General features: G+C 64.0%; 52 protein-coding genes, 2 tRNA genes and 12 pseudogenes (2 of these 66 cut by a window edge). 16 read left to right on the top strand and 50 right to left on the bottom strand.

The genetic code is table 11. The features are described 5' to 3' along the window. Window positions 1-660, top strand: partial view of an MFS transporter gene (locus H9L15_RS07485; protein ID WP_187715834.1) — the 3' portion only. 579 nt of this gene lie to the left of the window's left edge; only the last 660 of its 1239 coding nucleotides appear in the window; the start codon falls outside the window, past its left edge; its stop codon occupies window positions 658-660. On the opposite strand, the gene H9L15_RS17315 is transcribed toward H9L15_RS07485, so the two are convergent. The 13 genes and pseudogenes from H9L15_RS17315 to H9L15_RS07425 all read right to left on the bottom strand — a co-directional run bounded on the left by H9L15_RS17315 (window position 657) and on the right by H9L15_RS07425 (window position 13027). Next, on the bottom strand, window positions 657-1925 hold the full coding sequence (locus tag H9L15_RS17315) for a glycoside hydrolase family 3 C-terminal domain-containing protein (protein ID WP_223276596.1): 1269 nt from the start codon (window positions 1923-1925) through the stop codon (window positions 657-659). The genes H9L15_RS07485 and H9L15_RS17315 overlap by 4 nt on opposite strands. 98 nt (window positions 1926-2023) lie before the next feature. Then, the gene (locus H9L15_RS17310) at window positions 2024-3253 is read right to left on the bottom strand and encodes a glycoside hydrolase family 3 protein (RefSeq protein ID WP_223276595.1); all 1230 of its coding nucleotides are present in this window, start codon (window positions 3251-3253) and stop codon (window positions 2024-2026) included. A gap of 18 nt (window positions 3254-3271) precedes the next feature. After that, window positions 3272-4438, bottom strand: a complete 1167-nt coding sequence (locus H9L15_RS07475) for a Gfo/Idh/MocA family protein (protein ID WP_223276594.1) — start codon at window positions 4436-4438, stop codon at window positions 3272-3274. Further along, window positions 4435-4899 (bottom strand): SMP-30/gluconolactonase/LRE family protein, encoded by a 465-nt coding sequence (locus H9L15_RS18740; protein WP_187715699.1) that lies wholly within the window; start codon window positions 4897-4899, stop codon window positions 4435-4437. The genes H9L15_RS07475 and H9L15_RS18740 overlap by 4 nt, the downstream gene beginning before the upstream one ends. Before the next feature lie 35 nt (window positions 4900-4934). Further along, entirely contained in the window at window positions 4935-5453 is a 519-nt protein-coding gene (locus H9L15_RS18735) for an SMP-30/gluconolactonase/LRE family protein (protein WP_187715698.1), read from the bottom strand. A 2-nt stretch (window positions 5454-5455) separates the two neighbouring features. Beyond that, window positions 5456-6150: pseudogene (gene eda, locus H9L15_RS07460) on the bottom strand (bifunctional 4-hydroxy-2-oxoglutarate aldolase/2-dehydro-3-deoxy-phosphogluconate aldolase). After that, on the bottom strand, window positions 6084-7058 hold the full coding sequence (locus tag H9L15_RS07455; RefSeq protein ID WP_187715697.1) for a sugar kinase: 975 nt from the start codon (window positions 7056-7058) through the stop codon (window positions 6084-6086). The pseudogene eda and the gene H9L15_RS07455 overlap by 67 nt, the downstream one beginning before the upstream one ends. Further along, window positions 7055-8488, bottom strand: coding sequence for a mannitol dehydrogenase family protein (locus H9L15_RS07450; protein WP_187715696.1), 1434 nt, complete (start codon window positions 8486-8488; stop codon window positions 7055-7057). Before H9L15_RS07450 ends, H9L15_RS07455 begins: the two co-directional genes overlap by 4 nt. Then, complete coding sequence (gene uxaC, locus H9L15_RS07445; protein WP_187715695.1) at window positions 8485-9897, bottom strand: glucuronate isomerase; 1413 nt, start codon at window positions 9895-9897, stop codon at window positions 8485-8487. The genes H9L15_RS07450 and uxaC overlap by 4 nt, the downstream gene beginning before the upstream one ends. Continuing rightward, window positions 9894-11104, bottom strand: a pseudogene (manD, locus tag H9L15_RS07440) (D-mannonate dehydratase ManD). The gene uxaC and the pseudogene manD overlap by 4 nt, the downstream one beginning before the upstream one ends. Window positions 11105-11221: 117 nt before the next feature. Next, window positions 11222-11298 (bottom strand) — tRNA-Pro (locus H9L15_RS07435). 91 nt (window positions 11299-11389) lie between these two features. Beyond that, window positions 11390-12698: pseudogene (locus H9L15_RS07430) on the bottom strand (FAD-dependent oxidoreductase). Then, window positions 12698-13027 carry a polyhydroxyalkanoic acid system family protein gene (locus tag H9L15_RS07425; protein WP_187715694.1) on the bottom strand — a complete coding sequence of 110 codons (330 nt, stop codon included), beginning with the start codon at window positions 13025-13027 and terminating at the stop codon, window positions 12698-12700. The pseudogene H9L15_RS07430 and the gene H9L15_RS07425 overlap by 1 nt, the downstream one beginning before the upstream one ends. 63 nt (window positions 13028-13090) lie before the next feature. Between H9L15_RS07425 and H9L15_RS07420 the strand changes: the two genes are divergently transcribed. Beyond that, window positions 13091-13942, top strand: coding sequence for a D-Ala-D-Ala carboxypeptidase family metallohydrolase (locus H9L15_RS07420; protein WP_187715693.1), 852 nt, complete (start codon window positions 13091-13093; stop codon window positions 13940-13942). Between the two features lie 60 nt (window positions 13943-14002). After that, window positions 14003-16607: pseudogene (gene clpB / locus H9L15_RS07415) on the top strand (ATP-dependent chaperone ClpB). A gap of 3 nt (window positions 16608-16610) precedes the next feature. Here the strand turns inward: clpB and H9L15_RS20290 are convergent. From H9L15_RS20290 to xseA, 6 genes and pseudogenes are all read right to left on the bottom strand, one after another. After that, window positions 16611-17833, bottom strand: a pseudogene (locus H9L15_RS20290) (aspartyl/asparaginyl beta-hydroxylase domain-containing protein). A gap of 78 nt (window positions 17834-17911) precedes the next feature. Then, on the bottom strand, window positions 17912-18181 hold the full coding sequence (locus H9L15_RS07405; RefSeq protein ID WP_187715692.1) for a hypothetical protein: 270 nt from the start codon (window positions 18179-18181) through the stop codon (window positions 17912-17914). Window positions 18182-18195: 14 nt separating this feature from the next. Then, window positions 18196-18492: a hypothetical protein gene (locus H9L15_RS07400; protein WP_187715691.1), complete on the bottom strand. Its 297-nt coding sequence runs from the start codon at window positions 18490-18492 to the stop codon at window positions 18196-18198. Beyond that, a complete protein-coding gene (locus H9L15_RS07395) occupies window positions 18486-18692 on the bottom strand; it encodes a hypothetical protein (RefSeq protein ID WP_187715690.1) in 207 nt (68 codons plus the stop codon). Before H9L15_RS07395 ends, H9L15_RS07400 begins: the two co-directional genes overlap by 7 nt. Window positions 18693-18884: 192 nt before the next feature. Continuing rightward, window positions 18885-19091: a DUF2093 domain-containing protein gene (locus tag H9L15_RS07390; protein WP_187715689.1), complete on the bottom strand. Its 207-nt coding sequence runs from the start codon at window positions 19089-19091 to the stop codon at window positions 18885-18887. A gap of 3 nt (window positions 19092-19094) precedes the next feature. Further along, window positions 19095-20500 (bottom strand): annotated as a pseudogene (gene xseA / locus H9L15_RS07385) (exodeoxyribonuclease VII large subunit). Here xseA and purD point away from each other — a divergent pair. The 3 genes and pseudogenes from purD to H9L15_RS07370 all read left to right on the top strand — a co-directional run bounded on the left by purD (window position 20499) and on the right by H9L15_RS07370 (window position 22787). Beyond that, a pseudogene (gene purD / locus H9L15_RS07380) lies at window positions 20499-21770 on the top strand (phosphoribosylamine--glycine ligase). The pseudogenes xseA and purD overlap by 2 nt on opposite strands. Further along, entirely contained in the window at window positions 21767-22222 is a 456-nt protein-coding gene (locus tag H9L15_RS07375) for a hypothetical protein (protein ID WP_187715688.1), read from the top strand. The pseudogene purD and the gene H9L15_RS07375 overlap by 4 nt, the downstream one beginning before the upstream one ends. 76 nt (window positions 22223-22298) lie before the next feature. Beyond that, a complete protein-coding gene (locus H9L15_RS07370) occupies window positions 22299-22787 on the top strand; it encodes a hypothetical protein (RefSeq protein ID WP_187715687.1) in 489 nt (162 codons plus the stop codon). Window positions 22788-22791: 4 nt separating this feature from the next. On the opposite strand, the gene H9L15_RS07365 is transcribed toward H9L15_RS07370, so the two are convergent. From H9L15_RS07365 to H9L15_RS07350, 4 genes are read right to left on the bottom strand one after another with little or no spacing between them, the layout of a single operon-like run. Beyond that, a complete protein-coding gene (locus H9L15_RS07365) occupies window positions 22792-23790 on the bottom strand; it encodes a glycoside hydrolase family 5 protein (RefSeq protein WP_187715686.1) in 999 nt (332 codons plus the stop codon). Window positions 23791-23806: 16 nt separating this feature from the next. Beyond that, window positions 23807-25153: a hemolysin family protein gene (locus H9L15_RS07360; protein ID WP_187715685.1), complete on the bottom strand. Its 1347-nt coding sequence runs from the start codon at window positions 25151-25153 to the stop codon at window positions 23807-23809. A 55-nt stretch (window positions 25154-25208) separates the two neighbouring features. Further along, window positions 25209-25661, bottom strand: coding sequence for a nucleoside deaminase (locus H9L15_RS07355; RefSeq protein WP_223276593.1), 453 nt, complete (start codon window positions 25659-25661; stop codon window positions 25209-25211). A gap of 35 nt (window positions 25662-25696) precedes the next feature. Beyond that, complete coding sequence (locus tag H9L15_RS07350; RefSeq protein ID WP_187715684.1) at window positions 25697-25984, bottom strand: hypothetical protein; 288 nt, start codon at window positions 25982-25984, stop codon at window positions 25697-25699. 157 nt (window positions 25985-26141) lie between these two features. On the opposite strand from H9L15_RS07350, the gene rpmB reads away from it, so the two are divergent. Beyond that, complete coding sequence (gene rpmB / locus H9L15_RS07345; RefSeq protein ID WP_187715683.1) at window positions 26142-26432, top strand: 50S ribosomal protein L28; 291 nt, start codon at window positions 26142-26144, stop codon at window positions 26430-26432. Between the two features lie 25 nt (window positions 26433-26457). On the opposite strand, the gene H9L15_RS18730 is transcribed toward rpmB, so the two are convergent. The 5 genes and pseudogenes from H9L15_RS18730 to H9L15_RS07325 all read right to left on the bottom strand — a co-directional run bounded on the left by H9L15_RS18730 (window position 26458) and on the right by H9L15_RS07325 (window position 31449). Beyond that, window positions 26458-27102, bottom strand: a complete 645-nt coding sequence (locus H9L15_RS18730) for a PepSY-associated TM helix domain-containing protein (protein ID WP_262984943.1) — start codon at window positions 27100-27102, stop codon at window positions 26458-26460. Window positions 27103-27148: 46 nt separating this feature from the next. Next, window positions 27149-27568, bottom strand: coding sequence for a PepSY domain-containing protein (locus tag H9L15_RS18725; protein WP_262984942.1), 420 nt, complete (start codon window positions 27566-27568; stop codon window positions 27149-27151). 214 nt (window positions 27569-27782) lie between these two features. Beyond that, window positions 27783-29593: pseudogene (cobT, locus tag H9L15_RS07335) on the bottom strand (cobaltochelatase subunit CobT). A 144-nt stretch (window positions 29594-29737) separates the two neighbouring features. Further along, on the bottom strand, window positions 29738-30745 hold the full coding sequence (cobS, locus tag H9L15_RS07330; RefSeq protein ID WP_187715682.1) for a cobaltochelatase subunit CobS: 1008 nt from the start codon (window positions 30743-30745) through the stop codon (window positions 29738-29740). A 32-nt stretch (window positions 30746-30777) separates the two neighbouring features. Further along, window positions 30778-31449, bottom strand: a complete 672-nt coding sequence (locus H9L15_RS07325) for a winged helix-turn-helix transcriptional regulator (protein WP_187715681.1) — start codon at window positions 31447-31449, stop codon at window positions 30778-30780. Window positions 31450-31535: 86 nt separating this feature from the next. On the opposite strand from H9L15_RS07325, the gene H9L15_RS07320 reads away from it, so the two are divergent. The 9 genes and pseudogenes from H9L15_RS07320 to msrA all read left to right on the top strand — a co-directional run bounded on the left by H9L15_RS07320 (window position 31536) and on the right by msrA (window position 36792). Beyond that, entirely contained in the window at window positions 31536-31985 is a 450-nt protein-coding gene (locus tag H9L15_RS07320) for a VOC family protein (RefSeq protein ID WP_187715680.1), read from the top strand. A 19-nt stretch (window positions 31986-32004) separates the two neighbouring features. After that, the gene (locus H9L15_RS07315) at window positions 32005-32679 is read left to right on the top strand and encodes a glutathione S-transferase family protein (protein ID WP_187715679.1); all 675 of its coding nucleotides are present in this window, start codon (window positions 32005-32007) and stop codon (window positions 32677-32679) included. Between the two features lie 40 nt (window positions 32680-32719). Then, on the top strand, window positions 32720-33505 hold the full coding sequence (locus tag H9L15_RS07310) for a DUF1428 domain-containing protein (protein ID WP_187715678.1): 786 nt from the start codon (window positions 32720-32722) through the stop codon (window positions 33503-33505). Then, window positions 33493-34317, top strand: coding sequence for a VOC family protein (locus tag H9L15_RS07305; protein WP_187715677.1), 825 nt, complete (start codon window positions 33493-33495; stop codon window positions 34315-34317). The genes H9L15_RS07310 and H9L15_RS07305 overlap by 13 nt, the downstream gene beginning before the upstream one ends. A 10-nt stretch (window positions 34318-34327) precedes the next feature. Further along, window positions 34328-34759, top strand: a complete 432-nt coding sequence (locus H9L15_RS07300) for a VOC family protein (RefSeq protein ID WP_317617619.1) — start codon at window positions 34328-34330, stop codon at window positions 34757-34759. A gap of 60 nt (window positions 34760-34819) precedes the next feature. Beyond that, on the top strand, window positions 34820-35482 hold the full coding sequence (locus H9L15_RS07295; protein ID WP_187715676.1) for a dihydrofolate reductase family protein: 663 nt from the start codon (window positions 34820-34822) through the stop codon (window positions 35480-35482). Next, window positions 35479-35646: pseudogene (locus H9L15_RS17295) on the top strand (glutathione S-transferase N-terminal domain-containing protein); the annotation flags it as partial. The gene H9L15_RS07295 and the pseudogene H9L15_RS17295, both read left to right, overlap by 4 nt. A gap of 89 nt (window positions 35647-35735) precedes the next feature. Further along, window positions 35736-36131, top strand: coding sequence for a glutathione S-transferase family protein (locus H9L15_RS17290; protein WP_223276592.1), 396 nt, complete (start codon window positions 35736-35738; stop codon window positions 36129-36131). A 181-nt stretch (window positions 36132-36312) separates the two neighbouring features. After that, window positions 36313-36792, top strand: coding sequence for a peptide-methionine (S)-S-oxide reductase MsrA (msrA, locus tag H9L15_RS07285; RefSeq protein WP_398286840.1), 480 nt, complete (start codon window positions 36313-36315; stop codon window positions 36790-36792). Window positions 36793-36814: 22 nt separating this feature from the next. Here the strand turns inward: msrA and H9L15_RS07280 are convergent, their stop codons facing one another. The 22 genes and pseudogenes from H9L15_RS07280 to nusB all read right to left on the bottom strand — a co-directional run. After that, window positions 36815-37087: a hypothetical protein gene (locus H9L15_RS07280; protein WP_187715675.1), complete on the bottom strand. Its 273-nt coding sequence runs from the start codon at window positions 37085-37087 to the stop codon at window positions 36815-36817. Between the two features lie 74 nt (window positions 37088-37161). Beyond that, window positions 37162-37506, bottom strand: a complete 345-nt coding sequence (locus tag H9L15_RS07275; RefSeq protein ID WP_223276591.1) for a putative 2OG-Fe(II) oxygenase — start codon at window positions 37504-37506, stop codon at window positions 37162-37164. Continuing rightward, entirely contained in the window at window positions 37407-38672 is a 1266-nt protein-coding gene (locus tag H9L15_RS07270) for a tetratricopeptide repeat protein (protein ID WP_187715673.1), read from the bottom strand. The genes H9L15_RS07275 and H9L15_RS07270 overlap by 100 nt, the downstream gene beginning before the upstream one ends. Continuing rightward, window positions 38669-39055: an aspartyl/asparaginyl beta-hydroxylase domain-containing protein gene (locus tag H9L15_RS17285; RefSeq protein ID WP_223276590.1), complete on the bottom strand. Its 387-nt coding sequence runs from the start codon at window positions 39053-39055 to the stop codon at window positions 38669-38671. The genes H9L15_RS07270 and H9L15_RS17285 overlap by 4 nt, the downstream gene beginning before the upstream one ends. Further along, a complete protein-coding gene (locus H9L15_RS07265; protein WP_223276589.1) occupies window positions 39021-39815 on the bottom strand; it encodes a PgaA family protein in 795 nt (264 codons plus the stop codon). The genes H9L15_RS17285 and H9L15_RS07265 overlap by 35 nt, the downstream gene beginning before the upstream one ends. 4 nt (window positions 39816-39819) lie before the next feature. Next, window positions 39820-41829 (bottom strand): tetratricopeptide repeat-containing sulfotransferase family protein, encoded by a 2010-nt coding sequence (locus H9L15_RS07260; protein WP_187715672.1) that lies wholly within the window; start codon window positions 41827-41829, stop codon window positions 39820-39822. Window positions 41830-42021: 192 nt separating this feature from the next. Then, a complete protein-coding gene (locus H9L15_RS07255) occupies window positions 42022-45351 on the bottom strand; it encodes a TonB-dependent receptor domain-containing protein (RefSeq protein WP_223276588.1) in 3330 nt (1109 codons plus the stop codon). 373 nt (window positions 45352-45724) lie between these two features. Continuing rightward, a tRNA-Phe gene (locus H9L15_RS07250) sits at window positions 45725-45799 on the bottom strand. Window positions 45800-45877: 78 nt separating this feature from the next. After that, window positions 45878-46033: a DNA gyrase inhibitor YacG gene (locus tag H9L15_RS07245; protein ID WP_187715830.1), complete on the bottom strand. Its 156-nt coding sequence runs from the start codon at window positions 46031-46033 to the stop codon at window positions 45878-45880. 9 nt (window positions 46034-46042) lie between these two features. After that, a complete protein-coding gene (locus tag H9L15_RS07240) occupies window positions 46043-46522 on the bottom strand; it encodes a hypothetical protein (protein WP_187715671.1) in 480 nt (159 codons plus the stop codon). 2 nt (window positions 46523-46524) lie between these two features. After that, complete coding sequence (locus H9L15_RS07235) at window positions 46525-46986, bottom strand: hypothetical protein (RefSeq protein WP_187715670.1); 462 nt, start codon at window positions 46984-46986, stop codon at window positions 46525-46527. Then, window positions 46979-47550, bottom strand: a pseudogene (locus tag H9L15_RS07230) (Maf family protein). Before H9L15_RS07230 ends, H9L15_RS07235 begins: the two are co-directional and overlap by 8 nt. 6 nt (window positions 47551-47556) lie before the next feature. Further along, window positions 47557-47805, bottom strand: coding sequence for a translation initiation factor IF-1 (infA, locus tag H9L15_RS07225; RefSeq protein ID WP_187715669.1), 249 nt, complete (start codon window positions 47803-47805; stop codon window positions 47557-47559). A 179-nt stretch (window positions 47806-47984) separates the two neighbouring features. Continuing rightward, window positions 47985-48457 (bottom strand): annotated as a pseudogene (locus tag H9L15_RS07220) (alpha/beta hydrolase family protein). Next, window positions 48454-49551, bottom strand: a complete 1098-nt coding sequence (locus H9L15_RS17280; protein WP_223276587.1) for an alpha/beta hydrolase family protein — start codon at window positions 49549-49551, stop codon at window positions 48454-48456. The pseudogene H9L15_RS07220 and the gene H9L15_RS17280 overlap by 4 nt, the downstream one beginning before the upstream one ends. A gap of 292 nt (window positions 49552-49843) precedes the next feature. Continuing rightward, a complete protein-coding gene (locus H9L15_RS19505; protein WP_317617618.1) occupies window positions 49844-50320 on the bottom strand; it encodes a zinc-binding dehydrogenase in 477 nt (158 codons plus the stop codon). Next, complete coding sequence (locus H9L15_RS19500) at window positions 50317-50688, bottom strand: alcohol dehydrogenase catalytic domain-containing protein (RefSeq protein ID WP_398286909.1); 372 nt, start codon at window positions 50686-50688, stop codon at window positions 50317-50319. Before H9L15_RS19500 ends, H9L15_RS19505 begins: the two co-directional genes overlap by 4 nt. Window positions 50689-50852: 164 nt before the next feature. Next, complete coding sequence (locus H9L15_RS07205) at window positions 50853-51851, bottom strand: alpha/beta hydrolase family protein (protein WP_187715667.1); 999 nt, start codon at window positions 51849-51851, stop codon at window positions 50853-50855. Beyond that, a complete protein-coding gene (locus H9L15_RS07200) occupies window positions 51848-52759 on the bottom strand; it encodes a hypothetical protein (RefSeq protein ID WP_187715666.1) in 912 nt (303 codons plus the stop codon). Before H9L15_RS07200 ends, H9L15_RS07205 begins: the two co-directional genes overlap by 4 nt. Before the next feature lie 102 nt (window positions 52760-52861). After that, window positions 52862-55029: pseudogene (locus H9L15_RS07195) on the bottom strand (sodium-translocating pyrophosphatase). Window positions 55030-55188: 159 nt separating this feature from the next. Beyond that, window positions 55189-56151: a thiamine-phosphate kinase gene (gene thiL, locus H9L15_RS07190; protein ID WP_187715665.1), complete on the bottom strand. Its 963-nt coding sequence runs from the start codon at window positions 56149-56151 to the stop codon at window positions 55189-55191. A gap of 6 nt (window positions 56152-56157) precedes the next feature. Next, window positions 56158-56525: the 3' portion of a transcription antitermination factor NusB gene (gene nusB, locus H9L15_RS07185; protein ID WP_187715664.1), read on the bottom strand. The gene runs 97 nt beyond the window's last position; only the last 368 of its 465 coding nucleotides appear in the window; its start codon lies off the right edge, out of view — the gene reads right to left on this strand; it ends in the stop codon at window positions 56158-56160.

The raw sequence follows: 56525 nt of genomic DNA, 5'->3' as shown, positions 1-56525 counted from the left end.
TCCGACAAGGTGGAGCCGCAGAAGCCGGTCGCGTGGAGGCGGTTGCTCACCACGCGCCAAGCGTGGGCTTACATGAGCGGACGCTTTCTGATCGACCCGATTTGGTGGACGTTCCTGTTCTGGCTGCCGGACTTCTTCCACAAGAGGTACGACCTCGACCTCAAGTCCTTCGGCCCTCCTCTGGTCGCGGTCTACATATTGGCGGACGTCGGGTCGGTCCTTGGCGGCTGGTACAGCTCGAAGCTGTTGGGACGCGGAATCGACGTCGGTCGCGCGCGCAAGCGGGCGATGCTTTTCTGCGCCTTGATCGTCGTCCCGGTAACCTTCGCCGTATCGGCACCAAGCGTGTGGATCGCAGTTCTTCTGATCGGTCTCGCCTGCGCCGGCCACCAGGGTTTCTCCGCCAACCTCTTCTCCATGCCCGCCGACCTCTTCCCGCGCTGGGCCGTCGGATCGGTGGTCGGCCTCGGAGGCTTCGCGGGCGCGCTCGGCGGGATGCTGATGGCGAAATATGCGGGCTGGGTGCTGGAGAAATTCGGCAGCTACACGCCGATCTTCGTCATCGCAGGCTCAGCCTATCTGATCGCCCTCCTCGTCGTGCACCTGATCAATCCGCGCTATCAGCCGGTCACCAAGTTCGCGCCACCCGCAGAAGCCTAGGGATCCAGCGTGAGTTCGCCGGTCACCTGGAAGGCCGTCGCCTGGCCGGGCGCCACAGTTCCTGGCTGACCTCCACCGACCCACACCTTGTAGGTCCCCGGCACGATCCGCATCACGCCGTTTGCATCGGCGAAGGCGAGGTCTCGCGGGACGAGATCGAACGCCACCGTGCGCTCTTCGCCCGGAGCGAGGTGGATTCGCTCGAAACCCTTGAGCGAGCGCAAAGGTGCATCCCGCCGCTCCGGCGAGATGTAGAGCTGGACGACCTCGTCGCCCGCAGCCTTGCCGTCGTTGCGGACCTTGATGGTTACCCGCTGCTTCGCACCTGCGGCGACTGCGGGAGCCTCGACCTTGGCGTCGGAATAACCGAACCTGGTGAAACTTAGCCCGTAACCGAACGGATACTCGGGGGTGCCGGAGAAATACCGGTAGGTGCGCCCGCGCATCGAATAATCGGCGAAGTCAGGCAGCTTTTCACCGGCGGTGTAGAAGGTCACCGGAAGCCGCCCGGCCGGGTTGTATTTGCCCGAGATCACATCCGCGATGGCCTTTCCGCCCTGCTCCCCGCCGTACCAGGCGTTGAGGATCGCGCGGGTCTTTTGGCCGTCGTCGCCCAGTGACACCGCGGAGCCCGTCTGAAGCACGACCACAACCGGCTTGCCGGTCGCCTGAAGAGCCTGAAGCATTCTTCGCTGCGTGGTAGGCAGGCCGATGTCCGTGCGGTCGCCTCCCGAGAAGCCCGGCACCGCGACCGGCATTTCCTCGCCCTCGAGCCAGGCATTCAGCCCCACGAAAGCGAGGATGACGTCGGCTGGCTTTGCAACCGCCAATGCCTGGTCCAGCAGGGCCTGCGACGGAGCCTGCCAGGCGAGCGTCACGACCGGCGCGTAATCCTTCGACCGATGAGCATATTCGACCACAAGCTTTCTCGGCTTGGTGTCGGCGGCATGGATGACGACCGCCGGGGATTCACCAGCGTCGCGGGCCGAACATGGCGTTTCCACCTTGAGCGGCTCGGCGCCTTCGATCGTGATGACGTAGCGCTCGACATCCGAGGTGGCGTCGCAACGGCGGCGCTGAAGCTCGAAGCGGTAATCGCCCGCCGCCGGAAGCTTGAGTGACGCCGTCCATCGCACGGAGAAATCACGCGGGTTCACGCCTTCGGCCGGTGCGATCCAGTTCCAATTGTGGTCGAGCTCGTCGTAGCGCCGGGTCGCGACCACTGGCCCTTCGAACGTAGTGTTGTTGAAGAACTGGGCGGTCACCCCGTCGGTGAACGCCGTGCGGGGGACATGGACGGAGGCCCCTTCGACGAATGCGGATCCTTGCGCATAGCTAATATTCGAACTGGGATAGGCCTGCTTCAGGCCATCCAGGGAAGAACGGCCGCCGTCGGCGTTCCGTTGTAATTGCCCTCCAGCGAAATAAGCGACGTTGCACCCGGTCCTACGACAGCAATGCGCGCCGGAGCAGCCTTCAGCGGCAGGATCCCGTCGTTCTTGAGCAAGACGATCGATTCTCGGGCGGCGCGCAATGCCACATCGATATGCGCCGCCGAGTGGTTCGCCGAATAAGGCGTGTCCGACCACGGAGTGATGGTTCCCGCCGGAAGGATGCCGAGCTTGGCGCGGGTGCCGAGCACGCGCTTCAACGCTACGTCGATCTCGCTCTCCGTGATCAACCCGGCAGCGACGGCTTTTGGCAGGTCAAGATATTCGTTCTTGAAGCCGCAGTTCATCTCGGTGCCGGCCTTCACGGCAACCGCGACCGCCTCGACGTTCGTCTTGGTGAACTTGTGGCCGGTGGTGACGTCGTCGATCGCCCCGCAATCGGATGTCACGTGGCCCGCGAATTTCCAGTCCTTGCGAAGGGTCTGGTTGACCAGCTCCTCGCTCCCGCACGCCGGCTTTCCGTCGACCGCATTGTAGGCGCACATCACGATCTCGACCTTGCCGTCGATGATCGTGCGCCGGAACGCCGGAAGATAGGTTTCAGTCAGGTCCTGGCGTGACGGATTGACGTTGAAATGGTGGCGGTCCTGTTCGGGGCCGCTGTGCACCGCCAGGTGCTTGGCTGTCGCCGCCGCAGTCAGATATTTCGGATCGTTTCCCTGCACGCCGCGAATGAATTCGGTGGCGAGCACGCCGGTAAGGAATGGATCCTCCCCCAACGTTTCCTGACCCCGGCCCCAGCGCGGGTCGCGGAAGATGTTGATGTTCGGAGACCAGAAGTTGAGGCCGAAATAGCGGCCGGTGCGCCCTTCCTTCTGCGCCTGATTGTATTTCGCCCGGCCTTCGATGCCGATGGTTTGGCCCTCGGCTCGAAGGAGTGACTTGTCCCAGGTCGCCGCCATCCCGATCGCCTGCGGAAAGACGGTCGCTTCGCCTGCGCGAGCGACGCCGTGGAGCGCTTCGTTCCAATAGGTGTAAGCGGGCAGGCCGAGCCGCGGGATCGCAGGCGCGCTATCCTGCAGCTGCGCCGCTTTCTCCTCCAGCGTCATCTTGGCGATGAGCGCATCGACTTCGTCCGCCGAGGCCGGAACAGCAGCAAGCGCCGTCATGGCGCCAAACATCAAAGCACTTACAACACGCATCTTAGCCCCCTATCGAATTCAGGCTGCTGGCACGTCCACGACCGCCGCCGGATCGACCGGCCTGCGGAACCCGAAATTGGTTGCAACGGTCGCGCCGCCCTTCGCGGCAGACTCCATGATCGCTTCCATCAGGCGCATGTCCTGAACGCCCTCTTCAGCGGTCGAGACCATCGGCGCCCGGCCGCGCACGACGTCGGCCATCCAGTCCATCTCCCGCGCGAACTGGTCGATCTCCGTGATTTGCGGAGTCTCGACGCCATTGCCGGTCACCGTCAGCCGGTTGCCTCCGTAGAAGCAGCCCGGATCGGCCGTCATCTTCCCGTTCTCGCACATGACGTGCCACGACATCGTCCCGGCGTAGCTGAACGACGTCGAGCCGTTGGCGATCGCGCCGGACGGGAAACGGAATTGCCAGGCGTAGAGGTCTTCAACTTCCTTGAAGCGAGGATCGTTGCGGTCGGTACGCGACCAGGCCTGGACCTCGGTCGGTTCCTCGTTGAGCAGATAGCGTGCGCCATTGACGCCATACACGCCCATGTCCGTGAGAGCCCCGCCGCCCGACTTCTTCATGTCCAGGCGCCAGGCATCTGAGGGATCCGACAGATCCGACTGACGCCCCATGTCGGTCACGACGATGCGCGGCTTGCCGAGCTTGCCCGAACGCAGCAGCCGCATACCCACCAGGTTCATCGGCTCATAATGACAGCGATAGGCGATCATCAGGTGCCGGTTGGCCGCTTTGGCGGCTGCAATCATCCGCTGGCCGTCTTCGATGGTCGTCGCCATCGGCTTCTCGCACAGCACATGCTTTCCAGCCTTCAGCGCGCGGATCGTATATTCCGCGTGCATGAAGTTCGGCAGCACGATGTAGACAACCTCGATGCCGGGATCGGCGACGATGCGGTCAAAATCGGCGTAATTGTAGATCGCGCGCGACGGCAGCTTCTGTTCGGCGGCGACACGGTTCGCTTTCTCCTCGCTTCCGCTGACGAGAGCCGCGAGATACGCCTTCTTGCAGTTCCGAAAACCGGGCACGAGCTGGCCCAGCGAAAGCTTCCCGAGGCCAACGATGGCGAAGCCGACGCTACCTTTGGCGGGCGGGGTCTGCCCCCTTGCGATCGATGGGAGCAGTGCGGCACCGACGCCCGCGCCAATCAGGTCGCGCCTGGAAAACTCGATCGTCATGGCTTGTTGCTCCCACTTGGCAGGACCGGCATTCGAGCCGGCGCTCCGCGAACGTTGGTCTTCAATGCAAGGATCTGGTCAGACGCGGTCATGAATAGAGTGCGTCCGTCTGGTCCTCCGAATGCGGCATTGGAGATTGGCTTGTCGTGGTCGATCCGGCCGATCGCCTTTCCGTCCGGGCTCAGGATCCGGATACCGCCCGGAGCGGTCGCCCACAGGTTACCATGCTCATCGACGGTCATTCCGTCGGGCAAGCCGGGCTTGCCGGCCTTCGCGTCCGACGTGAAGTCCGCGAACAAGGTCTTGCCGCTGACGCTCCCGTCCGGCCCGACGGCATACTTCATGATCACGGCCTTCTCCGGATCGGAGCTGGACACGTACAGGGTGCGTCCATCGGGTGAGAAAGCCAGTCCGTTCGGAAATGTCAGTTCGCCGTCGATCAGCGTAACGGTGCCGTCCATCCCGATGCGGTAAACGCCGTTCGCGGGCTGCTCCTTCAGCGGGGAATCGTTGATGCCTTCGAGGCCATAGGCGGATCGGTGAACCAGATCGCCCCATCAGGCCCGACCGCGACATCGTTCGGGCTGTTGAGCTTCTTCCCGCCATATTGTTGGGCAAGCGCCCGCTTCGCATGAGTCTTCAGGTCGAGCAGGGCAACGCCCCGGTTGCCCTGGTCGGCGATGATGATCGAGCCGGCCGGGCCCGGCTTGAGGCCGTTCGAGCCGGGTTCGCGGAACCCCGTCGTCGCCGTTCCGCCCGATGGTTCGAGAAAGATCTTGGCTTCTGTCCCACCCGACCAGCGATGGATGCGATTGTTCGGAACGTCGCTGAAGAGAAGGTAGCCGCCGTCCGCAATCCAGACGGGTCCTTCCGACCACTTGAAGCCGCTCGCGATGACCGCCGGCTCGCTCCCTTCCGGGATCAGCGGTGGAATTGCTGCGCTCCCTCCGGAAGCGACGACCGCGCCCAAAAGCATTGCGGCACTAAGCAGGGTTCGTCGGCGAGTGACGCTCATGGCTACTGGATCTCCGATGGTGAGGAATGAAATGTGCTGGCGCGCCGCGCCGCGGCCTCGATCGAGGCGAGGTCGGTCGAGGCGCTAGGACCGAGCCAACTCCCGCCCACGCAAAGTACTTGTTCGAGAGCAAGCCACTGCGGCGCCGTTTCCTCCGTCACACCTCCGGTCGGCAGAAGCGCGCGTCGCCGAACGGAGCTGAAAGGGCCTTCAGCGCGGCCCTCCCTCCGGCGGCCTCCGCGGGGAAGAACTTGAAATGACGAAGCCCGAGTTCGAAGCCGCGCATGATCTCGCCCGCGGTCGCGATTCCCGGCAGATAAGGAATGCCGCGGGTGATGGCGGCCGTTGCCAAAGGCGCCGTCATGCCCGGGGAGACCGCGAACTCCGCGCCTGCCGAGAGGGCGTCGTCCAGTTGCTTTTCGGTGAGGACTGTCCCGGCGCCAACCACCGCCCCATCGATCCCGCGCAGCTCCCGGATAACGTCGAGTGCGGCAGGCGTGCGCAATGTGACTTCAAGAACCCGCAGGCCACCTCGAACGAGCGCCTCGCCGACCGGCCGGGCCTGTGCCGGATCGTGAATAATCAGCACCGGAATCACCGGCGACAGCCGCATGATTTCCCCGATCTCCATCATCGCCGGACGTCCTCCGGCGCGAAGGGATCGAAAGCCTCGAGGTCCTCGCGCGTGCCGATCCAGCGATCCCCCGCGATCCCGTGCTTCATCACTGCTGCGGCCAGACCGACCTTCACGCATTCCTCGGCTGCTGCTCCGCGCAGGATCGCGTCGATCACTGCACCGGCAAACGCATCGCCGGATCCTATCCGATCGATGACATTCGCGAGGGACGCTGCATCAGTCTCGAAAGACTCGTCACGAGTGGTGACGTTGGCTGACAATCGCCCGTGTTCGACTGATCGCTCCGTCCAGGCGATCACGGCGATCTTGGGGAATGCGGCGAAGGCTCCAGCGATTGCATCTTCGTCAGCGAGGCCAGCAATATGCCGCGGATTCGTGAACAACACGTCCGTCAGGCCCAACAGGTCGTTGACCCGGCGGACATCCGCTTCCGAACGATCTTCCCACAGCGATGCGCGATGGTTGACGTCGAAGGAGATCGGAACACCCGCATCCACCATCGCCCGAGCAGCATCCAACGCAGCTTCGGCGGGCTTTCCGCCTAGCGCGAGATTGATCCCGGACATATGGAACCAGGAGGCATCGCGAGCCAGGGCAGGCCAGTCGGATGCATCGGCGTTCTCGGCGAAGGCCGATACCGCCCGGTCATAGACGATGCGGCCGGCGCCTGCGGTGCCTTCGACAAAGTAGAGACCCATGCGGCCATCGCTTCGCCTGACGTGCCGGGTATCGAGCCCGACGCTTCGAAGCGACGCTTCACACTGGTCGCCGAGCGGTGAGGCCGGCAGGACGGTAATCATTTCCACCTGACGACCGAGTTGCGCAAGCAGGGCACCGGCGTTCGCCTCCGACCCTCCAGCGTGCACTGCCAGAGACTGCGCATTCGCGAGCCGTACGCCTGGCGCCGTACTCAAGCGAAGCATCACTTCGCCGAAGCACAGGATCGGGCCGGGACGGTCGAGCTTCATACGCGGACCTCCACGAAATGCTCGACTGCCGCTCGCGCGCCGAGATGCCGGATGTTGTCGAGATGGCTGGCCACGAGCGCCGCGAATTGCGAATCGGCTACGAGACGGCGCGGAAAGACAGCGTCAAGACCGAGAAGCGCCGTGACCTGGTCGGTCGAATTTCGCGCCTCGGAAACCAGGCGCGAAGTTGTCGCAGCCAACGGATCGTCAACCTGCACCTTTTCACCGGCGTCGCTCCGTCCAGACTGGAAATGCATCCACGCCGCGAGGACAAGAGCGATCGCCGATGGCTGGTTGCCGCGGTCAATCAGCTCGACGGCCGGAGTGACCAATCGTTGAGGCAGCTTCTGCGATCCGTCCATGGCGATCTGCATCAGCCGATGGCCAAGCGAAGCGTTTCGAAACCGCGCCATCAGGCTGTCGCGATAAGCCGCCGGATCGACTTCCGACGAAGGGCTGAGCGTCGGCTGCACCTCATCCCAGAGCAGTTCGACCAGCGCCCTTCCCCACCCCTCCGCGACGAAGCGGTCGACCGTCTCGATCCCCGCCAAAGCGCCGAGATAGGCCATTGCGGAATGCGCTCCGTTGAGCAGTCGGAGCTTTGCCTGTTCCCAGGACGCGATGTCCTTGGTGACCTGCACGCCGACGCTTTCGAAGTCGGCCCGCTCGCCGGCAAAGCGGTCCTCAATCACCCACTGCCAGAAGCCGTCGGTTCGCACCGTGGCGCGATCGAGCACGCCCAGCTCCGCCGATATTCGCTCGATGTCGCGCTCGGACGTGGCCGGTACGATGCGGTCGACCATCGTGGCTGGAAACGCGCATTCCTGCTCGATCCATTCGCCGAGCGCCGGATCGTTGGCGTTTGCGGCTTCCCTAACCAGTGCCCTCAGCTTGCTGCCATTGCCCGCAAGATTGTCACACGAGATGATCGTGAGCGGACGAAGTCCCCGCTCGCGCCGCTTGAGCAAGCCGGCAGCGAGATGCTCTGGCGTCGTCTTCGGCGAGGTGAGCGTGGCCCGCGGAAGATCATAGCCCTTTTCCGTTACGGTCACCGTCACGATCCCGGTCTCCGGCGCAGCAATGGCCTCGACCAGCCGAGCCGGATCTTCGGGCGCCACGATCACATCGCGAATGACGCTCACGACGCTGATCCCACGTTCAGCTCCATCGTCGACGGCCAGCGTGTAGAGGCAGTCCTGAGGCACTAAAGTGTCGCGTACTGCGGGCGACCGCAAAGACGCACCGACCACGCCCCAACGCAAGTCGCCCCTTTCGGCAAGCGCCTGAAACACCGGCGCCTGATGCGCCCGATGGAAGGCGCCCAGGCCAACATGGACGACGCCGGGCTTCAGCGCGCGTCTATCGAAAGACGGCCGACGAATGCTAGCGGGCAGGTTCGCGATCGTGGCGTTTCGAAGGCGCTCCGTCACAACGCGTACGCCTGCTTGACGAAATCGTAGGCGAGTTGCCGTGCGACTTCGAACGCTTCGTCTTCGTCCAGCCGATGCTCGGCCACGAGGCGGGTAAGGAAGGCGCAATCCATCCTGCGCGCGACGTCGTGCCTCGCGGGAATCGACAGAAACGCGCGCGTGTCGTCGACGAAACCGGCCGTGTTGTAGAAGCCAGCGGTCTCCGTCGCCTGCTCGCGGAAACGCTGCATCCCTTCCGGACTGTCATGAAACCACCAGGGCGGCCCGAGCCGCAGTGCCGGATAATGGCCGGCCAATGGCGCCAGCTCGCGGGAATAGGTCGTCTCATCGAGCGTGAAGAGGATGATGGTCAGCCGCGCCTCATTGCCGAAGCGGTCGAGCAGCGCCTTCAGGTTTCGAACGTATTCCGTCGGGATCGGAATGTCGGCGCCTTTGTCGCGTCCATATTCCTGCAGCAGCCAGGGATTGTGGCTGCGATGGGCGCCCGGATGAATCTGCATGACCATTCCGTCATCGAGGCTCATCCGCGCCATTTCAGTCAGCATCTGCCCGCGGAACAGCTCTGCATCTTGCGCGGAGAAATCACCGCCAAGGATCGTCGAATACAGCGACTCCGCCTCCGGCCGCGACAGGTCGGCGGTGAACGGGGTCGGATGGCCGTGATCGGTCGAGGTCGCTCCCGCTTCCCGGAAGGCAGCGCGGCGCTTTTCGTGGGCACGCAGATAATCGCCAAAGTTCGAGACGTCTTCGCCGGTCATCTCCCCGAACCGGCGAAGGTTATCGCTGAAACCAGGGAAGTCGGGATCCACCACCGGGTCCGGCCGATAGGCGGTGATCACCCTGCCGTCCCAACCGGACTCCCTGATCGCGCGATGATGCTCGAGCGTGTCCAGCGGACTTTCGGTGGTCGCCAGCACTTCGATATTGAAGCGATCGAACAAGGCGCGCGGCCGAAACTCCGCCGTCTGCAGCGCCGCATCGATACGATCGAAATAGAGGTCGGCGGTCTCGGCCGACAACCGGATCTCCAATCCGAATATCTCGGCGAAGATCCAGTCGAGCCAAAGCCTCGAGGGCGTTCCGCGGAACAGGTAGTAGTGTTCGGCGAAGCAGCGCCAAGCCTCGCGCGGGTCAGATGCTGTCTTACCGTCAACCGTGGCCACTCCGAGCCGGTCGAGCGGGACGCCCTGGCTGTAGAGCATCCGCAACAAGTAGTGATCCGGCGTGAGGAGCAACTCGGCGGCATTGGCGAACGGATCGTTGTTTGCGAACCAGACGGGATCTGTATGCCCGTGCGGGCTTACGATCGGCAGGTCGCGAACACTGTCGTACAGGTCGCGCGCTATTCCTCGCGTTCGCTCTTCCGCCGGAAACAACCGGTCTGGATGCAGGGCCAGCGCCTCGGTCACCAGTTGAACATCGTGCCGTCTTCGAGGCGGTTCACCGGCAGGTAAGCGCGCTTGTAGGGGAAATGCGCCGCGGCCTCCTCGTCGATGTCCACGCCCAGGCCAGGTGCATCGCCCGGATGCATTGCACCCTTTTCGAAGGTGTAGGCATGCGGGAAGACGGCGTCTGTCTCCTCGGTGTGCCGCATATATTCCTGGATGCCGAAGTTCGGCACGGACAGGTCGAAATGGAGAGCCGCAGCCATCGTCACCGGCGACAGGTCCGTTGCGCCGTGGCAGCCGGTGCGCACGTTGAACATGTCGGCAAAGGCCGCGATCCGCCGCAGATGGGTGATGCCGCCAGCGTGGACGACAGTCGCGCGAATATAGTCGATCAGCTGTTCCTGGATCAGCGTCTTGGCATCCCAGACACTATTGAAGATCTCCCCGACAGCGAGGGGTGTCGTCGTATGCTGCCGAACGAGCCGGAAGCTCTCCTGGTTGTCGGCCACGACCGCGTCTTCCATCCAGAACGGTCGATACGGCTCGAGGTCCTTTCCGAGGCGCGCGGCCTCGATGGGCGTCAGGCGGTGATGGACGTCGTGCAGCAGGTGGACGTCCCAGCCGAGAGCTTCGCGCGCGGCGGCGAAAAGCTCGGGCACCGACCGCAGATACTTCTCCGTCGACCAAAGGTTTTCGGTCGGAAGGTCGGCGTCGGCCGGCTCGTAGAAGTATCGGTCCTTCGACACGCCGTAGGTCGAGGCCAGGCCCGGAATACCGCTCTGCAGGCGGATCGCCTTGTACCCCTGCGCCTGGTAATCGAGCGCGCTATCGACCGTCTCCTCGACCGTCCCGCCGTTTGCATGGCCGTAGACCATGACAGCTTCACGGCTTGCGCCCCCGAGCAATTGATAGAGCGGCAGGCCGGCGACCTTGCCCTTGATGTCCCACAGGGCTGTGTCGACCGCGGCGATTGCGCTCATTGTGACCGGGCCACGCCGCCAATAGGCGCCGCGATAGAGAAACTGCCAGATGTCCTCGATCCGGTGCGGATCGCGGCCGATCAGGCACGGAATCACATGGTCGTTGAGATAGGCTGCGACGGACAACTCACGTCCGTTGAGAGTCGCGTCGCCGACCCCGCGAACTCCATCGCTGGTTTCGATGACGAGCGTGACGAAATTGCGGCCGGGCAGGTAACGACGACCCGCGCGCGCTCGATACTCCCCATGCACGGTCCCTCTTTGTGAGCGCTAACATCCCAGCCATTCGGTCGGTGTCAAGCGGACTCACGCGAGCTCTGATGATGTGGCGGGGGCGCGGACTAATCGTCGCTAGCGCAAGTAAGTGGTCGGGGAGAGAGGATTCGAACCTCCGGCCCCTGCCTCCCGAAGACAGTGCTCTACCAGGCTGAGCTACTCCCCGACCGGAACCCGCTTTTGCCGCAACCAATGGTCGCTGCGGGAGCCAAGGCCGCGGCTAGATAGATGGGTATCCTGTAAGCGCAACCCGCGAATCAGCGGCCGAGCGCGGATAGCCATTCCTCGACGCGGACGAACTTTTCGCGGGGCTGCCGGGACGGGCGCGGCCGACCTCGGTTTCCTCGATTTTCCGCCAATCGTCATAGTCTGTCGCCATCACGCCGCGCTCGGCTAACAGGCGCTTGAGTCCGGTCGCGCCTTCGCGGTCGTTGCCACTTCCTGCGGGCATTGCGGCGGCGACCTGCTCGGCAACCTCGTAGCCGTCGGGCCGATTGGTGCCGATGGTGCCTGTCGGGCCGCGCCGGGCCCAGCCGACCGCGTACAGCCGATCGGCGATCAGCCCGCCCTTATTTTGAAACTTGCCCCCACGCTCATCGTAAGGAACGCCATCCATCTGCGGCGTCGAATATCCGATGGCGGAAATGACCAGTGAGGCCTTGATTTCATATCTCTCGCCCGTCCCCGAGCGGCGCCATTTTCGTCGAGTTCGGTCCGCTCGACGACGATCCGCTCCACCTTGCCGTCGCCTTCGACCCGCACCGGCTTGGCGAAGAAATCGAAGACGAGGCGCTTCGGCTTGGATGCGTCGGGTGGCGTGGCGGCGAATTCGCGGAGGATATTGATCGACTTGCGATGGCCCGGTTCGAGCGCATCGTCTGCTTCGACCGGCGGGAAGTCTGCCGCCTCGACCACCGGCGACGACTCCTCCAGATGCCCAAGCTCGCCGAGTTCCTTCGGCGTCATGGCGATCTGGTGCGGCCCGCGGCGGCCGAGGATGGTGACGGTCCTGATCGCCGAACTTTCAAGCGCCTGCAGGGCATGGCCGACAATGTCGGAGCCTTCGAACTCTCGCTGGGTCTTGGACAGGATGCGCGCGCAGTCGAGCGCGACATTGCCATTGCCGATGACGGCAGCGTGCGTCCCGTCGAGCGGAGGGTCGAGGTCGGCGAAATCGGGATGGCCGTTGTACCATCCGACGAATTCCGCCGAACCGACCACGCCCGGCAAGTCCTCTCCCGGGATGCCGAGCTTGCGGTCATGCGGAGCGCCGATCGCCAGGATGACCCCGTCGTATAGGGCCAGCAGTTCCTCGACCGAGACGTCGCCGCCGATTGTCACGTTTCCGATGAAGTCGACACCGGGCTCGTCCGTCACCTTGTCGTAGCGCTTGCTCACCGCCTTCAGCGACTGATGATCGGGCGCCACGCCGAAGCGGATCAGGCCGTAGGGCACAGGATAGCGATCGAGGATGTCGATTCGCGCTTGGTCGCCATAGGCCTTGGCGAGCGCCTCCGCCGTGTAGAAGCCCGCAGGCCCCGATCCGACGATGGCGAAGTGGCGCATCAGCTCTTCTTGCTCTTGTCTTCGAGTAGAAGATCGCCGCCCTTCGCCTTCAACGCTGCCTCGATCGGTCCCGCGAAGAAGGAGAGCATGCCCGGTAGGGCGACCCGAACGCGAACCTTCGTCTCCTCGACATCCAGCCGCGCTGCGACCGTCTGGCCCATGGCGGTGATATCGAGATTGAGCGTCTCGCCCGACCAATTCGACTGGACGTGGGCCGCGGCGCCCCCCGGAAGATGGTCGCGAAGCTTGTGAACGTTGTCCGCGATCCGCCGGTGCGCTTCGTCGCGGCCCAGCTTGTGCGGTAGCTCGACTTCGATCGGGCGCTCCATGGCTGCGACAGTGTGCGGGAAAGACGAGCTTTTCAACCCACCGGGGTGGAGTATCATGCGCCGATGCGCTGGCTCTTGCTTCCCTTGCTTGGTTTGGCCGCTTCGGCGTCGGCCCAGGTTGTGCTTCCTGCTCCGCCGTCGGGCTCCGTCGTGTACGCGCCCGGCGCCGCGACGTTCAATCCGGCGGCGGACTACATCACGGTCGGACAGGACGAGCCCGGTTACCGCAACTGGTATGCGGCGGCACCGGCGCATGGAAACTCCGTAAGGGCGTTCAATGCCTACCTCGAGCAGTATGACGTCGGCGGAGTCTTTCCGACCTGGCAGCTGCTTCGAACTGCCACGTCCTGGCAACGTTGCGGCGGCCAGCCGTTCGAGGTTCCGCCCACCAGTGAGTGGCCGCACATCGTGCAGACATTGCGATACGTCCGCGACTACGTGATCCCGGCGGTCGGGCCGGTCGAGCCGGTGTCCGCATATCGCAACCCGGCGCTGAACGCCTGTGCGGGTGGTGCCCCGGAGAGCGCCCACAAGCATTATTCCGCGATCGACATGGTTCCGCTGCGGCAGACCACGCGCGAAGACCTGATGCGCACCTTATGCCGAGTTCAGGCGCGGCGCGGCCCCGACTACCAGGTCGGGCTCGGCTTCTACGCGTTCCTGCGTTTCCACGTGGACACCACCAAGTATCGCCGGTGGAACATGGATCCGACCGTGGCTTCGCTCTGCCCGCCGATCGCCAAGTCGACGGACATCGCCACCATCGCGCAGCCGCTTCCCACCATTTCAGCCGCAAGCTCTGGCGCTGCGCCAGTGATCGCAACCACACCGGTTGAGCCCGCCGGACCGAAGGTCGTCTTCGCACCTTCGGCCGCCCCGACAGGTTCTTCCGATTCACAGCCGCAACAGCATTGAGCGGCACCTTGTGTTGCGCTGAAGCAACACCATATCCGGCCTGCTGAACAGGGGTAGGAAATGGATCTGGAAAAGCTCACCGACCGCGCCCGCGGCTTTCTTCAGGCGGCGCAAACCATCGCAGTTCGCGAGCACCATCAGCGGATCGCGCCGGCGCATCTGCTGAAGGCATTGCTTGATGACGAGCAGGGTATGGCCGCGGGTCTGATCAACGCGGCAGGCGGAGACGCGAAAACCGCGCAGCGCGAGGTGGACGCCCTCGTTTCAAAGATTCCGGCTGTCACCGGCAGCGGAGCGACACAGGCGCCCGCGCTGGATGGCGACACCATCCGCATCCTCGACCAGGCCGAACAGGTCGCTCAGAAGGCCGGCGACAGCTACGTCACGGTGGAACGCATCCTGCTGGCGATGGCGCTCGCCAAGGGCACCGACGTCGGCAACGCCCTGCAGAAGGCGGGCCTTACCCGCAGAACCTGAATGCCGCCATCGAGAAGCTGCGCGGCGGGCGAACGGCGGACACGCAAGGCGCCGAGGACCGCTACGACGCGCTGAAGAAATACGCCCGCGATCTCACGGCGGCAGCACGCGAAGGCAAGCTCGACCCGGTCATCGGCCGCGACGAGGAGATCCGCCGCACGATCCAGGTGCTCGCGCGCCGGACCAAGAACAATCCGGTGCTGATCGGCGAGCCGGGCGTCGGCAAGACCGCCATCGCCGAGGGTCTCGCGCTGCGCATCACCAATGGCGACGTGCCCGACGGCATCAAGGACAAGCGGCTGCTGTCGCTCGACATGGGTTCGCTGATCGCCGGCGCGAAATATCGTGGGAGTTCGAGGAGCGCCTGAAAGGCGTGCTCGACGAAGTGAAGCAGGCCGCGGGCGAGATCATCCTGTTCATCGACGAGATGCACACGCTGGTTGGCGCCGGCAAAGCCGAAGGCGCGATGGACGCCGGGAACCTTCTCAAGCCATCTCTGGCCCGCGGCGAGCTGCACTGCATCGGCGCGACGACGCTCGACGAGTATCGCAAATATATCGAGAAGGATGCGGCGCTGGAGCGGCGCTTCCAGCCCGTGTTCGTCGGCGAACCGAGCGTTCCCGACACCATCTCGATCCTGCGCGGCCTCAAGGAAAAGTACGAGCTTCACCACGGCGTGCGGATCACCGACGGCGCGCTGGTCGCGGCGGCGACGCTCAGCAACCGCTACATCACCGACCGCTTCCTACCGGACAAGGCGATCGACCTGATGGACGAGGCCGCGAGCCGGATCCGCATGGAAGTCGAATCCAAGCCCGAGGAAATCGAGAACCTCGACCGGCGGATCATCCAGCTCAAGATCGAGCGCGAGGCACTGAAAAAGGAGCAGGATGCGGCCTCGAAGGAACGCCTGAGCAAGCTCGAAGAAGAGCTGGCGAACTTAGAACAGCAGTCGGCGGAGCTCACTCAGCGCTGGCAGGCCGAAAAGGACAAGATCAGCGCCGAAGCGAAGATCAAGGAGCAGCTGGACGCGGTCCGCATCGAGCTGGAGCAGGCGCAACGCAACGGCGACCTCGCCAAGGCCGGTGAGCTGCAATACGGGCGCATTCCCGAGCTGGAGAAGCAACTTTCAGAAGCTCAGGCGGCCGTAAAGGGCGCGATGCTTCGCGAGGAAGTCACCGCCGAGGACATCGCCTCCGTCGTCAGCCGCTGGACCGGCGTTCCGGTCGAACGGATGATGGAAGGCGAGCGCGAAAAGCTGCTCCAGATGGAGAAGCTCATCGGCGCCCGAGTCATCGGCCAGGAAGATGCGGTGAAGGCCGTGGCCGCCGCTGTCCGCCGTTCACGCGCAGGCTTGCAAGACCCCAATCGGCCGCTCGGCTCGTTCTTGTTTCTCGGGCCCACCGGCGTCGGCAAGACCGAACTCACCAAGGCGCTTGCCGAATTCCTGTTCGACGACGCCTCGGCAATGGTCCGCATCGACATGTCGGAGTTCATGGAGAAGCACGCGGTCGCGCGGCTGATCGGCGCTCCTCCGGGCTACGTCGGCTATGAAGAGGGCGGAGTCCTTACCGAAGCCGTTCGCCGCCGGCCCTATCAGGTCGTTCTCTTCGACGAGGTCGAAAAGGCGCACGGCGACGTGTTCAACGTCCTGCTGCAGGTTTTGGACGACGGACGCCTGACCGACGGCCAGGGCCGCACCGTCGACTTCTCGAACACGATCATCATCCTGACCTCCAACCTCGGCTCGCAATATCTGGCGGGCCTCGGTGAGGACGAACCGGCCGACAAGGTCGAACCGCAGGTGATGGAGGTCGTCCAGGCTCACTTCCGGCCGGAGTTCCTCAACCGGCTGGACGAGATCATCCTGTTCCACCGCCTGTCGGCAGGGCACATGGGGCCGATCGTCGATATTCAGGTCGCGCGGCTCCAGAAGCTGCTTGAGGACCGCAAGATCCGGATCGATCTGACTCCTGCCGCACGTGCCTGGCTCGGGCGCGTGGGCTACGATCCGGTCTATGGCGCGCGGCCACTCAAGCGCGCGATCCAGAAGTATCTGCAGGACCCGCTCGCTGACATGATCATCGCCGGCAAGATCAAGGACGGACAGGCGGTGCACGTCGACGAGGGCGACGGCGGCCTCGTCATCTTGCCTGCCGACGAGAATGTCCGCGAAGCCGCCGAGTAGGCCCTAAAGCACCATCCCGCGCTGCCGGTCTGCCGTCTCGTAGAAGCGGCAGACCATTTCCCGCTCATGCTCGCTGAGGTGCGGGTTCCAGGTGTCGATGATCAGGACCGCGCGATCCTTGTTGCTGCGGTTCCACGCCTCATGCTCGATGGTGTCGTCGAACACGAAGGCCTCGCCCTCGCGCCAATCCCGTGTCTCGCCCCGACACGAAATCCGCATCCGTCGGGCACGATCAGCCCCAGATGAACGATGCTGCGGACGTTGGTGGCGCCAGTATGCGGCGGAATATGGCTTCCGGCCTTGAGGATGGAGAAGAAGACGGCGGGCGCACGTCCGGGGATCCGGCACAACGGCAGTGATTCAACGAACTCGGCGGTCTGCGGCGCGCGGGCACAATTGGCGCCGATCCGGTCGCCTTCCTTCCAGAGGTGAAAGGCACCCCAGTCGAGCGACTTGTCGAGCGCGGACCACTGACTTTGCGGAACGCCATCCTCCATCGCGATGTACGGCTCCAGACCGGACTCTCCATCAGCGAGGATTGCGAGCAGTTCGGCGAGGATCGCGGGGCTCGCCGCCTCCAACTGCTCGAGCCACGGGAAGTGCGCGCGGTCGAAAAACTCGTCCGCAGGCAGGAAAGGGTAATGCAGCCCCTCGCAATGATTGGCGTAAATCGGCCGCTTCCCGAGCCAGTGATCGGCGGCAGCCGCCATCCGCCTCCGGTCGCGAGTGCCGGCTACAGCGAGTTCATCGGCCATGTCCGCAGCGATCGCGTCCGCCAGCCTCCGCTGCTGATCCTGGACATAGGCGGTGCCACGCTCGATCAGCTTTTCGAACTCCGCAGAGCGGTTGGGAATGTTCTTCGAGAGCGCGATGACGGCGCTCCAGTGCTTCGCCGCGAGCGTTGCTTCGCCCAGCCGCTCGTGAAGCTCGGCGAGTCGGATCAGCGCAAGCAGGTCACGGCGATCCAGCGCCAGGACTTGCTCGAGCGCATTGCGCTCACCAGCCGCGTCGCCAAGCTCACGAAAGGCGCGAGCGAGGTTCATCCATAACGGCTGCCCTTTGGGGTCTCGCTCACATGCAATCGTGAAATGCTCGATGGCGGCGCGCGGGTCATTCCGTTCGAGCGCCTTCAGGCCAAGCCAGTTGCGAGCGCCCGGATGGCTGCTGTCGAACGCGAGAACGGCGTCGAGATGGTGGCGGGCGACATCGTTGGCGCCGGCCTTCAGCGCCCGATCTGCCTCCGTGAGGTGTTGCTGGATGGTGCCCCGTCCACATGGGGATTGAGACCTACCTGTCAGCGGCGGTCAAGGGCACCCGGCTTTGTGGACACAAGGGGCGCGTTGCGCGTCCTCCAGCGCCTGCCTCTCCTGCGCCTTGCGGTCGGCCCATTCCGCCCGCGTCCCGCAAAAGCGCTTGGTCGCGAGGCGACTCCCGATTGGAGTAATGTTCTCGCAGATCTTCTCGTTGGGATTGCCGACGTTGGTGTTCGTCGCCGGAACCGGCGGAGGTGGAGCGCTTTCCGGCGCCGCGGCCGCGAGCACCAGAGTGAGGATCGGCACGATACTCGTATGCATGATCGCCTCCGTTTCTAACAGGAAGGGCGCCCGGTTCCGCTGTTATGCGTGAGCATGCACGGGCTTCTTTGTGCATTCTCGATCGCCTCGCGATCCTGGCGCTTGCGGTCTTCCCACTCGGCGCGAGTGCCGCAGAACCGCTTGGTCGCGAGCCGGCTGCCGATGGGCGTGATGTTTTCGCAGATCTTCTCGTCCTTGGGGCCGACGTTGGTGTTGGTCGCTGGCACGCTCTGAGCGGGCTCGCCTGCAAGCAGCGGCGAGGACGCCAGTACCGCCAAAAGTGCAGCCGCAGGGATTACCCGCATCAGCATGTGACCCCACCCGTCTTGTTCGAAACCGTGGAGCAGGGCCCGCCGATCTGCTTCTGCGCCTGGGACACCGCTTCGCGATCCTGCCGGTTGCGCTCTTCCCACTCGGCGCGAGTCGCGCAGACCCTCCTCTTTGCAAGCCGGCTGCCGATCTGCGTCACATTCTCGCAGACCTTTTCATTGGCATCAGTCGCCGAACTCACTTTGCTTTCAGGCGCTGCCAGTAAAGGGCCGGGAATGTCGCGGCAATTGCCAACATCAACAGGCGTACATGCATGGACCGCCTCCATTCTGTCGCGTTGCGCTCGCGAACGCTCTCGCAAGCGCGCCAATATGGTCTGTGAACCCGGCTCAAGCTCCGGCGCAAGGCCAATTCGACCAACGGCCAGCTGGCGCTAAGCGCCGGCTTTCTTCTCCGCCTGGAGGCTGGCATCGGCGTCAACGTAAGCTTCCTGCCGATCGACGCTCCAATAGCGGAGCTCATGGAGCGGAATGCGCGTGCCCGTCACCGCACAGATGACGTGGTCGCCGTTCGACAGCACACGGAAGGTCCCGGCAAGGTAATGGAGGCGCGCGGCGCGACCCGATCCGCTCATCAGCATTGGCTATTCCTCAGGCTCATCGAACAGCCCCCGTTGCGAGCCGACATAAGGGCGGCTGGCCTTCCTCTCAACCCGCTGCGGTGCCTTCGGCTCCAGGCCCGTCGTCGCATCGACCGTACCGTCGCCGAAGTGCAGCTGGAGATTGCGAGCGGCGACGGCTTCCGCGGCGTGCGTCAGTGTCTTTCCCTCGCGATCGGTGACCCGCGCAAAGCCTCGCTTCAACGGCCGGTCTGGATGCGCGAGCTCGGCAAGCCGCCACAGCGACGCGAGTTGATCCTGCGCCCGCTGCACACGGTCGCTCAGCAGCTCGAGCCGGAGGCGTGGAGCGACGGCACTCAGGTCGGCCCGCGCATGGGCGGCACGAGCGGAAAGTGCCCTTGGCAGCCGGCCGGTGAGGTCATCGACCTTTTGGGTCGCTGGAGCGAACAAGGTCTCGGGCTGCGGCCAGCGGTGGAGGGTCAAGTCGAGCCGCTCGCGCGCTCGCCTCGCCTGGACAGTTAGGCACGACGCCGAACGGCGTCCTAGATCGTCGACTAGGGCCATCAACTCCGCGCGGACCGGGACAGCCAGCTCGGCCGCGGCTGTCGGGTCGGCGCGCGCATGTCGGACGCAAAGTCGATCAGGGTTGTGTCGGTCTCATGCCCAACCGCGGAAATCAGCGGAATCGGCGACTCGGCCGCCGCGCGAACGACCTCCTCCTCGTTGAAAGCCCATAGGTCCTCGATCGAGCCGCCGCCGCGCGCGACGATGATGAGATCGGGACGCGGTACAGGACCGCGGGCTTCGATTGCTCCGAACCCGCGGATGGCCGCCGCGACCTTCGTCGACGCGCCTTCCCCCTGAACCGGCACCGGCCAGACAATAACGCGGGTCGGGCAGCGGTCCTCGAGACGATGGAGAATGTCACGGATTACCGCTCCGGTCGGTGACGTCACGACGCCGATCACGCGCGGCATGAACGGCAGCTTCCGCTTGCGGGAGCCCTCGAAGAGTCCCTCGGCGGCCAGCGCTCGCCGGCGCTTGTCGAGCAACGCCATCAGCGCGCCTTCGCCCGCCAGCTCCATCCTCTCGACGACGATCTGGTACTTCGACCGGCCCGGATATGTGGTGAGTTTCCCGGTCGCGATGACCTCGGCGCCGTCCTCGGGCCGGAACGCCAGCGTCTGGGCGCTGGTCCGCCAGACGACCGCGTCCATGCAGGCGCCCTCGTCCTTCAGGCTGAAATAGCAGTGGCCGGAGGCATGCCGCTTGAACCCGGAAATCTCGCCACGGAGGCGCACCCGGCCGAAGGACGTCTCGATCGTCCGCTTGAGCGACATCGACAGCTCGGTCACTGTGAGCGCTGGCGCGTTGTCGCCAGCCTTGGCCTCGGCTAACAGGCCACCGCCGCTGTCTTCGGGGAGATCCATGAACGTCCTGCTGTTGGGTTCGGGTGGACGCGAAGATGCGCTCGCGTGGCGGCTGAGGCAATCGCCGACCTGCGAAACGTTGATCGCCGCGCCGGGAAATCCGGGATTGCGCGATGGGCCGAGTGCGTCCCGGTCGATCCCTGCGATCCGGCTGCAGTCATCGCGCTCGCCGAAGGGCGCGCCATCGACCTCGTCGTGATTGGGCCGGAGGCTCCGCTTGTCGCTGGTGTTGGCGACGCCCTCCGCAATGCAAGATTCGCCGTATTCGGGCCGAATGCCGCCGCAGCGCAGCTCGAAGGTTCCAAGGGCTTCACCAAGGACCTGTGCGCTGCAAACGCTATCCCCACCGCAGGATACGTTCGGGTCGAGACCGTAGCCGCTGCGCACGACGCGCTGAAAGGGTTCGGCATTCCCGTGGTGATCAAGGCGGACGGACTGGCGGCGGGCAAAGGCGTGACCGTCGCCATGTCGCGAGAGGAAGCCGAGGCGGCCATCGATGCCGCCGGCGACGGGCCAATGGTCATCGAGGAGTTTCTTTCAGGCGAGGAGGCCAGCCTGTTCGCTCTCGTCGACGGAGTGACCGCAGTGCCCCTGGCCTCGGCGCAAGACCATAAGCGGGTCGGCGAAGGCGACACCGGGCCGAACACCGGCGGAATGGGCGCCTATTGCCCCGCCCCGGTACTCACCGCCGAACTGCAGCAGCGGGCCATGGACGAAATCGTGATCCCGACGGCGAAGGCGATGGCCGATGCCGGCACGCCCTTTTCCGGCGTGCTCTACGCGGGACTGATGCTCACCGCGGATGGCCCGAAGCTGATCGAATACAACGCCCGCTTCGGAGATCCCGAGTGCGAGGCGATCATGCCGCTGATTGAGGGGGATTTCGCGGAGTTGCTCCTCGCGGTTGCGACCGGCCGGCTCGGCGAGGCGCATCCGAAACTGTCCGCGAACCACTCGATGACAATCATCGTCGCCGCTCAGGCTATCCCGGTACGCCCGCGTCGGGTGGCCTGATCCGCGAGATCGAGGCCGCCGAGCAGGTGCCCGGAGTAACCGTCTTCCACGCGGGCACTGCGCGCAGCGGCGACACGCTGGTGGCCAAGGCGGACGCGTGCTCGCAGTGACGGCAGTTGCCGACACGTTCGCCAATGCGCGGGCTCGCGCCTATCGGGCCGTCGATCAGATCGACTTTGCCGACGGCTTCCATCGCCGTGACATCGGCTGGCGAGAACTCGAACGAAGCGGTGAAAACGCTTTGGCTGGCGAATGAACTTTCTTTGGGATCTCTACTGGCCCGTCATCACCGCCGCCGTGGTAATCGGAGTCGTCGCCGGACGCATCGGCTTCCGCAAGGACAAAGCCGTTGGTCGCGAAGCCTACAAGCGAAAGCGCTCACTGACGGTGCTCATTGCCACCGCAGCCGTCTTGATCATCGCGTGGGTCTGGCACGGGCCGGTCGGGACCGGCGAGCGCTTCGCCAGCTCGACCGAGCAGTTCACGCGCAAAGTCCTCATCGATTGGGAAATGGCTCCAGTTCAGGCGGCAGTCGTTCGCTCGCCGCTCAAGCGAAGCCTCGTCCTGTCAGGCCCGGCCGACGCCTTCCAGCGATCCGAGCTTGTGCGCATCCTGAATGACGTACCGGGCGTAGGCGAAGTGCACTGGCGGATAGCGGCTCCGGCTTCGCCTTGCCCCTGCTTCTGGAAGTGGAACTTGCGGCCCTGATCAGCTTTGGCCTTGGATTGTTGTTGGCTTATCTGCTGGAGCTTCGGCGGCGGTATAATGCGCAGTGGAGTTGGTGATGGATCTTCAGAATAATCTCGTCCTGATCATCGTCGCGGTCGTCGTTGTCGCGCTGATCGCCTTCCTCCTGCTGCGCCCGAGGCAGCGCGTGCAGCTGACCGACACCACGCCGATTCGCCCGCACATGGCCAACCCGAAGGCTGAGGCTGAAGGCAGAGGGCTGGACGGAGAAGCAGCCGCAGCGGCCAGCGACGTCGTCGGCGAGATTATTGGAGCACCAGTCCACCGCGCATTGGCAGAGGGTGATCAGCGGGACGATCTGACCAGGCTCAAAGGCGTTGGCCCAAAGCTTGCGCAGACGCTGAACGGGCTCGGCTACCACAGCTTCGATCAACTCGCGCGGCTGACGCCGGCCGACATCGGCAAGATCGACGCGCAACTCGGAGCGTTCGCCGGCAGGCTGGAGCGAGACCGCGTCGTCGAGCAGGCGGATCTTCTCGCCCGCGGCGACACCGCGGGGTTCGAAGCCAGCTTCGGCCGCCTCTGACGCGCTACGGCGCGGTCGGGATCAGGGCCTTGTGAATGGGCTCGACCCATCCGTCCCGCTTCATGTCCCAGGCGATGAAGTCGCTGTCGAACTGCCAGTAGGCCCAGCTGAAACCGTGCCGCTCTGCCTCACGGGCAACGGCGTCCGTGTAAGCCGCGCGCAGCTCGATCGGAGTGCCGCTCCGATCATATGCGCCGAACTCACCGAGCAGGATTTGCCGGTTGTTCGCCTTCGCCCAGGCGGCGACCTTGCCGAAGTCGGCGGCAATCGTGGCCCGATCGGCATCCGAGCCCCAGGTCACTCCGCGAACATCCTTCATTTCGGGCACCCAGCCCGCACCCTGGTGGGTGAAGCGGAAGGGATCGTAATAGTGGAACGTGACGATGATGTTCGGATCGTTCGCCGGAAGCTTGAGAGTGTCGAGCTTCTCGCGGCTGTTCCACTGCGTCGGGCCGATGATCACCGTTCGGGTCGGGTTGGACTTGCGCACCACCGCGAGGATTTCCGGATACAAGGCGTTCCACGTGTCGGCGTCGAGCTTCGCATGCGGTTCGTTCAATAGTTCAAATATCACGGACGGCGGCGCATTCCGGTATCGCGGCGCGATCTGGCTCCAGAACGCGGAAAGCCTCGTCCGGCAGGTATCGACATCTTCGGAGCAGGCATTGAAATCATGCTCGTCGAGGATGACCGACAATCCCGCTGCGCCGGCCTTGTTGACGATCCAGTCGAGCCGATCGAGGAAGCGCGGGCTGAGCGTGTTGCTCGAATCCATGTGCCGGAACGCCGCGAGGTTCACGCGGATGAAGTCAAACCCGCCTTTGCGAATCTCCGTGAAGTGCCGCTCCTGGAAGCGGCCCTGCGCCGGATCGGTCCAGATCGGGTCGTAGCCAAGGACGTTGACGCCTCGCTTCAACTCCGGTGCGGGCGCAGACTGCGCGTGCGCTTGCGAAACCAAAGCCAGCAATGAAGCTGCGACCGCGGCGATCAGCGTCCTAAGCATCGTCCCCCTGTGGATTTCAATTTTCCTCGGCTTTTGCCGGTTCGCTGTCCCGAGACCTGCGCTTCGGTCGCGACGCGATCAGCTTGTCGATCTTGCGCCCGTCCATGTCGACGACTTCGAATCGCCAGCCATCGTGCGTGAAGGTCTCGCCGGTCTGCGGAAGCCGCTTCAGGACCGAAAGCGCGAAGCCGGCAACTGTCGAATAATCGCGGTCGTTGGGCATGTTCACGCCTAACCGGTCTTCCAGCAGGTCGGCGCTTGCCGCCCCGGACACCAGCCAACTGCCGTCGTCACGCTCGAACAAGTCGGGCTCATCACCTTCCTCGACGTCGTGGGCGAACGTGCCGGCCAGGGCCGCAAGGATGCTTCCGGGCGTCACGATACCGTCGAAGTGACCATATTCGTCGTGAACGAGCGCCAGCGGAACCTCGGCCGAACGGAGCACTACAAGGGCGTCCATCGCGTCCATCAGATCGGGAATGACTGGCGCCGTGCGGGTCATTTCGCGCAGATCGATTTCGCGGCCGTCGAGCACAGCGTCGAGGAGGTCGCGTGCCTGGATCACGCCGATGATGTCATCGACCGAACCGTCCGCCACCGGGATCCGGCTGTGCGGCGTCTCCTTGAGCGCGTTGCGGAACTCTTCCTTGGTCGCGCTCACATCGACCCAGTCGACATCGGTCCGCGGTGTCATGACCTCGCGTACGGGCCGGTCGGCAAGACGGACGATGCCCGAAATGATCGCCCGCTCGCTTTCTTCGAGGACTCCGGCAGTCTGTGCTTCGGCCACCACCAGATGAAGCTCTTCCGCGGTCACCGTATTCTCGGATTCGCGGTTGAGACCCAACAGCTTGAAGATAAGGCCACTAGTCCGGTCTAGGAGCCAGACAATCGGGCCCGTCAAGGCTGACAGCCAGCGCATCGGACGCGCCATGGCTGCGGCAATGGGCTCCGGCGATCGCAGGGCAAGTTGCTTCGGCACCAACTCGCCGACCACAACCGAGGCGAAGGTCGTGAGAATAATTACGATAGCGAACCCGACCGTCTGCGCCGTATCCGGCTCCAGGCCCAGCAGCGTGATTCTCTCCCCGACAGGCTCACCGAGCGTGGCGCCTGAATATGCACCGGCAAGGATTCCGACGAGGGTGATGCCGATCTGGACGGTCGAGAGAAACCGGCCGGGATTGGCGGCAAGCTGCAATGCGCACTTCGCCCCGGCGCTGCCTGTCTTGGCCATCGCCTTCAGCCGCGCTTCGCGGGAGGACACGATCGCCAGCTCGCTCATCGACAGGACGCCGTTGAGCATCACCAAGGCCAGGATGATGACGACGTCGAACCAGGGAATGGGGGAAGGATCGCTCATTGCGTGAGGCTGTTAAATGCCCGCGCGCGCATTTGTTCACAAGCGTTGGTCAATTTCAGCGCCTGTCACCGAAGAAATCGCGGAGAAGCTCCGCGGATTCCGCCTCACCAATCCCACCGAGAACGTCCGGGCGATGGTGGCAGGTTGGCTGGTTGAACACGCGCGCGCCATGGACGACCCCGCCGCCTTTCGGATCTTCAGCTCCAAATCGGAGCCCATCCAGCCGCGCCAGTGCGATCGCTCCCGCACACATGGCGCAGGGTTCGAGCGTCACCCAGAGGGTGCAGCCGTCGAGCCGGGACTGGCCCAGGGTCACGGCCGCATGCCGGATCGCGACAACTTCAGCGTGCGCCGTCGGATCGAGGCTTCCGCGCATCGCATTGCGGGCCTCGGCAATGATCTGTTCGCCCTTGGTCACGACGGCGCCCACCGGTACCTCGCCATCGGCCGCGGCCTCTCTAGCAAGGTCGAGCGCGCGACGCATCGGCGATGGAAGCGGAAAGCTCACACCAGCCGGCTAGTGCAGGCCGCTCCTCCTGTCGATTACTGAGCGGTGTTGGTGGCCGGCTGTGCCTGGTTGCCGTCGGCCGGATTGACCTTGAGCGAAGGCACCGGGACCGTGACGTTCGCCTGGTTGGCGCCGACGCTGACGGTTCCCGTTTCGACGTCGAAAGCCGGGGTCTGACCGCCCGTCGCCGTAATGCCGTTCGAGTTCACGGACACCTGCGGCACTTCTGCCGGTCGCGTCTGATTGATGTCGATGAGCCCGGTGGCGACGAGTACGATCAACGCCACCACGGCGAGGATCAAAAGTAAAAGAACTGCGCGCATCCCTGTTCCGATCTAACGTAGTCCAAGCGACATAACGTCATTGCGGCTGCCAAGGTTTCCTCGCAAGTGTTGACGCGCAAGACCCTTATGGGTATCGGGCTGCGGCTTTCCGGCCCTCTCGCGAGCGGCCCGCTTCAACGAATCAGGAACGAACAACATGTCGCGCGTTTGCGAGCTGACCGGCAAGGGCCGGCAGGTGGGACACAATGTTTCCCACGCCAACAACAAGACCAAGCGCACGTTTCTGCCGAACCTGCAGAACGTGACTTTGATCTCCGACGCCCTTGGGCAGAGCGTGAAGCTGCGCGTTTCGACGCACGGCCTGCGTTCGGTCGAGCATGTCGGCGGCCTCGACAATTGGCTGCTGAAGACCAGCGATGACAAGCTGTCGCCGAAGGTCCGCAAGCTGAAGCGCGAGATCGTCAAGAAGGGTCAGGCCGCGGCCTGACCCGTCAGCGGTCCCGAACGGGCCGCTAGCTCTCCAAAGCTTCCGATTCCGCCATCGCCGCCGCGCCGCGACGGTGCCGTTCGCGCCGCCGGCGCATGCGCAGCCACATCAGGATTCCCGTCACCGCCAGGATGGCCGGCAGGATTCCCGAGATGAACATCACAATCTGCCACCAGAGCGGCATGTCGCTGCCATCGTGGATCCGTTCCATCGTTCGCGCGACCGTCTGCGGCCTTTCCGGCGCCAACGTGGCCGTTGCGTCAAGGTCGCGAACCTTGATTTCAGATGCTTTCCCGTTGGCGGTGACTTTTACCGTCCACTCCGGCGACTTGTCGGTCGGCCAGGCGACGTTCGTAAGCCGGCCCGACACCAGCTTCTGGGCAGAGGTCGCCGCCTGATCCACGCTCTGGCGCGGGAGCGTCAGCGGCTGGCCTTGGGACCCGGGACCGACGTGCCCGACGGGTGAGCCTGAGAGCACGCTGAATGCGCCGGGGAATGAGATCCAGGCGCCCGTCCCCGACATGATCGCGAGCGGTATCGCAATCCAGAACCCGCCCAGATGATGAAGGTTGGAGTTGAAGTCAGGCCGGCGGTTCCAGCGCAGGCCCCGCGTGACGCTGCCTTTCAGCGGCCACCACAGCCAAATGCCGGTGAGCGACGAGATGAACATCGCGACGCCGATCCAGCCTACGACCTTTCGGCCGACGCCGGGTACATCAGGTTCCCGTGCAAGGTGTGGAGGACGCGGACGACCCCTCGTTCATATTGGCGCGGTCGAGCGGTTCGGCACTCGTCGGGTCGAGCCAGATCCACGCCCGCTGCGGCCTGGAATCGCCAAGCGGCGCCTTGGTGATCGTGACCTGGACGCTTCCGGCCTTGTCCGGAAATGCCATCGACACGATGCGATCACCTGGCTTGAGAAGCGAGTTGGCGGCTTCAGCGTAGGTGCCGGGCGTGGCCAAAGGCGAACTCACGACGGGATAACGGTGCGGGTTGACCTGCGCGTCCAGCCAACCGCGCCAGACCAGCGCCGATCCGCTGAGCGACAACGGAATGATCAGGATCGCAAGGATCAGGCCGATCCACTTGTGCAACTGGAACCACGCACGGCGAAGGCGAATCATTTTCGGGCTCATGAACCGCCATTAGCTTGTTGCGAAGCGTTCGCAATAGTCATGCTGTTTCCTGAACAGACGTTGCCAGGGTCATTCAGCTTCGGTGAAGCGCGAATCGGACATAAGCCCAACAAGTGCCGAGGTTTCCCCCTTTTTCCTCGTCACCAACTGTCCCTCGCGTCGCGTTACGAGGGGGCCCGACGCCTTACCGCGTCGGGCCCTAATTCTTTCAGCCTCAGGCTGTTTCGAACAGATTCGCGAGCTGCTCGATCATCGCCCCGCCCAACTGCTCCGCATCCATGATGGTGACCGCCCTGCTGTAGTAGCGGGTCACGTCGTGGCCGATACCGATGGCGACCAGTTCTACCGTGGAGCGGCGCTCGATCCATTCGATCACCTGCCGCAGATGCCTCTCGAGATAGGCACCGCCATTGGCCGAAGCGGTCGAATCGTCGACCGGCGCGCCGTCTGAAATCACCATCAGGATCCGGCGCTCTTCGGGCCGCGCAATCAATCGATTATGCGCCCACAGCAGCGCCTCGCCGTCGATATTCTCCTTGAGGAGCCCCTCTCGCATCATCAGGCCGAGATGGCGCTTGGCATGGCGATAGGGCTCGTCCGCGCGCTTGTAGACGATATGCCGAAGGTCGTTCAGGCGACCGGGCGTCGCCGGACGGCCATCGCTAAGCCATAGCTCGCGACTCTGGCCGCCCTTCCAGGCGCGTGTTGTGAAGCCCAGAATCTCGCTCGCGACGCCGACCCGCTCAAGGGTCCTCGCCAAAATATCGGCACAGATTGCGGCAATCGCGATCGGCCGGCCGCGCATCGACCCGCTGTTATCGATCAGCAGGCTGACGACCGTGTCGCGGAATTCCGTGTCCCGCTCGATCTTGTAGCTGAGCGAGTGCATCGGATTGACGATCACTCGCGCCAGCCGGGCAGCGTCCAGCAACCCTTCTTCCTGATCGAAATCCCAGCTTCGCGCCTGCTGCGCCATCAGCCGGCGCTGGAGGCGGTTGGCCAGCCGCGTCACCACATTGTGAAGTCCGCCCATCTGCTGGTCGAGATAAGCGCGGAGGCGCGTCAGCTCCTCTTCATCGCAAAGCTCCTCGGCCTCGACCACCTCATCGAAGCGGGTCGTGAACGCCTTGTAGTCGGTCTGCGGAGAGAGATCCCAGTTGCGCCGGTCCGGGATCGAGAAGGCGTCCTCGGCTGTATCGTCGCCGTCGGAGAGCTCGTCCTCGCCAAGCTCCATGTCTTGCGGAGCGGTGTCGCCGTCACCCTCTTCTTCCACTTGCTCGGCGCGCATTTCCGTCTGATCGGATGTGGCGCCGCTTTCAGTCTCGTCGTCGCCGTCCTCGCCAGTGCCGTCGTCGCCCTCGTCCTCATCGCCGCCGGCTTCTGGCGGTTCCTGCGCCTCGTCAGCGCCGGCCGCCAGATCGAGGTCCTCCAGCAATCTTCGAGCGATCTTCGCGAAGGCAGCCTGATCGTCGATGGTCATGGCGAGGGCGTCGAGATCGACACCGGCCTTTTCTTCGATCCAGGGTGCAACCAGGTCGAGGCCTGCTTTGGCCGACTGCGGCGGGGCGTCGCCAGTGAGCCGCTCCCGGGCCAGCAGACCGATCGCCGTGGCAAGGGGAACCTCGTCTTCGCTCCTGGCGCGAAGGATTGCGTCGCCCGAATGCGCGCCTCGGTCAGCTCGGAGAGATTGGCGCGAACACCGGACATGGTGCGCGCGCCGAGCGCCTCGAAGCGGGCAGTTTCCAGCGCATCGAAGACGGCCCGCGCCTCCAGATCGACAGGCGCCGCCGCGGCGTGAAGCGAGTCGTCATGATAGCGGAGGCGAAGCGCCAGCGAATCGGAGGCACCGCGCGCCTCGGCAACCAGCTTTCGCTGCAGGCTGGCACCGGGCGAAGGCACGCGCGCCGTCTTCCCGGACGGCGGTGCGGTCTCCGTCGCAAAGACCACCTCAACTTCCGGGTCGCGGGCAATCGCTCGCGCGGCCCCGGCCAGAGCACGTCGGAAGAGGTCGATCGGCTCAGCCAAAACGGGCACACCGGAGGAGCCGAATGTTCCCAATGTTCGCACTGACGGGATAGTCCGGCTCAGCCGTCGCACACCAATCAGGGCCATTCCCTGTCCTTTGTCATGAGCCTGGCGCTGTAGGACAGCGATTTCACGCATCGGCCTTCAGCTGGCCTTCGAGGCGACGCTTTCGGGAAGGTCCGTGCCAAAGACGCGCTGAAAATATTCGGCAATCAGCGGTCGCTCGGCTTCGTCGCACTTGTTGAGGAAGGTCACCCGGAAAGCGAAGCCGACATCGCCGAAGATCAGCGCATTCTGCGCCCAGCTGATGACGGTCCGCGGGCTCATGACGGTCGATATGTCGCCGTTGATGAAGCCCTGCCGCGACAGATCGGCGACCTTGATCATCTTCTCGACCGTCTGCTTGCCGTCGGGATCGTCATATTCGCCCGACTTGGCGAGGACGATTTGCGCCTCGACCGCCGCCGGCAGATAATTGAGCGTCGTAACGATGTTCCAGCGGTCCATCTGGCCCTGATTGATCGCCTGGGTGCCGTGATAGAGGCCGGTCGTGTCGCCGAGGCCGATCGTGTTCGTCGTCGCGAACAGCCGGAAGAAGGGGTTCGGGCGGATCACCCGGTTCTGGTCGAGCAGGGTCAGCTTGCCTTCCGTCTCGAGCACACGCTGGATCACGAACATCACGTCCGGCCGGCCCGCGTCATATTCGTCGAACACCAGAGCGACGGGGTGCTGAAGCGCCCATGGGAGCAGGCCCTCGCGGAACTCCGTAACCTGTTGGCCTTCCTTGAGGACGATGGCGTCGCGGCCGACGAGGTCGATGCGGCTGATGTGGGCGTCGAGGTTGATGCGGATCAGCGGCCAGTTGAGGCGCGCCGCGACCTGCTCGATATGGGTCGACTTGCCGGTCCCGTGATAGCCCTGGACCATCACGCGGCGGTTCTTCGCGAAGCCGGCGCAAATCGCCAGCGTCGTGTCCGGATCGAACACATAGGCCGGGTCGAGATCCGGCACGCGCTCGTCCGCCTCACTGAACGCCGGGACTTCCATGTCGCTGTCGATCCCGAACAGGTCGCGGATCTTGGCCATCTTGTCGGGCGCCGAAAGAACCGTGTCGGAGCGGCTCTCGCTGTTCACGTTGGATAATTCGGTCATCGGGATTGCCTTAAGGCAAGGCGTCGAGCGTCTCAACAATAGGGATTAGCCGAGATCTCCGCTTTCTGGGGGAGCGTGTAGAAGCTCACGAACTTTCGTGCGAGGTTGCTGTCGCCCTCGAACCCCGCCGATTCGAGTGGCGCACCCCCGTAGATGACCGCCGCGAGCTGTGCGCCGGTACATTTGAAACCGAAATCCACGTCTTCGGGCTCCGCTCGGGCAACCTTGAACCGGCCCTTGCGCAGACGGCCGACGAAGCTCTCATTGCCGATCCTGAAGCCAATACGCGCCTCGAAATTCTTGGCCTTCTTGCGGTCGATCATCGTCTTGAGGCTCAGCATCATCGATGTAGCGCTGATCGGAAGGGTCGGGTCGTGAGCGGGCGAACGCGCGGCCCAGCGACCCAGCGACTGGACGATCGGTTCGGCTTCCAAGCCCCACTCCGTTGCCTCGTAGACCTGAACGGACGCAGGCGGCGGCAGCTTGCGGCGACGAACGAGCCCGCGCTCCTCCAGTTCGGACAGGCGCTGGGTCAGCACATTTGCGCTGATCCCGGGCAAGTCCGCCCTCAGGTCTGAGAAGCGGCGCGCGCCGAGCATCAGCTCCCGCAGGACCAGGAGCGCCCAACGCTCGCCGATCAGCTCGAGCCCATGAGCAGTCCCACAGGCATCATCGTAGCGTCTCTTTGTCTCTACCTTGGCCATCTAAGTTATTTTTTCTAACGAGTCAGTTGTAATTTATGACGGCTAAGGCCAAAAGGCAAGCGAATCGAGCTAGTAGGGAGAGTGGAATGTCTCGAATGATCTTCGTGAACCTGCCGGTGGAGAACCTGGATCGCTCCAAGCGTTTCTACGAAGCCATCGGTGCCCGGAACGAGCCGAAGTTCACCAACGAGGCCGCGGCGATGATGGTCCTGTCCGACACCATCAGCCTGATGCTCTTGACCAAGCCGTTCTATGCCACCTTCACCAGCAAGCGGATTGCGGACGCGCACAGCAGCAGCCAGGTCTTGCTCTGCCTGTCCTGTGAGAGCCCGGCCGAAGTAGACCAGCTGGTTGAAGCGGCCTCTGCCAATGGCGGCAAGGCCGATCCTGGCCCCAAGCAGGACATCGGCGGAATGATGTACGGTCGCAGCTTCGAGGATCCGGACGGCCACCACTGGGAGCCGATGTGGATGGACCCGCAGATGGCCGAAGCGGGCGCACACCCTGTCGAATCCGCCACCGCTGTTTCCAACTGAAAAGACTAAGGAGAACGCCATGCCAGTCGATTCGACTGCAACCGCCGAAGTCACCGCCTATCGTTGGGTCCCGGGCTTCGCGCAGGGTCTGGTTCGCGATCTTCGCGTTCGCTGGGCGCTTGAGGAAATCGAACGGCCCTACCGCGTCCGCCTGCTGGACGTGACCAAGCCGCGGCCCGAGGAATATTTTTGCGAGCAGCCGTTCGGCCAGGTCCCCGCCTATCGCGACGACCAGGTCCAGCTGTTCGAGAGTGGAGCGATCCTGATCCATCTCGGCATGCAGGACGATCGCCTGATGCCGGCCGATCATGCGCGGCAGATGCGGGCGATCGCCTGGGTCATCGCTGCCCTGAACAGCGTCGAGCCCGCGATTTTCCCGTTGCTCATGATCAACGTCTTCAACAAGGGCGAGCCCTGGACCGAGGAAGCTCGGCCAAAATTCATGGAACGCCTGAACGGCCGACTGAAGTGCGTGTCCGACGCGCTTGGGGACAAGGAATGGCTGGAAGACCGCTTCACCATCGCGGACCTGCTGCTGGTGACCGTGCTTCGCCAGCTTCGCGGCGGCGAGGTCGTCGATCAGTATCCCAATCTCGCGGCCCACATCGCGCGTGGCGAGGCCCGGCCCGCCTTCCAGCGCGCGCTGGCCGACCAGCTTGCGGTCTTCGCTGAAAACGAGCCGCAGCCCGCCTGAGCGAACCCTGCGACGTCCTGAATTCCGGAGGAGAAAGACGATGACCTATTTCGAAGGCTTCCTGGTCCCGGTGCCCGAGAGCAAGAAGGAAGAGTATCGCAAGCACGCTGCCGATGGGGCGCCGATCTTTCATGAACTCGGCGTTCGCCGCCACGTCGAAGCTTGGGACAGCGATGTCCCGGAAGGAAAGGTCACCGACTTCCGCAAGGCCGTCGATGCGACGCCGGAGGAGAAAGTCGTCTTCGCCTGGTTCGAATACCCCGACCGGGCCGCGCGCGATGCCGCCAACGCGAAATTCCGGTCCGATCCGCGCATGGCGGAAATGGCCGCATCGCCAATGCCGTTCGATGCCAAGCGGATGATCTACGGAGGCTTCAAGGCGATCGTCGAGGAAGGCAGTGAGCGCGGTGGCTACACCGACGGCTTCATCGTCCCCGTGCCGGACGACAAGAAGGAGGCTTACCGCGAACTCGCGGCCAAGATGGCCAAGGTTTTCCGCGCGCATGGCGCCAGCCGGGTCGTCGAGGCGATCGCCGACGACATCGAGCACGGCAAGGTCACCGATTACTACCGCGCGGTGAAGGCGGAAGATGGTGAAACCGTGGTGTTCAGCTTTATCGAATGGCCCGACAAGCAGGCCCGCGACGATGCCTGGGCGAAGATCATGCAGGACGAAAGCATGAAGCCGAGCGACCCCATGCCGTTCAACGGCCAGCGCATGTTCTGGGCGGGTTTGAGCCGATCGTCGACGAAGTCGCCAAGACGCCGGCAAGCGCCTGAACCGCGCAACTGCCTCAAACGGAAGGAACCAGAATGTCCGAAGTGACTGACGCGCCCGCACGGGCCGACGCAACCCGCCGCCCGCTGCAGGGAAGCAACGTTTGGTACGAGTTGATGACCCCTGATCCGGACGGAGCGCGAGCATTCTACGGCTCCGTCGTCGGATGGACGATCAGCGATCCGATTGGCGGCGAGCAGGACTATCGGATGATCGGCCGTAGCGACGGCGGCTCGGCCGGCGGCGTGCTGGGCCTCACCGACGGCATGCGGCAGGAGGGCGCACGGCCGATCTGGCTTGGCTATTTCGGCGTCGACGACGTCGACGCGACAGTCGCCGCAGCAGAAGAAAAAGGCGGCAAGGTCCTGATGCCCGCCTTCGACATCCCGCAAGGCCGCATCGCGATGGTCGCGGACCCGCAAGGCCTTCCATTCTACGTGATGACGCCCATTCCGCCCGAGGGCGACCCGGACGCGCAGAGTGATGTCTTTTCGCTGGAGGCCGAGCAGCGGGTGGGCTGGAACGAGTTGATGACCTCCAACCCCGAGGCCGCCCGGCAATTCTACGGCGACTTGTTCGGTTGGACGAGCGACGACTTCATGCCGATGGGCGAGAATGGCGAATATCGCTTCTTCGCCCGAAGCGGCGAGACGTTCGGCGCCGTCTGCAAGGAAATGGGCAGCGGCAACAGCAAATGGCGTTTCTACATTCGGGTTCCGTCCATCACCAAAGCCGTCGAGGCCGTGAAGGCAGGCGGCGGCGAGGTGGCGATGGGCCCGCACGAAGTTCCCGGCGGCGATCACATCATCATCGGCAACGATCCGCAGGGCGCGGAATTCGCGCTCGTCGGCAAGGCCTGAGGAGAGGACAATGGCGAGTAACACGCTGACCACCTGCCTGTGGTTCGACAAAGGCGAAGCTCGGAAGGCCGCGGAATTCTACGCCTCGGTCTTTCCCGACACGCATGTCGGAGCGCCCCATTCGGCCGCGTCCGATTACCCCGGCGGCAAGGAGGGCGATGAGCTGACGGTCGAGTTCACCTTGCTTGGCCAGTCTTTCGTCGGCCTCAATGGCGGCCCGAACTTCAAGGCCAATGAGGCCGTCAGCTTCATGGTGGTTACGGAAAGCCAGGAAGAGACGGATCGCTATTGGGACGCGATCACCAAGACCGGCGGCGAGGAAAGCATGTGCGGCTGGTGCAAGGACAAGTGGGCTTTTCCTGGCAGATCACCCCTAGGGCGTTGCTTGACGCAACAACCAACCCGGACAAGGCGGTCGCCCAGCGCGCATTCCAGGCGATGATGACGATGCGCAAGATCGACATCGCGACGATCGAAGCCGCCGTTCGCGGAGAGCCGGTCAATGCGTAAGCTCACCGGCTCGGTTTTCGTATCCCTGGACGGCGTCATGCAGGCGCCGGGCGGTCCCGAGGAAGATCCGACCAGCGGCTTCCGCTTTGGCGGCTGGGTCGCGCCCTACTGGGACGAAGACATGGGACCGTTCGAGAAGCTGATCATGGCGGATTATGACCTGCTTCTGGGCAAGCGAACCTACGACATCTTCTCCGCCTATTGGCCGTACAATCAGGACAATCCGATCGGGGAGAAATTCCAGCGCATCAACAAGTATGTCGTCACTCATTCGGATGCGCCGCTGACTTGGGAGAATAGCGAGAAGCTATCCGGCGATCTCGTGCAGGCGGTCGCTGGTCTCAAGGACAGCGACGGCCGCGATCTCCTCATTCAGGGCAGCAGCACGCTGTACGTGCCACTGCTTGCGGCCGGGTTGATCGACAGGCTGGTTCTGATCACCTTTCCGGTCGTGCTTGGGACCGGAAAGCGCATCTTCGACGGCACGCAGCAGCCGGGTGCGCTCAAGATGGTGGAGAGCTTCGTTTCCCCCAAGGGTGTGGTGATTGCCGCCTACGAGCCGAACGGGCAGGTCCAGACAGGCAACTTCGCGAGCACGGAGCCGAGCGAAGCCGAGCTCGAACGCCGCGCAAGTTGGGCGCGGGAGGACGCATGACCCTGCAGTTCTTCGGCCATCCGTTCAGCAGCTACACGCAGAAGGTTCTCATCGCCCTTTGGGCCGACGGCACCGACTTCGCCTATCTCATGGTGGAGGATCCAGCGAACATGGAAGAACTCAAGCGGCACTCGCCGTACGGGCTCTTTCCGGTCCTGATCGACGATGGCCGGCCGGTTCTGGAAAGCTCGACAATCATCGAGCACCTGCACGCGCATCACCGGGACCAAACGACTGGATTCCCGACGGAGAATTGGGCCGGCAGGTTCGCTTCCTCGACCGCTTCTTCGACCTCTACGTCATGGGTAATATGCAAAGGCCGGTGTCCGACATCATTCGACCGGAGGGCGCCAACCGCGACCCCTACGGCGTCCAGAAGTCGCGCAAGGACCTGTTGACGGCCTACGACTGGCTCGAAGCCAATCTCGGCGACGGGCCTTGGGCGGCCGGCGATAGCTTTACCATGGCCGACTGTGCGGCCGCCCCCAGCCTTTTTTACGCGGATTGGGTGGAAGAGATCGGACCAGACCGTCCCCGGCTATCCGCCTATCGCTCCCGATTGCTGGCGCACCCGGTCGTCGCGCGCGCGGTCGACGAGGGCCGTCCGTATCGGCATTACTTTCCGCTCGGCGCGCCCGACCGCGATTAGGCGTGTAACCATACCGGTCCAGATCGCGGATAAAGGACATAGTCCCGTTTGGAGCCATACCGATGCGTAGCCGCTTGACCGCTTTCCTGACCGTTCCTGCCCTCTGCCTGTCACTGGCATCGACAGCATCCGCCCAGGCGCCCACAGAGACGGCTGTGCTGGCAGGCGGCTGCTTCTGGGGATGGAAGCAGTCTTTGAACATGTGAAGGGCGTTCACAACGTCGTGTCAGGCTATGCGGGCGGCCAGGCGCATGATGCGAGCTACGACAAGGTCAGCACCGAGCGGACCGGACATGCGGAAGCCGTCAAAATCACGTTCGACCCGCGGCAAGTCAGCTACGCCCAACTGCTGAAAATCTATTTCTCCGTGGCGCACGATCCGACGCAGGTGAACCGCCAGGGCCCCGACGTTGGGCCGAGCTACAGGTCGGCGATCTTCCCTCAGACCCCGGCGCAGAAGCAGGTCGCCGCCAGCTTCATCCGGCAGCTGAACGCGCAGCGGCCGATTGCCACGAAGATCGAAGGCGGCCCCTTCTTCGCAGCCGAGGCCTATCACCAGGACTTCGCCCGCAAACATCCGCAGCACCCCTACATCGTCATCAACGACGAGCCGAAGGTGGCGAAGCTAAAGAGGGCTTACCCGCAATATTGGAAAGGCTGACGCGGCTCCCGCCGCGGGAGGCCTAGTTGCCCGTCGGTCCGCTGCGCTGCGTCTGAACGCGGGTCAGTTCCTGCTGATCCTGAAGCTTCCGGTCAGCCCATTCGGCGCGGGTCATGCACACCTTCTTGTTGCCGAGGCGCGACCCGATGACTTCCTGCTTGACGCAGACCTTTTCGTTCGGGTCGTTCGGCTTCGTTTGCGTCTGGGCGGGTGCCGGAGCCGCCGCAGGAGCCTGAGCAATTGCCGGCGCGGCGATTAGGGCAACCGGCACGCAAGCATGAATGAGCTTCAACATACGAAAACCTCTCTCGGAAGTGCGGCAATTATTGGCGCTTGGCGATTGCTGCGCAATGAATTTTCGACAGACGCTCAAACCGGTGGAGATACATCGAAAGCCACCGTCATCCGCTCGCCTTCCTCGAATGGGACGGTCCCGTGCCACATCCACGACGGAAAGAGGACGAGCTGGCCGACCTTCGGCTGGATCTTTCGCCAGGGTTCGAGCTCGATGCCGAGCTTCTCGTCGGGTTGTCCGAGCGTGAACCACCCCGCGTCCGAGCGTTCCTCGTGCCCGCGTTCGGGCAACGCCAGGTAGAGCGCCGAACTTATCCAGCCTAGCGGGTGGACGTGATTGGAATGATGCCCATGCGAGCGAAGCCGCACCGACCAGCTTCCCGAGAACCGGACCCGGCGGTCGCGTCGGGGACCGAGCATTGGATGGCTCGGGTCAGGGCCTGGAAGCTGCGCGACGTGACGCTCCACCGCACCGACAATGGCCCGGCGCAGGTGACGGATCGTGGGATCGATCCGGCTGAGCAGCGGACCGTCGGTCTGCGTCCCGCCCCGAACGGACTGGTCCAGATATTCTCCTCGGGCGACGTGCAGCGCACGAAACGTCGCAGTGAGCTTGTCGACCGGGGCAGGTCGGCCGTGATGTCGGCGACACTGACGAGGCGCTCGTCTTCTTCGAGCCACTGTGATCGCGGATCGCCGGCCAAGCGCCAGGCCGTGGCCGCATAGGCCCAAAGCTCCGCCGTCCGGTCACGCTGCATTTCTTCGTGGATCAGCGGGATCAGTGCGTCGATGGCACCGGCACGAAGCAAGTGACGGACCCGCCAGCGGCCAAGCGCGCGATCAACCGCCTCCGGAAACGCTCCAAACAGGGCCGGCGGACGCACGTCCTGCTCGAACTCCGCGGCGTGAATGCCCTCGTAGATCGCGAACTCTGGCGAATCGACGCCCGCGCTCCTCGCCTTCGCGACGATCGGCAGGAGCGTCTCGTAAGCGCCCCGCCGCAGCTGCACGTTCAGCAGCGCCTCCCAAAGCGGTTGCGCCTTCGGAAAACTCGCAAGCGCCTGGTCCAGCGACGCCGTGGCTTCCGAGGCTCGGCCCTGCGTGGCCATGATCTGTGCAAGTTGCTCATGACCGTAGATCCAGGCCGGAGCACCGCGGAGCGTCGCCATCAGATCTTCGATCGCCCGCTCGCCCTCCCCCATCGCCACCCTGGCGGCAGCGGCGCCGACCATGATCTGACCGTTGCGGGGCGCCAAGGCCAAGGCACGGGCATAGATCGGCCTCGCGTCGAGACCTGCTTCCATGGCTGTCCGTGCATGGCCGTGGGCAATGCTCACGTCGCCAGGCGCCTGCCGAGCCGCCTGCTCGAACGAAGCCAACGCGGCTTCATGTTCGTCGAGTGAACGCTCCAGAAGTGCCTTCCACTGCCACAGCAAAGGGCTCGCGAAGTGCTTCGCTCCACGCTCCAGATACGGCAGCGCCTGCTCTTCCTCGCCTTCCTCCAGCGCTTTGCCTGCAAGGTCCGCAAGCGTATCGGCATTGAACGACGTCGACAGGTTCGCCGCCATCGCCGCCGTTTGGCTCACAGCGCCCCGACCCCGCCTTCGCTTCCGATCAGGGCCGCAACCGCGGCTCGCTCCGTATCGGTCAGATCGGGATGCCAGACGTCGAAGATGAAGACGACACGAAGCTCATCGCTCGGGTTCATTGCTTCGTGTTCGATGGTGTCGTCGAAGACGAAGGCCTCGCCGCGCTTCCAGTAACGCGTCTCCGCGCCGACGCGAAACCAGCATCCCTCCGGCACGATCAGCGGCAGGTGGCAGACGAGCCGGGCGTTGTTCACACCGACGTGCGGGGGATCGCGGTGTTGGGTGCGAGCAGCGAGAACATAGCGTTCGGGCCGGAGCCGCCCACTTGCGGCTGCGGAAATCCGCTCAGCAACTCCAGCGTGCGGGGCAATGTCGCGCATTGGCGTCGACCCGCTCGCCGTTCCGCCACAGGTGGATCGCGGTCCAGTCGGGGTTACGGTTGAGCGGACGCCATTGGGCGAGTGGCAGGTGCTCGTCGTACTGGATGTAGGGCACGAGCTCGGCCCGTTCGGCCGCCATCACGGCCTGCAGCTCTTCCGCGATCATGTCGGTCGCCGCTTCGAGGTCGGCGATCCAGGGGAACAGCCTGCGCGGATGGAACTCGCGCTCGGCGAGCTCCGGGAACTGGAAGTGGGTCGGGCTGCTGTGGAAGACCTTCGTCCGGCCGAGAGCATTGTTGCGGAAACGCTCGATCCGCTTGCGCTCTTCCTTGCCCGCCGCGGCCTCGGCCGCTTGCGTGGCCGCCTTGAGCCGCGTTTCGCGCGAGTCGATCCAGGCGGCGTGCTGGCGCTCTCCTTCGACCATGACGGCGGCGAGTTGGGGCGGAAGTTCGTGGTCTGGCCGCTGGGCAATGGCATGACCCCAGGCTTGCCCCGCCTCCGGATCTCCGAGCCGCTGCATGAGGCTCGCCTTCATCAGCAGCATGGTGAAATCCAGCGGCGACACGGCGAGCGCGCGGTGGACGGCATGAAGCGCATTGCGCGGATGACCGGTCGCGCGATGCAAGGCTGCGACCTTCATCCACAGGTCGGCATTGCCGGGCTCGGCTTCTGCCGCCTGGCTGAGCAGGCCTACCGCGGTTCGAAGGTCGCCACGGGCAACCGCCTGGTCCGCTTCGTTGATCAGCCCCGCGCCAGCCATGCGTTCACAAGCTGTAGCCGAACTTGGCGATCCAGGGTTCAAGTACGGGAATGACCGGCTCGAGGTGCTTGCGATAGTTCTGCCAACGTCCCGCCGCCCGATTGTAGATCGGCTCCGCGACCTGAGAATAGCTGGCGGTCTTGATGCGCCCGCGATTCATCGCCGTGGCCTCATGGTCGAGGACTTCGTCGCTCCAGTCGAGTTCGAGGAAATCCAGAAGCGCCCGGAGTTCCGTTTCCCTGTCGCCGACGACATTCTCGTAGATCACCGTGTGAACCGGCAAGTCGACCAGCTGGTGCGCCTTTTCGAAAAAGTCGAAGCTCAGGTCGTACAACTCCGCCGTCGTATCCAGCCGAAGGAAATTCGACATGGCATCGTTCAGCTTGAAGTTGGTGATGTAGCAGCTGAGCACGACGTCGCACGGATGCCGCAATGCGAGGATGATCTTCGCCTTCGGAAACAGCCGCTTGATGATCGGCAGTGCGTTCAGCGAGAGCGGATTCTTGTCGACCAGGAGCTTGCCCGGCGTCAACGGAGCGTGAAGCTTCGCGACGCGGAAATATTCCTCGCGCGCCAGTCGGATCTGCTCGTCGCTTGCAACTGGAATATCCTCGAACGGAAGGATCTTCGATGCGCGCAGCAGCGTCGGCTCTTCCTCCAGAACCTCCACGCCGTCGTGACCCATCAGCATGGTATCGAGCAGGGTCGTTCCCGATCTTGGGAAGCCGAGCAGAAATGCCGGCGTCGGTCCCGAATAGGGCTCAGTCTCCTCCCGCCAGCTTCCAATCCACTCCGGCGTGACCGTCGCCGAAAGCGTGCGAACGAGGTTTCGGTATGCCTCGGCCCGCTCTCCCGGCCGCGTCGGGTCGCCCAACTGGATTTCGTTCATCCGCTTGAACGCCGCGAACGCCTCGTCATACGCCCCGACGCCCTCTTTGAGCTGTCCAAGCAGATGACTGCGCCGCGGCGTTTCCAGTTCGTCAGGCACTTTGTCGAGTGCCGAGACACCTTCGGCGAACCTCTTCCCTCGGCGATGATCGAATGCGCGGATGAAGTTGAGAACGTCATCCCCAACGCCTCGCTCCTGCGCCTTCGTCACCAGCTCAGCCAGTTCGGCAGTCCGGTTGGTGAGTTCATAAACCACGGCCAAGCCGAGGTTCCCGAGTGCATTTCCGGGCTCCAGCTGAACGACCCGGCTGTATGAATCTTCAGCAGGACTGGTCCTCAACTGGTTCAAGCGCTGGCTGGCCGTTGCGAGCAGGAGTTCGATGTCATCCGGACTTCTCGCGGACGCCTCTTCGATTGCATCGAGAGCATCGTCCTCGCGACCCAGTTCACGAAGGACGGCATGGAGCTCCGCCAACGCCCGCGTATCGGACGGGAATTCGTCGGCCATACCGCGCAGCTTCTCGATTGCCTCATCGACCCGACCGAGCGCCGCGAGCGCCATCGCATGGTTGAGACGGACGGGCGGGGAATTGGGATTGAGTTCCGCAGCGCGTTCGAGGGCTGCGACACTTCCTTCAATATCGCCCGCAAGTCGCCGCGCATTGCCGAGGTTGTTCCAGCTCTCCCAGTCGGCCGGTGCCGCCGCGACCACCTCTTCGTAGGTCGGGACGGCGATCGAGAATTGCTGCGTCTCCTGCGCCAGAAAGGCCCGCAGGCGTTTCATGTTGAGCGATGGGTCCGCGGCTGCGACTTCTGCGGTGAGGATGTCGAGCGCTGCCGGATGATCGCCGCTTTGCGCCAGGGCCGAAGCGAGATTCCCGGCGATGACGGCGTCGTCAGGTCGTGCTGCACGTGCAGCACGGAGGTGACGGACTCCGGCTTCCAGATTTCCGCTCTGGCAATACATCGAGCCGAGCATTGCGCTCAGCGCGGCCGTGTCTCCGCCTTCTGCAAGCGCGCGCTCGCCGATGCTGAACGCCTCCGACACACGGCCCGAGCGAGCAGCGGAAATGGCGTCGCGGATCGCAGCGACAGTGCGGTCGTCAAGGGTCGAAACGGCAGTCATGGCGGCTGTCTAGCGCAATTGCCGGCAAGTGACAGCCTTGGCGGCAGACGGAGCGAACAAAGAAAAGGGCGGCGGACCATTCGGTCCACCGCCCCATTCTTCGAGCTAGCGTTTCCGCTTAGCCGCGCTCTGGCGCCGGCGGCGGCGGCGGAGGCGGCGGCGGCGGAGCCGGGCATGCCTCGGTCGCCAGGATCACCGAGCCGTCCGGGCACGTCTGCGTGGCAGGCGGCGGCGGGGCGGCGGCGGAGGCGGCGGCGGCGGTGCAACCGGAGCCGGAGCCGGCTTCGGCGGCAGGAAGTCGATCGTCGCGCCTACCCAGAGGAGACGGCCGAGCGCATCCCAGGTGCCCGGGTACGTGTTGCCGTTGCACGGACCAGCCGGGCAAAGGTTCGAGCCCGGACGGTTGCCGTTACCGCTGGTGATCAGCGGCGGATCGTTGTCGGTCAGGTTGTTGACACCGGCACGCAGGTTGATCCGATCCATCAGCGTGTAGGTCGCCGAGATATCGAGGTAGTTCTGCGCCTTCACGTGAAGACCCGGGTCGTAGGTGAACGCGCCGTTGACGGTGTTGCTGGCATCGAGGGTCTCAGCCGAGACCTTGCCGATGTAGCGCCACTGCAGCGACAGTCCGAGGCCGAAGTTCGACGTCCAGGTCGTCCGCAGCTTGTGCCTCCACTCGGGGATCGGCGCCGAGGCGGCAACCGTACCGCCGGAGCAGACCGGGCCGAAGCGGCCCTTACAGGAGTAAGGCTGCGACAGGCCGTTGTTGACGTCGTACTTGTCCATGTACGTCCCGACGAAGCTCCAGCCGAGCTTGCCGAGGCCGAACAGCTGGTGCGAGTAGGACGCCGCCACATCGAGACCGGCTTCCTTGATGGTTGCCGTGTTCTGCGGAAGGTCGATCACGTAGCCACCCGACGTCAGCCAGATCGACCCTGCAGGGTCGCGCTGGATGAGAGCGCAGGCCGGCGAAGTGAACGTCGCGGTCGAGTCACCAACGCAGGTGTTGATGATGGCATCTCCACCATAGCCCTGGATGGCGTTCTCGAGCTTGATGTTCCACCAGTCGACCGTCAGCGCGAACCTCGGGATGAAGCGCGGCTGGATGACCGTACCGATCGTCCAGGTCGTGCCCTTCTCCGGCTTGAGGTTCGGGTTGCCGCCGAGCAGGCCGTTGTACTGGCCGGCCGGATTGGCAGTCGGCGACTGGCCGATGGCGAGGCCCTGCGCAAGGCAGCCATAATCGGTCGCCGTGATTGGCGTGCCAGTGGCGCAAGGATCGTTCGAACCATCGAGGCCGACGAACTGCGGAGCGAACAGCTCCTGGATGTTCGGGGCACGAGCTGCACGGTTGTACGAGCCGCGGAACCGGATGTCGCTCACCGGAGCGAACTCGGCCGAGATCTTGTACGTGTCGGTGTCATAGCCACCGCCGCTGCTGATGTCGTACCAGGACTTCCGGTAACCGAGACCGATCGTGAACTCCTCGATCCCCTGGTTCTGGATGATCGGAATCTGGGCTTCGCCGAACACGTCCCAGACGCGGAAGTTGCCGCTGACTGGAAGCGTCGGTGCACCCTGACCGGCAAGATCACCCGTCTGGAACGACGTGTCCGGGTTCAGCTCGAGCGATTCACGCCGGTATTCGACACCGACGTTGATGCCCACGCCATCTTCCGCCCACGGCGTCTTGATGCCGGCATCGCCAAGCAGGCCGGTGATGTCGAAGTGGCCGATCTGTTCCGAAGTGATGCCCTGGATGACGCCGAAGACGTTCAGGTAGTTGATCGACGCGGCCGACGGAGCTGCGCCGAACGGATCCCAAGGCGTACAATTCGGGTCGCTACCGTCGAGAACCGAGCGGCAGACGATCGACGAACCAGGCGTTCCGACCGGGACCGCGACGCCATTGGCATCGACGTTCACGGCGTTGAGCGCGCGGGTCAGGCGAGCGATCGAGAACTCGTTCTTGTAGACCTGCGTGTAGTTCGTGCGGCCGTACTGGAAGTAGGCGTCGTACGAGAAGATGCTCGACAGGTCGCCCTTGGTTCCAAGGACCCCGCGCCACGCCTGGTGACGAAGGTCGGAAATACGCGGGCCGCCTTCCGTGTTACGACGGAGAAGCTGGAAGAACGCATTGTTGTAAGTGTTGCCGCGGGCGTCGAAGAACGTCAGCGGCGCCGCACCCGGGTTCGGGTTGTACGGAGCGCCTTGGGCCAGCGGGAAGTTCCCCACGAAGCCGTTGATGACGTTCTGCGGGTTGCCGCAAATGACCGCGAACTGCTGCGCTGACATGAACGGGTTGTCGCAGTTGATGGTCAGCGTGTTGCCGAAGTCGCCCGAGGGAGCGATCTGCGCCAGCGTCCGGTCGTCCATGAACATGAACTCGAGGTACGGCTTCAGCGCAGGGCTGATCTCGTAATCGGCGAACGCGCCGGCGATGTAACGCTCGTCCGGCCGCTGGAAGTAGTTCAGCGGCGCGAAGTTGTAGAGGTTCTGAGCGTTCGGAGTGATGGTTCCCGGCCCAAGTGCCGCGACCGTCGAGGTTCCGCTCGTGAAGATGATTGCGGTGCCCGGGTTCGCAGTCGCCGAACCACCGCAACGCGGATTGGGATTGGTCTGGTTCTGGATCACGCAGTGCGAGAAATCGCGGTCGCGCTGGAGAACCGGCTTGGTGTTGCGATAGCCGAAATAGGCAACGGCATGGCCGCGGCCGTCATCGAAGCCGGCGCCGATCGTGACGGTGCCGTCGAACGAACGTCCGTCAGTCGTGCTGCCAGTGGGCAGCGGATAGCCACGAGCGTTGATGATGTCGCTCATGTGCAGACGCTGATCCACCGCCGTACAGCCGGAGCTTGCCTGCACGCGATTGCAGGTGCCGACGAATGGATTGTCCTGGTTGTGCTGCCAGATGCTGAAGTTGCCGTCGAAGCGGATGCCCTCGAAGTGGGTATCCATGATGAAGTTGACGACGCCCGCAACCGCGTCAGCACCGTACACCGACGACGCGCCGCCGGTAAGGACTTCCGCCCGCTTGATGATCGCGGCTGGAATGACGTTCAAGTCGGCCGACAGGTTCGCACTGTTCGGATCGCCCGGCATCATGCGGCGGCCGTTGATCAGAACCAGCGAGCGCTTGGAGCCGAGGTAGCGAAGGTCGACTTCGGCCGTACCGGTCGCGCCGTTCGACACGCCGGACGTCTGCGCGGCGCCGACGGACGGCAGCTGGTTGAGGACGTCTTCGATCCTGGTCGAACCGGAGAGCTTCACGTCCTGGTCGGACACGACCGTGACCGGTGCGGCCGATTCCAGGTTCGGCTGCGGAATGCGCGAGCCGGTAACGATAATGTCTTGTCCGCTCGATGCGGGTTCGTCAGTCGCAACAGCTTCGACTGGTCCGGTCGGCGTCGAGGCCGCTTGATCCGCTGACTGCGTGTCCTGTGCCCACGCCGGCGTTGCCAGCGCAGCCGTACCGACCAGCAAGGTCGATGCGAGCAGGTTTTGACGGAAGCTCGTCTTCATTTTGGTCCCCTTGTTCGGCCCGCTACTCCGGGCACACGTTTCGGCCCATTTACTGGGTGCACGTGGGCGCTTTCATTGTCCGATAACTGAAACAGAACAAGGCTGCGCAACGGTTTTCAGCCGCTTTTTGAGCATAGTGTAGCGCCGAAACAACATGTGCCATTAACGGATTCGACTGAGCCGCCGAACGCTCGCTCGACGCAAATCAGCAGCTTAAGGCAGGCCCAAACGAACGCTTAGAGTTAACGGCTGGATTGCGCGATTAACGGAAAGTTGCCGGTCCGCCGCGGTCGCGTGTCCCTAGCAAAGGGGTTCGCGGAGCTAAGAAAGCAACGCTCTCGGTCGAAACGCGGGTTTCAGCGATGAATGGGAATGGTGCCCAGGGCGGGATCGAACCACCGACACCGTGATTTTCAGTCACGTGCTCTACCAACTGAGCTACCTGGGCTCTCGGGCCGGGCAGATCGCCCGCTCCAAGCCTGTCCCGAGCGACGCCGCAAAGCGACGTCGAGGGGCGCCGCGCTCACTAACCGCCGCTATCTTCGCTGTCCACCCCAGCATCGGCTTTCGGACCCGGAATCCGATAGCCTTCGTCGAGCCAGCGCAACAGGTCGCGGTCCTTGCACCCGCGCGAACAGAACGGAGCGTGCTCGGCCGACGGCTTTTTCCGGCAAACGGGCAGGACTTGGTATCAAGCGTTGTGCGCATAGGCCCCATGGATGGGGAGCGACGGGTCGCTCCGCAAGGTGGCCGGGCCGCCCACCTGCCGCGAGAGGTCTTCCAGCCACGCTGGATTGCGTTCGAGGACGGCCGAGACGGACGGATGAGCAACGAGAACTGTGGCGCCCGACACGGACATTGCGGCGTTCCGAAGCAAGCTGCGAGCCTCGAACGACGGTCGGTCAGACGCGAGTTCGAACAGAGACGCGCGCGCGCGCGGACGCACGATCTGTATGAATCCGAATCCGTTCATTGCCGTTCGCTCGAATGGCTGCGGCAGGGTCGCGTCGATGGCGGCCCCGACAGCCTGCCGTTGCTCCTTTCCGGAAATGGTCGGGAGGTCGATTCCGATCGATCCGCCTACCGCATGCCGCAGTATAGTCCGCGCGGCGACCTTTGCGGCCTTCAACGCGAGCTCGGCAGGGGCAAGGCGTCCGTCGACATCGATCAACGTCATCGCGGGGTCAGCGAAAGGCGAAGCTCACCGCCCTCGAAACGAACGATCCCGCTCCGCGCTTCTTCGAGTACGTCGGACCATCCCGCCTGCTCCAGCCGATCAATTGGAGCTGGGAACGGCAGGATCTCCGCCTCAAGTGCATTCGAGACGCCCTCCGCCCGTTCCGCTATGCGGGCGAACGGCCGCTTCCACGGTTCGGCGCCCGGAATCGTCTCCCGCGTCACTTCGATCCGGATCGCGGCGCCTTGAGTCACTCCGGGTGCGCCCCTGGGAAGCAAGTACTGCTGGCCGCCGGCATCAGCGAGCGCCGGTATACCGACCTCGATCAGCCTGCCGTCCAGGACCGTCCCGGCCGCGACCGTGCCTTCAAGCAGGATGCGCGCTTCGACGATCTCGCCATCCACGATCCGAGCGAAGCGGATCTCGCCGATCCCGCGCTCGCAGATCCAGTCAGGCAAGCGGATAGCCCGCCGACTTCAGCAGCAGGCGCGTTTCCGCCAGCGGCAGGCCGACGACGTTCGAGTAGCTGCCTGCGATCTGCCGGACGTAGACCTCGCCATAGCCCTGGAGTGCGTAGCCGCCGGCCTTTCCCCGCCATTCGCCATGACCGGCGTAATAGTCGATCTCCTCATCGGACAGGCGCTTCATGGCGATCATCGTCTCTCCGAGCCGCGTTCGGATTGCGTGACCGGGAGCGGCGAGCGCGACCCCGGTGAGGACGCGGTGGCGGCGACCGGATAGTAGCTTCATACAGGCGCGTAGTGTCGCTTCGTCCTCGACCTTGGGGAGGATCCGCCGCCCGACGGCAACAACGGTGTCGGCGGCGAGGACCAGCGCGTCGGGACGGCTTGCGGCAACCGCTTCCGCTTTCTCGACCGCCAGGCGAAGCGCGTGCTCACGTGGCAGCTCTCCGGCCGGAACACGTTCGTCGATATCTGGGGCGCCACTTCATCAGGCACGACGCCGATGCGCGCCAGCAGGTCGAGCCGACGCGGGCTTGCGGAAGCGAGGACCAGGCGCATGCCGCCCTACGGGCGGGGTGGTGGCCCGCTGCGGCCTGGCATGAACCGATAGGTGATCCGGCCCTTGGTCAGGTCGTAGGGAGTCATCTCGACGAGGACTTCGTCTCCGGTCAGCACACGAATCCGGTTCTTGCGCATCTTGCCGGCGGTATGGCCGAGGATCTCATGGCCGTTCTCGAGCCGCACGCGAAACATCGCATTGGGCAGCAATTCCACAACCTGCCCCCGCATCTCGAGCAATTCTTCCTTGGCCAAGCGTTCTCTCTTCCTTCGGCTAAAAGTCGCGTGGCCTTACAAGCGCGCTGCCTAAAATGAAAGGCGCGTCCCCTGGATAGGCTCAAGCAGGATTATGCTTGTCGAGAAAGGCCTTCATCCGTTTCAGGAATTCCAGGCGATCCTCGGCCCTGCTGAAATGGTGATCGCCCTTCTTCTGCTCAAGATATTCGTACGGCTTTCTGTAGCTCGCTGACCAGCATCCGAGACTGCTTCACCGGAACGCGCTTGTCCTCGACCCCGTGCGCGATCAGGATCGGCGCGCCGAAGCTTGCCGCATGATATCTGGGCGAAACAGCATCGAGGTCGGCGGCCCTGGCCTTCCAATATTCGACCATGCCCTTCCCCATCATGCTCCGGTCGTACTTGAGCATGACGTTGAGGTCCGAGACGCCTGCATAGGACACGGCGCAGCGGTAGCGGGAGCCATCGCGCTGCGCTCCGCGCATGGCCGCATACCCACCGTAGGACGCGCCGATAATGCACACGCGCTTCGGATCGACCACCCCTGCGCCGCGAGCCAATCGATTCCGTCGATCAGGTCATCTTGCATTTTCAGGCCCCATTCGCCCCGTCCGCGGTCGACGAATTCGGTCCCGTACCCACTCGATCCGCGGTAATTCGGCTGGATCACGACGTAGCCAAGCTCCGCCAGATACTGGGCCCACCAGTCATATTCCTCGCTGTCTCGCGCCTCGGGCCCCCGTGCGGCATCATGATGAGCGGCAGGTTCTTCGCCTCGCGGCCGCGTGGGAGCGTGAGGACGGCCTCGATCGGCACCCCGTCCCGCGCCTTGTATTGAACTGTCGAAACGGCGGAGAGATTTCGGTCCTTGAGCACCGAGTTGTTCCAGCCGATCCGCTGCATCGTCGCGCCGTTGGTATCCCAGTAATAGAGACCGCCGGCTTGTGACGGCTTGCCCACCTCGACCAGCAGTTGCTTGCGGTTGCGGCTCCAGGAGACAATCCGGGCATTTCCGCTGCCCAGCGTCTGGTCGAGCCCCTTCTGGATGTCCTTCAAGTCTTCGTCGAGCCATTCGATCCGAGAGCGTTTGCCGACGACCCGGAAACCCGCAGCGTCGTTGAGTGCGACGTTGAGGATGACGGCGTCCACGTCATACTTGGGATCGCCGAACAGCTTCTTGCCGAGAGTGAAACTGGGCAGCGAGAGCTCGTAGACGCTGTCCCGTCCATCACTGTCGTCGATCGCGATGGCATTGCCGTCGGCTCGATAGGCCACGGGCAGGGGCACGGATGCTTCCTGGCGCTTGGCAAAGGAAATCTTCTGGAAGTTGCCGCCATCGGGACCGCGATAATAGATTCCGGCGCGCTTACCGTCGCGCCAGATGATCCCATAGCGAACCATTCCTGACGGATCGGCGTCCCACTCCCAGACGTCGTCCATCGCCCGCGTGACCATCTTTCCCTTGCCGGTCGAAACATCGACGTCCCAGACGCTCGGCTGCCATTCCATCGGAGTCTCGATGCCTGTCTCCTTGGAGAGCAGCACCCTCGGCGAACCGTCCTTGGCGTACCAGATCACGTCGTCGGCCTCGACGCCGTTGCGGAATGGGTCGACCCGCTTGACCGTCTTCATGTCCGCGCTGACGCCGACGATCGCCGTCGCGTAGAAGTCCATGCCGTAAAGGCTGACATTGTCCCCGACACCGACGACCAGCCAGTCGTCGTTGACCCATTGCCACCAGTTGATGTCGGACTTGTCCTCCATCAAGGCGCTCGTCTTGCCGCCGAAGAGGGCTGGACGACCAGATATTGCTGGCCATCGATGGCGATCTTCGCCGCGACCTTCTCACCGTTGGAGAAAGCTCGGGACTCTCAATTCCCGGCAGTGCGGCGAAAACCTCGACAGGAACAGCATCGGGCAACGGCGTCGCGCCGAAGGCTGCAGTGCCGCCGGCAAGCGCCAGCACCCCCAAAAGTACGACCGAACCATGTCACTCCCCCCTGACTTCCGGCGGGCGGAAGCTAACACAGGGCAGTAAAATGGGAAGCAGCCGCTCCTAGACCGTCAAAACGGTCGAGCCAGTTGTCTCGCGGGCCTCAAGCGCGCGGTGCGCATCCGCTGCTTCACGCAAGCTGAAACCCTGGCCGATCTTGAGTTTGACCTTGCCCGAGAGCACCAGGTCGAACAGCTCCGTCGCCGATTGCTCCAGCTCCTCGCGCTTGGCGATGTAATGGTAAAGAGTCGGGCGAGTCAGGAACAACGAACCCTTCTGCGCCAGCAGTCCCGGCGGGATCGGGTCCGGCGGACCTGACGCATTGCCATAGCTGACCATCACCCCGCGCGGATGAAGGCAGTCGAGCGACTTCAGGAAGGTATCCTTGCCCACCGAGTCATAGACGACCGGCAGCTTCTCCCCGCCGGTAAGGCGACCGACCTCCGCGACGAAATCCTGCTCCGTATAGAGGATCGGATGATCGCAGCCGTGCGCGCGGGCGAGCTCGGCCTTGGCCTCGGTCGACACGGTTCCGATCACCGTCGCCCCAGCGCCTTTGCCCACTGGCACATGATCAGCCCGACGCCGCCAGCCGCAGCGTGGACGAGGATCGTATCGCCCGGCTCGACACGATGGACGGCGCGCAGCAGCATGCGGACCGTCATGCCCTGCAGCATCATCGCCGCCGCACTCTCGAAGTCGATCGCGTCCGGAAGCCTCACGAGGCGGTCCGCATCGATCAGCCGCGCTTCCGAGTAGCTGCCGACGGGACCGGCGTAAGCGACGCGATCGCCGATCCGGACTCCGGCCACGCCCTCTCCGGCCGCCTCGACTGTGCCGGCACCCTCGACGCCGGGCGTGAATGGAAGCGGCTGAGGATAGAGTCCGGTGCGGTGATAGACGTCGATGTAGTTTAGTCCGACCGCTTCGTGCCGAACACGGACCTGGCCGGGCCGGGATCGCCGACTTCGATCTCCTCCCAGTTGAGAACCTCGGGGCCGCCAGTTTTGTGGATTCGGATTGCCTGCGCCATCGACGGCCTCTGCTCTCGGTTATCCGGGATTGAAAGGGGTCAGGCGGGATTATGCTTGGCGAGAAACGCGTCTAGCCGCTGAAGCCAATCGTAGAAGTCGGCGCCGCTGTCGAAATCGTGGCTGCTGCTCTTGTAGAAAACGGACGTGACGTCGGCCTTCGACTTGGTCAGCGCGTCGACCATCGAATGGCTTTGCTTCACAGGAACGCGGGCGTCGTTCTCGCCGTGGCTGATGAAGACCGGGATCTTCACCTTGTCGGCATATTTGATCGGCGAGACCGACCCCAGATCCTTGGCATCGCCTGCGACCTTGGCTCGCCACTCGCGAAAGTAGCGGATCGCCGAGAAGCTCTTGCGGTCATACTTCATCAAGGCATCGAGATCGGACACGCCAGCCCAGCTAACGGCGCAGCGATAGCGGTCCGGGTTGCGAACGGCGCCCCACAGAGCCGCATAGCCACCATAGGACATCCCCATGATGCAGACTCTCTTGGCATCGACCTGGCCGGTCTTCACCAGCCAGTCGACGCCGTCGTCGAGGTCATCCTGCATCTTCTTGCCGAATTCTCCATAGCCTTTGCTCGCGAAGTCCTTCCCGTATCCGGTGGAGCCCCGGAATTGTGGCTGGAGCACCGCGTATCCGCGGTTGGCGAGGAATTGCACAATCGGATCGAACGTCCAGTCATCGCGCGCGAATGGACCGCCGTGGGGAAGGATGATGAGCGGCAGGCTCTTCGCATCGCGACCCTTCGGCGTCGTCAGGTAAGCCCGAATCTTCAAACCGTCGCGTGCCTGATATTGGACAGAGCGGACCTCCGCCATTTGCGACGCATCCATCAAGTATGGCTCCACCACCGGGTGCATTCGCCAGTTGGCGGTATCGAGCAGAAAATAGCGTCCCGGATCCGAAGCTCCACCTGACCAAATCAGGTACCGTTTCTCGTCATCCGACGTATCGACGATCGAGTTGGTTGCGTTCGGCAGAGCCTTGTCGAGCTTCTGTTGAAGCGCCTGCCACTTAGGGTCGATCCACTTCACCCGCGGGCGATCGTCCTGATAGCTGATGCCGTAAATCGTCCCGCTGGTCGGATCGTAACTGACGTCGTCCAGATCGACTTCGGGTTCTCGAAAATGGCCTCGCCGACGGCACCCGTGACGAAGTCGTAGCGGTAGAGACCGAAGCGACCGGTACGTTCGTTGGTCACGATCCAGCCGTTGTTGTTCGGCCCAAACATGACCCGGTCGACCGCGCTGTCGTCGTCCTTGGCAAACTTCCCGCGCGTCTTCTTCAAAGGGTCGCCGGCCTTGTCACGGTACCAGACCGTCCACTTGCGCCCCTCGTAAGCGATTCCCGCTCGAACCACGCCTTCGTCATCGGCATACCAGTCCCAGACGTCGGGCCTCGCCTTCTCGACCAACGTGGCATTGCCGGTCGCGAGATCGACTCGTTTGACCGACGGATAGGAATAGATGTCGTCCTGGCTGGCGACGAGCGCCCAGCTGCCGGTCGGGTCTGCGTAAAGAACGTCGCCCGCGTAGAGGCCGTCGCTCTTCTTATCGACGACCCGTGAGCCGCCGGTATCGGTGTCGATCGCAAGCAGCCGCAGGATCGGAACCGGGACTACACCGTAGATGTAATCCGTCGACAGCACCTGCATCAGCAGGCGCTTGTTCCCGGCCCACTGCAGGGCCGCGACATTGGCAGTGCCGATATCGATGACTTTCGGCTTGGCCTCCGGCTGATCGGCGTCGAGGAGAACGAGCCGTCCACGCCCATTCGTCGTAGCCCGGGCAACGATCCGATGACCGTCGGGCGAAAGCACCGGTTTCCGCATCGCGGGAAGTTGCGCGAACACCGTCGTTGGGAGTTTGGGGACAGCTTGCTCGGCATGCACGGGAGCCGCGCAGGCAATAGTGGCGGCCAGGGCAAGCCCGATCAAACGCATTGAGTCCCCCTCTCAATCCGAGGGCGAACCTAATTCGCATCAATAAAAAGAAAAGCCCCGCCGCGGCAGTGCCGGCGGGCCAATCTTTCGATGCCGTCGGGATCAGCCGATAGCGCCATGTCCAGCAAGCGCCGCAAGCAGAAGCAGAGCGACGATGTTGGTGATCTTGATCATCGGGTTCACGGCGGGCCGGCGGTGTCCTTGTAGGGATCGCCAACGGTGTCGCCGGTCACGGCGGCCTTGTGGGCTTCAGAGCCCTTGCCGCCGTAGTTTCCGTCCTCGATGTACTTCTTGGCGTTGTCCCATGCGCCGCCGCCCGAGGTCATCGAGATGGCGACAAACAGGCCGGAGACGATCACGCCAATCAGCAGTGCGCCAAGCGCCGCATAGCCGTTCTCCGGACCCGCAACGGCGCGGATCAGGAAGAAGACCACGATCGGTGCGAACACCGGGAGCAGCGACGGAATGATCATTTCCTTGATCGCCGCACGGGTCACGAGGTCCACGGTCCGCGCGTAGTTCGGACGGGACTCGCCCTTCATGATGCCCGGATTGTCGCGGAACTGCTCACGGACTTCCTCAACCACCGCGCCGCCTGCACGTCCGACGGCCGTCATGCCCATCGCGCCGAACAGGTACGGCAGCAGCGCTCCAAGGAGCAGGCCGACGATCACGTACGGATTGGCGAGCGTGAAGTTGATGTTCTCGTACGCCACGCCGAGGTCGCCCGCGAATGTGCGGAGATCGGTCGTGTATGCCGCGAACAGCACCAGCGCGCCGAGGCCCGCCGAACCGATCGCATAACCCTTGGTCACGGCCTTGGTCGTGTTGCCGACCGCGTCGAGGGCATCGGTGCGGTTGCGTACGTCGTCCTCGAGGCCCGACATTTCCGCAATTCCGCCGGCGTTGTCTGTGACTGGTCCGTACGCGTCCAGCGCAACGACCATGCCGGCCAGGGCAAGCATGGCGGTCGCCGCAAAGGCGATGCCGATCAGGCCTGCGAGCTGGTACGAAACGATGATGCCGATGCAGATGACAAGCGTCGGCAGCGCAGTCGATTCAAGGCTGATGGCCAGGCCCTGGATGACGTTGGTGCCGTGGCCGGTCTGGGACGACTTGGCGATGCTCTTCACCGGCCGATAGCTCGTGCCGGTGTAATATTCGGTGATCCACACGAGCAGGCCCGTGACCGCGAGGCCGACGAGCATCGAGTAGAACAGGTCCCAACCGGTGAAAGCGCCGCTGAATTCACCAACGCCTGCCTGTGCGCCGATATCGAGCCCGGCGGGTTCGCCCCCGACAGGAGCGTTGAGGTCGCCGAGCACCAACTGCGTGACGAAGTAGATCGCCGGGACCGACAGGATCGCCGTGATCCAGAAGCCCTTGTACAGCGCGCCCATGATCGAGCCGCTCTTGCCGAGACGAACGAAGTAAGTGCCGATGATCGACGTGATGATGCACACGCCGCCAATCAGAAGCGGGAGCGTCATCAGGCTGCCGATGCGGTCACCCGCGCCCTGGATCAGAAGCGCGATGAGAACCATCGTTGCACCGACAGTGACGACGTAGGTTTCGAACAAGTCGGCGGCCATGCCGGCGCAGTCGCCGACGTTGTCACCGACGTTGTCGGCGATCACGGCGGGGTTGCGAGGATCGTCCTCGGGAATTCCTGCTTCCACCTTGCCGACCAGGTCGGCTCCGACGTCTGCGGCCTTGGTGAAGATGCCGCCGCCGAGACGCGCGAAGATCGAGATCAGCGAAGCGCCGAACGCGAGCGCAACAAGCGCGTCGGTCACGTGACGGTCGTTGGGAGCGATGTGCTGAACGTCAACGAGAACGTAAAAGAAGGCTGAAATCGCAAGCAGAGCGAGCCCGGCAACAAGCATGCCGGTGATGGCGCCGGAGCGGAACGCGATCGTCAAACCGCCCTGCAGGCTGCTTCGCGCCGCTTCAGCTGTACGCACGTTGGCCCGGACGGAAATGTTCATGCCGATGAACCCGGCGGCGCCCGACAGGACGGCGCCAAGAACGAAGCCGGCGGCCTGGGTCAGTCCAAGGAACACGCCCACGAGCACGGCGACAACGACGCCGACGATACCGATCGTCGTATACTGACGGCGAAGGTAGGCCGAAGCGCCTTCCTGAATGGCGCCAGCGACTTCGATCATGCGCTGGTTGCCGGCCGGCGCACCAAGCACCTGGCGGCTCGTGAAGAGACCGTAAAGCACGGCGATGAAGCCGCACCCGATCGCGATAAGAATGAGGTTCATCGAAAATTCTTCCCCGTTTTCGCGGCTATGCCGAACCCCCTGCAGGACACAGGCGGCGAACGGGGCAGGTGTTTATGGAGCGAATCCGCGGCTGGCAACCGCGTTCGGTCTGGATGCTAGTGAAGCAGCAGTGCGGTGAAGGCGCCGGACAGCAAACCGCTAGCTGCGATCAGCCATTGGCGCAGAGGAATTGCTGCGATGTTCATGGCCTAAATGCTCCGGCAAAGGGACCGGGGATTCGCCGCTGGAAAGCGCAAGACGCGGCCCTTCAGCGACGAGGCACCCGATGCGCGCAATCGTCGTTCCTGAAGGTAAAGAAAGTCTTAAGGGATCGATGTCCGCCGGGATCGCCGCGAGGAGCGCGTAGTCGTCACCGCCGGTCGCTGCGAACAGGCGTGCGGTGAGGTCGCCGCTCCGTTCCGCGATGAACGCCCTGGACAGCGGGATCGCATCGATATCGATTTCCGCACTGAGTCCGCTTGCCTCAGCCATCCTCATCGCGTCGAGCAGCAGGCCATCGGAAACGTCCATCATCGCGTTGGCTAACGGCGCCAAGGCCTGGCCAAGCGCGATCAATGGAACGGGGCGACGATAGACGTCCACCAACGGCCCGGTCGAAGCCGGATCGAGGCGCAGCAATTCGAGGCCCGCCGCCGAATCTCCCAATGTTCCGATCGCCCACAAGACATCGCCTGCCTTGCCTCCCGACCGCAACGGGACCCGCTCACCCGCGCGGCCAATTGCAGTGAGTCCGAACACCCTCGGCGCACCCGGCGGGAGCGCGATCGTGTCGCCGCCGAGCAAAGGCAGGCCGTAGCTTTCGCAAGCGGCCTCGACACCGTCGAGGAAGCTCATGTCCCACGCATCGTCTCCCGACAGGGCCAACGACAGAAGCGCGCCAGCGGGAGTGGCGCCCTTCCCGGCGAGGTCGGACAGGTTCACCGCGACCAGCTTCCAACCCACGCTTGCCGCCGTGTCCGTCGACAGGAAATGAACGCCCTCGGCAATGCTGTCATGGGTCAGGACGAGGCCGTCGAGGACTGCCGTGTCGTCCTTCAGGCCAAGCGCGGCGGGACTGGTTGCAATCCGCCGCAGCCGCTGGATCGCCTGGGCTTCACGCACTTGCGCTTACTCCGCGCGAGCGGGCCGTGCCTGCTTGGCCACCGCATCCAGCAGCCCGTTAACGAAGCCGCTCTCGCGCTTGTCGTAAAAGGCATGGGCGACATCAACGTACTCGGAGATGACCGAGCCGACCGGCACGTCGCTCCTCGCCAGCAACTCATAGGTTCCGGCTCGCAGGATCGCTCGCATCGGACGGTCGAGCCGCTCAAGGCTCCAGCCCTCAGCCAGCTTGCCGGCGATGACCTGGTCGATTTCCTCGCGCCGTGCATCGGCACCGCTGACGACATCGTCGAAGAAGCTCTGCTCCGCCTCGAAATATTCCGCGTCCTCGATGGTGGCACCAAGGCGATGATCGTGGAATTCGCGCAGCAGCC

This window comes from Sphingomonas daechungensis (genome assembly GCF_014489495.1).
Lineage (GTDB): Bacteria > Pseudomonadota > Alphaproteobacteria > Sphingomonadales > Sphingomonadaceae > Sphingomicrobium > Sphingomicrobium daechungense.
Note: the sequence above shows the minus strand (reverse complement) of the source record. Positions and strands in the feature narration are given on the sequence as shown.

What these genes read in the sequence shown, in the direction of transcription:
- H9L15_RS07420 (WP_187715693.1), top strand. Translation starts at nt 13,091, where the DNA reads ATGCGCTGGCTCTTGCTTCCCTTGCTTGGTTTGGCCGCTTCGGCGTCG.
- H9L15_RS17310 (WP_223276595.1), bottom strand. Translation starts at nt 3,253, where the DNA reads ATGCGTGTTGTAAGTGCTTTGATGTTTGGCGCCATGACGGCGCTTGCT.
- H9L15_RS07370 (WP_187715687.1), top strand. Translation starts at nt 22,299, where the DNA reads ATGGATCTTCAGAATAATCTCGTCCTGATCATCGTCGCGGTCGTCGTT.
- H9L15_RS07475 (WP_223276594.1), bottom strand. Translation starts at nt 4,438, where the DNA reads ATGACGATCGAGTTTTCCAGGCGCGACCTGATTGGCGCGGGCGTCGGT.
- H9L15_RS07325 (WP_187715681.1), bottom strand. Translation starts at nt 31,449, where the DNA reads ATGGCCAAGGTAGAGACAAAGAGACGCTACGATGATGCCTGTGGGACT.
- H9L15_RS07265 (WP_223276589.1), bottom strand. Translation starts at nt 39,815, where the DNA reads ATGGCTGGCGCGGGGCTGATCAACGAAGCGGACCAGGCGGTTGCCCGT.
- H9L15_RS07425 (WP_187715694.1), bottom strand. Translation starts at nt 13,027, where the DNA reads ATGGAGCGCCCGATCGAAGTCGAGCTACCGCACAAGCTGGGCCGCGAC.
- H9L15_RS07405 (WP_187715692.1), bottom strand. Translation starts at nt 18,181, where the DNA reads ATGCATACGAGTATCGTGCCGATCCTCACTCTGGTGCTCGCGGCCGCG.
- H9L15_RS07260 (WP_187715672.1), bottom strand. Translation starts at nt 41,829, where the DNA reads ATGACTGCCGTTTCGACCCTTGACGACCGCACTGTCGCTGCGATCCGC.
- H9L15_RS07320 (WP_187715680.1), top strand. Translation starts at nt 31,536, where the DNA reads ATGTCTCGAATGATCTTCGTGAACCTGCCGGTGGAGAACCTGGATCGC.
- cobS (WP_187715682.1), bottom strand. Translation starts at nt 30,745, where the DNA reads ATGACCGAATTATCCAACGTGAACAGCGAGAGCCGCTCCGACACGGTT.
- H9L15_RS18730 (WP_262984943.1), bottom strand. Translation starts at nt 27,102, where the DNA reads ATGTTCATCTCGTCGCTCACCGGCATTTGGCTGTGGTGGCCGCTGAAA.
- H9L15_RS07390 (WP_187715689.1), bottom strand. Translation starts at nt 19,091, where the DNA reads ATGCTGATGAGCGGATCGGGTCGCGCCGCGCGCCTCCATTACCTTGCC.
- H9L15_RS17285 (WP_223276590.1), bottom strand. Translation starts at nt 39,055, where the DNA reads ATGCGCGACATTGCCCCGCACGCTGGAGTTGCTGAGCGGATTTCCGCA.
- H9L15_RS07315 (WP_187715679.1), top strand. Translation starts at nt 32,005, where the DNA reads ATGCCAGTCGATTCGACTGCAACCGCCGAAGTCACCGCCTATCGTTGG.
- H9L15_RS18740 (WP_187715699.1), bottom strand. Translation starts at nt 4,899, where the DNA reads ATGGACGGCACCGTTACGCTGATCGACGGCGAACTGACATTTCCGAAC.
- H9L15_RS07400 (WP_187715691.1), bottom strand. Translation starts at nt 18,492, where the DNA reads ATGCTGATGCGGGTAATCCCTGCGGCTGCACTTTTGGCGGTACTGGCG.
- H9L15_RS07305 (WP_187715677.1), top strand. Translation starts at nt 33,493, where the DNA reads ATGTCCGAAGTGACTGACGCGCCCGCACGGGCCGACGCAACCCGCCGC.
- H9L15_RS07295 (WP_187715676.1), top strand. Translation starts at nt 34,820, where the DNA reads ATGCGTAAGCTCACCGGCTCGGTTTTCGTATCCCTGGACGGCGTCATG.
- H9L15_RS18735 (WP_187715698.1), bottom strand. Translation starts at nt 5,453, where the DNA reads ATGAGCGTCACTCGCCGACGAACCCTGCTTAGTGCCGCAATGCTTTTG.
- H9L15_RS07360 (WP_187715685.1), bottom strand. Translation starts at nt 25,153, where the DNA reads ATGAGCGATCCTTCCCCCATTCCCTGGTTCGACGTCGTCATCATCCTG.
- H9L15_RS07280 (WP_187715675.1), bottom strand. Translation starts at nt 37,087, where the DNA reads ATGTTGAAGCTCATTCATGCTTGCGTGCCGGTTGCCCTAATCGCCGCG.
- H9L15_RS07200 (WP_187715666.1), bottom strand. Translation starts at nt 52,759, where the DNA reads ATGCGTTTGATCGGGCTTGCCCTGGCCGCCACTATTGCCTGCGCGGCT.
- H9L15_RS07350 (WP_187715684.1), bottom strand. Translation starts at nt 25,984, where the DNA reads ATGCGCGCAGTTCTTTTACTTTTGATCCTCGCCGTGGTGGCGTTGATC.
- H9L15_RS07365 (WP_187715686.1), bottom strand. Translation starts at nt 23,790, where the DNA reads ATGCTTAGGACGCTGATCGCCGCGGTCGCAGCTTCATTGCTGGCTTTG.
- rpmB (WP_187715683.1), top strand. Translation starts at nt 26,142, where the DNA reads ATGTCGCGCGTTTGCGAGCTGACCGGCAAGGGCCGGCAGGTGGGACAC.
- H9L15_RS17280 (WP_223276587.1), bottom strand. Translation starts at nt 49,551, where the DNA reads ATGGAGGACAAGTCCGACATCAACTGGTGGCAATGGGTCAACGACGAC.
- H9L15_RS07275 (WP_223276591.1), bottom strand. Translation starts at nt 37,506, where the DNA reads ATGCTCGGTCCCCGACGCGACCGCCGGGTCCGGTTCTCGGGAAGCTGG.
- msrA (WP_398286840.1), top strand. Translation starts at nt 36,313, where the DNA reads ATGGAAGCAGTCTTTGAACATGTGAAGGGCGTTCACAACGTCGTGTCA.
- H9L15_RS18725 (WP_262984942.1), bottom strand. Translation starts at nt 27,568, where the DNA reads ATGAGCCCGAAAATGATTCGCCTTCGCCGTGCGTGGTTCCAGTTGCAC.
- H9L15_RS07455 (WP_187715697.1), bottom strand. Translation starts at nt 7,058, where the DNA reads ATGAAGCTCGACCGTCCCGGCCCGATCCTGTGCTTCGGCGAAGTGATG.
- H9L15_RS07310 (WP_187715678.1), top strand. Translation starts at nt 32,720, where the DNA reads ATGACCTATTTCGAAGGCTTCCTGGTCCCGGTGCCCGAGAGCAAGAAG.
- H9L15_RS07300 (WP_317617619.1), top strand. Translation starts at nt 34,328, where the DNA reads ATGGCGAGTAACACGCTGACCACCTGCCTGTGGTTCGACAAAGGCGAA.
- H9L15_RS07255 (WP_223276588.1), bottom strand. Translation starts at nt 45,351, where the DNA reads ATGAAGACGAGCTTCCGTCAAAACCTGCTCGCATCGACCTTGCTGGTC.
- H9L15_RS07375 (WP_187715688.1), top strand. Translation starts at nt 21,767, where the DNA reads ATGAACTTTCTTTGGGATCTCTACTGGCCCGTCATCACCGCCGCCGTG.